53 protein-coding genes (2 of these 53 running past the window's edge) are annotated in these 57,671 nt (G+C 39.0%); 14 read left to right on the top strand and 39 right to left on the bottom strand.

What is annotated here, in order from left to right; all coding sequences use genetic code 11:
• The 20 genes from BKM32_RS08875 to BKM32_RS08780 form a co-directional block, all read right to left on the bottom strand.
• A protein-coding gene (locus tag BKM32_RS08875; protein WP_076663490.1) for a glycosyltransferase crosses the window boundary here: on the bottom strand, positions 1–653 show its 5' portion. 313 nt of this gene lie to the left of the window's left edge; the window shows 653 of its 966 coding nt (coding positions 1–653); the start codon lies at positions 651–653; its stop codon lies off the left edge, out of view.
• The gene (locus BKM32_RS08870; protein ID WP_123812089.1) at positions 654–1,655 is read right to left on the bottom strand and encodes a glycosyltransferase; all 1,002 of its coding nucleotides are present in this window, start codon (positions 1,653–1,655) and stop codon (positions 654–656) included.
• A 7-nt stretch (positions 1,656–1,662) separates the two neighbouring features.
• On the bottom strand, positions 1,663–2,868 hold the full coding sequence (locus BKM32_RS08865; RefSeq protein ID WP_076663488.1) for a glycosyltransferase family 4 protein: 1,206 nt from the start codon (positions 2,866–2,868) through the stop codon (positions 1,663–1,665).
• A gap of 9 nt (positions 2,869–2,877) precedes the next feature.
• The gene (locus tag BKM32_RS08860; RefSeq protein ID WP_076663487.1) at positions 2,878–3,630 is read right to left on the bottom strand and encodes a hypothetical protein; all 753 of its coding nucleotides are present in this window, start codon (positions 3,628–3,630) and stop codon (positions 2,878–2,880) included.
• Positions 3,627–4,511: a hypothetical protein gene (locus tag BKM32_RS08855; RefSeq protein WP_076663486.1), complete on the bottom strand. Its 885-nt coding sequence runs from the start codon at positions 4,509–4,511 to the stop codon at positions 3,627–3,629. The genes BKM32_RS08860 and BKM32_RS08855 overlap by 4 nt, the downstream gene beginning before the upstream one ends.
• A gap of 152 nt (positions 4,512–4,663) precedes the next feature.
• Positions 4,664–5,776, bottom strand: a complete 1,113-nt coding sequence (locus BKM32_RS08850; protein ID WP_076663485.1) for a phosphoribosyltransferase family protein — start codon at positions 5,774–5,776, stop codon at positions 4,664–4,666.
• 41 nt (positions 5,777–5,817) lie between these two features.
• On the bottom strand, positions 5,818–6,564 hold the full coding sequence (locus tag BKM32_RS08845; protein ID WP_216349597.1) for a class I SAM-dependent methyltransferase: 747 nt from the start codon (positions 6,562–6,564) through the stop codon (positions 5,818–5,820).
• A gap of 57 nt (positions 6,565–6,621) precedes the next feature.
• Positions 6,622–7,590 (bottom strand): glycosyltransferase family 2 protein, encoded by a 969-nt coding sequence (locus BKM32_RS08840; RefSeq protein WP_076663484.1) that lies wholly within the window; start codon positions 7,588–7,590, stop codon positions 6,622–6,624.
• A 3-nt stretch (positions 7,591–7,593) separates the two neighbouring features.
• On the bottom strand, positions 7,594–8,481 hold the full coding sequence (locus tag BKM32_RS08835) for a glycosyltransferase (RefSeq protein ID WP_076663483.1): 888 nt from the start codon (positions 8,479–8,481) through the stop codon (positions 7,594–7,596).
• A 15-nt stretch (positions 8,482–8,496) separates the two neighbouring features.
• A complete protein-coding gene (locus BKM32_RS08830) occupies positions 8,497–9,309 on the bottom strand; it encodes a glycosyltransferase family 2 protein (protein WP_171971855.1) in 813 nt (270 codons plus the stop codon).
• 66 nt (positions 9,310–9,375) lie between these two features.
• A complete protein-coding gene (locus tag BKM32_RS08825; RefSeq protein ID WP_076663481.1) occupies positions 9,376–10,086 on the bottom strand; it encodes a sulfotransferase family 2 domain-containing protein in 711 nt (236 codons plus the stop codon).
• Positions 10,073–11,281: an ABC transporter ATP-binding protein gene (locus BKM32_RS08820; RefSeq protein ID WP_076663480.1), complete on the bottom strand. Its 1,209-nt coding sequence runs from the start codon at positions 11,279–11,281 to the stop codon at positions 10,073–10,075. Before BKM32_RS08820 ends, BKM32_RS08825 begins: the two co-directional genes overlap by 14 nt.
• The gene (locus BKM32_RS08815) at positions 11,281–12,120 is read right to left on the bottom strand and encodes an ABC transporter permease (RefSeq protein ID WP_171971854.1); all 840 of its coding nucleotides are present in this window, start codon (positions 12,118–12,120) and stop codon (positions 11,281–11,283) included. The genes BKM32_RS08820 and BKM32_RS08815 overlap by 1 nt, the downstream gene beginning before the upstream one ends.
• A gap of 29 nt (positions 12,121–12,149) precedes the next feature.
• Positions 12,150–13,157 (bottom strand): glycosyltransferase, encoded by a 1,008-nt coding sequence (locus tag BKM32_RS08810; protein ID WP_076663479.1) that lies wholly within the window; start codon positions 13,155–13,157, stop codon positions 12,150–12,152.
• 7 nt (positions 13,158–13,164) lie between these two features.
• Entirely contained in the window at positions 13,165–14,130 is a 966-nt protein-coding gene (locus BKM32_RS08805; protein ID WP_076663478.1) for an SDR family oxidoreductase, read from the bottom strand.
• Positions 14,131–14,275: 145 nt separating this feature from the next.
• Complete coding sequence (locus BKM32_RS08800) at positions 14,276–15,034, bottom strand: glycosyltransferase family 2 protein (protein ID WP_076663477.1); 759 nt, start codon at positions 15,032–15,034, stop codon at positions 14,276–14,278.
• A gap of 92 nt (positions 15,035–15,126) precedes the next feature.
• Positions 15,127–16,419 carry a nucleotide sugar dehydrogenase gene (locus BKM32_RS08795; RefSeq protein ID WP_076663476.1) on the bottom strand — a complete coding sequence of 431 codons (1,293 nt, stop codon included), beginning with the start codon at positions 16,417–16,419 and terminating at the stop codon, positions 15,127–15,129.
• Positions 16,416–17,009: a sugar transferase gene (locus BKM32_RS08790; RefSeq protein WP_076663475.1), complete on the bottom strand. Its 594-nt coding sequence runs from the start codon at positions 17,007–17,009 to the stop codon at positions 16,416–16,418. The genes BKM32_RS08795 and BKM32_RS08790 overlap by 4 nt, the downstream gene beginning before the upstream one ends.
• Positions 17,010–19,490 (bottom strand): polysaccharide biosynthesis tyrosine autokinase, encoded by a 2,481-nt coding sequence (locus BKM32_RS08785; protein WP_076663474.1) that lies wholly within the window; start codon positions 19,488–19,490, stop codon positions 17,010–17,012. It abuts the gene before it with no gap.
• 3 nt (positions 19,491–19,493) lie between these two features.
• Positions 19,494–20,288 (bottom strand): polysaccharide biosynthesis/export family protein, encoded by a 795-nt coding sequence (locus tag BKM32_RS08780; RefSeq protein ID WP_076663473.1) that lies wholly within the window; start codon positions 20,286–20,288, stop codon positions 19,494–19,496.
• Positions 20,289–20,390: 102 nt separating this feature from the next.
• Here BKM32_RS08780 and BKM32_RS08775 point away from each other — a divergent pair, with 102 nt between their 5' ends.
• The 8 genes from BKM32_RS08775 (at position 20,391) to BKM32_RS08740 (ending at position 30,282) form a co-directional block, all read left to right on the top strand.
• Positions 20,391–22,262 (top strand): ABC-F family ATP-binding cassette domain-containing protein, encoded by a 1,872-nt coding sequence (locus BKM32_RS08775; protein ID WP_076663472.1) that lies wholly within the window; start codon positions 20,391–20,393, stop codon positions 22,260–22,262.
• A 209-nt stretch (positions 22,263–22,471) separates the two neighbouring features.
• Positions 22,472–22,798, top strand: coding sequence for a GIY-YIG nuclease family protein (locus BKM32_RS08770; RefSeq protein WP_076663471.1), 327 nt, complete (start codon positions 22,472–22,474; stop codon positions 22,796–22,798).
• A 168-nt stretch (positions 22,799–22,966) separates the two neighbouring features.
• The gene (locus BKM32_RS08765) at positions 22,967–23,737 is read left to right on the top strand and encodes an O-methyltransferase (protein ID WP_076663470.1); all 771 of its coding nucleotides are present in this window, start codon (positions 22,967–22,969) and stop codon (positions 23,735–23,737) included.
• 84 nt (positions 23,738–23,821) lie between these two features.
• Complete coding sequence (locus BKM32_RS08760; RefSeq protein WP_053977485.1) at positions 23,822–24,508, top strand: ABC transporter ATP-binding protein; 687 nt, start codon at positions 23,822–23,824, stop codon at positions 24,506–24,508.
• 88 nt (positions 24,509–24,596) lie between these two features.
• Entirely contained in the window at positions 24,597–25,172 is a 576-nt protein-coding gene (locus BKM32_RS08755; protein ID WP_076663469.1) for a cob(I)yrinic acid a,c-diamide adenosyltransferase, read from the top strand.
• A gap of 171 nt (positions 25,173–25,343) precedes the next feature.
• Positions 25,344–25,565 (top strand): DUF2795 domain-containing protein, encoded by a 222-nt coding sequence (locus tag BKM32_RS08750; RefSeq protein WP_010177336.1) that lies wholly within the window; start codon positions 25,344–25,346, stop codon positions 25,563–25,565.
• 176 nt (positions 25,566–25,741) lie between these two features.
• On the top strand, positions 25,742–29,095 hold the full coding sequence (gene secA / locus BKM32_RS08745) for a preprotein translocase subunit SecA (protein WP_053977483.1): 3,354 nt from the start codon (positions 25,742–25,744) through the stop codon (positions 29,093–29,095).
• Positions 29,096–29,259: 164 nt separating this feature from the next.
• Positions 29,260–30,282, top strand: a complete 1,023-nt coding sequence (locus BKM32_RS08740; RefSeq protein WP_083702141.1) for an SMP-30/gluconolactonase/LRE family protein — start codon at positions 29,260–29,262, stop codon at positions 30,280–30,282.
• Here BKM32_RS08740 and BKM32_RS08735 read toward each other — a convergent pair.
• The 4 genes from BKM32_RS08735 to BKM32_RS08720 form a co-directional block, all read right to left on the bottom strand.
• Positions 30,260–30,949, bottom strand: a complete 690-nt coding sequence (locus BKM32_RS08735) for a peptidoglycan DD-metalloendopeptidase family protein (protein ID WP_076663468.1) — start codon at positions 30,947–30,949, stop codon at positions 30,260–30,262. The two genes, BKM32_RS08740 and BKM32_RS08735, sit on opposite strands and share 23 nt — an antisense overlap.
• 63 nt (positions 30,950–31,012) lie before the next feature.
• Positions 31,013–32,638 carry a hypothetical protein gene (locus BKM32_RS08730; RefSeq protein WP_123812087.1) on the bottom strand — a complete coding sequence of 542 codons (1,626 nt, stop codon included), beginning with the start codon at positions 32,636–32,638 and terminating at the stop codon, positions 31,013–31,015.
• Positions 32,639–32,641: 3 nt separating this feature from the next.
• Positions 32,642–33,214, bottom strand: a complete 573-nt coding sequence (locus tag BKM32_RS08725; RefSeq protein ID WP_053977479.1) for a hypothetical protein — start codon at positions 33,212–33,214, stop codon at positions 32,642–32,644.
• A complete protein-coding gene (locus tag BKM32_RS08720) occupies positions 33,198–33,749 on the bottom strand; it encodes an RNA polymerase sigma factor (protein WP_076663466.1) in 552 nt (183 codons plus the stop codon). Before BKM32_RS08720 ends, BKM32_RS08725 begins: the two co-directional genes overlap by 17 nt.
• Positions 33,750–34,040: 291 nt before the next feature.
• Here BKM32_RS08720 and BKM32_RS08715 point away from each other — a divergent pair, with 291 nt between their 5' ends.
• The gene (locus BKM32_RS08715) at positions 34,041–34,616 is read left to right on the top strand and encodes a DUF2911 domain-containing protein (protein WP_076663465.1); all 576 of its coding nucleotides are present in this window, start codon (positions 34,041–34,043) and stop codon (positions 34,614–34,616) included.
• 101 nt (positions 34,617–34,717) lie between these two features.
• On the opposite strand, the gene BKM32_RS08710 is transcribed toward BKM32_RS08715, so the two are convergent.
• Positions 34,718–35,659, bottom strand: a complete 942-nt coding sequence (locus tag BKM32_RS08710) for an NAD(P)-dependent oxidoreductase (protein ID WP_076663464.1) — start codon at positions 35,657–35,659, stop codon at positions 34,718–34,720.
• Between the two features lie 100 nt (positions 35,660–35,759).
• Between BKM32_RS08710 and BKM32_RS08705 the strand changes: the two genes are divergently transcribed.
• The 3 genes from BKM32_RS08705 to BKM32_RS08695 are packed head-to-tail and all read left to right on the top strand — an operon-like array spanning position 35,760 to position 38,723.
• Positions 35,760–36,476 (top strand): glycosyltransferase family 2 protein, encoded by a 717-nt coding sequence (locus tag BKM32_RS08705; protein WP_076663463.1) that lies wholly within the window; start codon positions 35,760–35,762, stop codon positions 36,474–36,476.
• Positions 36,473–37,111, top strand: a complete 639-nt coding sequence (locus tag BKM32_RS08700; RefSeq protein ID WP_053977474.1) for a lipid-A-disaccharide synthase N-terminal domain-containing protein — start codon at positions 36,473–36,475, stop codon at positions 37,109–37,111. The genes BKM32_RS08705 and BKM32_RS08700 overlap by 4 nt, the downstream gene beginning before the upstream one ends.
• Positions 37,089–38,723 carry a glycosyltransferase family 39 protein gene (locus tag BKM32_RS08695; protein WP_076663462.1) on the top strand — a complete coding sequence of 545 codons (1,635 nt, stop codon included), beginning with the start codon at positions 37,089–37,091 and terminating at the stop codon, positions 38,721–38,723. The genes BKM32_RS08700 and BKM32_RS08695 overlap by 23 nt, the downstream gene beginning before the upstream one ends.
• On the opposite strand, the gene BKM32_RS08690 is transcribed toward BKM32_RS08695, so the two are convergent.
• The 9 genes from BKM32_RS08690 to BKM32_RS08650 all read right to left on the bottom strand — a co-directional run bounded on the left by BKM32_RS08690 (position 38,710) and on the right by BKM32_RS08650 (position 49,568).
• Positions 38,710–39,276, bottom strand: a complete 567-nt coding sequence (locus BKM32_RS08690; protein ID WP_076663461.1) for a phosphatase PAP2 family protein — start codon at positions 39,274–39,276, stop codon at positions 38,710–38,712. The two genes, BKM32_RS08695 and BKM32_RS08690, sit on opposite strands and share 14 nt — an antisense overlap.
• 2 nt (positions 39,277–39,278) lie before the next feature.
• Entirely contained in the window at positions 39,279–39,506 is a 228-nt protein-coding gene (locus BKM32_RS08685) for a hypothetical protein (protein WP_076663460.1), read from the bottom strand.
• A 6-nt stretch (positions 39,507–39,512) separates the two neighbouring features.
• Positions 39,513–40,898: an MATE family efflux transporter gene (locus BKM32_RS08680; RefSeq protein ID WP_076663459.1), complete on the bottom strand. Its 1,386-nt coding sequence runs from the start codon at positions 40,896–40,898 to the stop codon at positions 39,513–39,515.
• Between the two features lie 338 nt (positions 40,899–41,236).
• The gene (locus BKM32_RS08675) at positions 41,237–42,184 is read right to left on the bottom strand and encodes a nitronate monooxygenase family protein (protein ID WP_076663458.1); all 948 of its coding nucleotides are present in this window, start codon (positions 42,182–42,184) and stop codon (positions 41,237–41,239) included.
• The gene (locus BKM32_RS08670; RefSeq protein ID WP_076663457.1) at positions 42,185–43,801 is read right to left on the bottom strand and encodes a S8 family serine peptidase; all 1,617 of its coding nucleotides are present in this window, start codon (positions 43,799–43,801) and stop codon (positions 42,185–42,187) included. It lies immediately after the preceding gene.
• A gap of 31 nt (positions 43,802–43,832) precedes the next feature.
• A complete protein-coding gene (mnmA, locus tag BKM32_RS08665; protein ID WP_076663456.1) occupies positions 43,833–45,020 on the bottom strand; it encodes a tRNA 2-thiouridine(34) synthase MnmA in 1,188 nt (395 codons plus the stop codon).
• A 106-nt stretch (positions 45,021–45,126) separates the two neighbouring features.
• The gene (locus BKM32_RS08660) at positions 45,127–45,831 is read right to left on the bottom strand and encodes a toxin-antitoxin system YwqK family antitoxin (protein WP_076663455.1); all 705 of its coding nucleotides are present in this window, start codon (positions 45,829–45,831) and stop codon (positions 45,127–45,129) included.
• Positions 45,832–45,947: 116 nt separating this feature from the next.
• Complete coding sequence (gene yidC / locus BKM32_RS08655; RefSeq protein WP_076663454.1) at positions 45,948–47,849, bottom strand: membrane protein insertase YidC; 1,902 nt, start codon at positions 47,847–47,849, stop codon at positions 45,948–45,950.
• 78 nt (positions 47,850–47,927) lie between these two features.
• Positions 47,928–49,568, bottom strand: a complete 1,641-nt coding sequence (locus BKM32_RS08650) for a CTP synthase (protein WP_076663453.1) — start codon at positions 49,566–49,568, stop codon at positions 47,928–47,930.
• A 226-nt stretch (positions 49,569–49,794) separates the two neighbouring features.
• On the opposite strand from BKM32_RS08650, the gene BKM32_RS08645 reads away from it, so the two are divergent.
• Positions 49,795–50,691, top strand: a complete 897-nt coding sequence (locus BKM32_RS08645; protein WP_076663452.1) for a DnaJ C-terminal domain-containing protein — start codon at positions 49,795–49,797, stop codon at positions 50,689–50,691.
• Between the two features lie 2 nt (positions 50,692–50,693).
• Positions 50,694–50,990 carry a chaperone modulator CbpM gene (locus BKM32_RS08640; RefSeq protein ID WP_053977463.1) on the top strand — a complete coding sequence of 99 codons (297 nt, stop codon included), beginning with the start codon at positions 50,694–50,696 and terminating at the stop codon, positions 50,988–50,990.
• Between the two features lie 5 nt (positions 50,991–50,995).
• On the opposite strand, the gene BKM32_RS08635 is transcribed toward BKM32_RS08640, so the two are convergent.
• From BKM32_RS08635 to bshC, 5 genes are all read right to left on the bottom strand, one after another.
• On the bottom strand, positions 50,996–51,238 hold the full coding sequence (locus BKM32_RS08635; protein WP_253187438.1) for a DUF3820 family protein: 243 nt from the start codon (positions 51,236–51,238) through the stop codon (positions 50,996–50,998).
• Positions 51,239–51,383: 145 nt separating this feature from the next.
• Positions 51,384–53,297, bottom strand: coding sequence for a LysM peptidoglycan-binding domain-containing protein (locus BKM32_RS08630; protein WP_076663451.1), 1,914 nt, complete (start codon positions 53,295–53,297; stop codon positions 51,384–51,386).
• A 49-nt stretch (positions 53,298–53,346) separates the two neighbouring features.
• On the bottom strand, positions 53,347–54,882 hold the full coding sequence (gene guaA / locus BKM32_RS08625) for a glutamine-hydrolyzing GMP synthase (protein WP_053977461.1): 1,536 nt from the start codon (positions 54,880–54,882) through the stop codon (positions 53,347–53,349).
• Positions 54,883–54,933: 51 nt separating this feature from the next.
• The gene (locus BKM32_RS08620; RefSeq protein WP_053977460.1) at positions 54,934–56,304 is read right to left on the bottom strand and encodes an aminotransferase class V-fold PLP-dependent enzyme; all 1,371 of its coding nucleotides are present in this window, start codon (positions 56,302–56,304) and stop codon (positions 54,934–54,936) included.
• A 3-nt stretch (positions 56,305–56,307) separates the two neighbouring features.
• Positions 56,308–57,671, bottom strand: the 3' portion of a protein-coding gene (bshC, locus tag BKM32_RS08615; RefSeq protein ID WP_076663450.1) for a bacillithiol biosynthesis cysteine-adding enzyme BshC. The gene runs 241 nt beyond the window's last position; 1,364 of the gene's 1,605 nt are visible here — the last part of the coding sequence; its start codon lies beyond the right edge, outside the window; its stop codon occupies positions 56,308–56,310.

The following is a 57,671-nucleotide window of genomic DNA, read 5'->3' as shown; positions in this document are numbered from 1 at the left end:
TTATGAAAATTCATTTTTGAAGTTCCTGCATATCTTTCACCTCTGTCTGTGCCTACTGCTTTATGCGGAATACGGGATTTTAGCATCCCTCCTGAATAATGGTTCCAAATTTCAGGAATAGACACGACCTTAGGCACTAACTTTGAAGGGATACAACTAAAGTTTCCGAAATCCAAATGATGAGATGTTAATATTTTAAAACCATATTTATAAAGTTTATAAAATCCTTTAAACCACATTGCCTCTGTTCTTTTTTGGCGTTTTGCAAATATAATTGTATTATGGTGTAGATTCGCTTCCACAAGCAGGTTCTCGATATCGATTGGCCTGTCTTCGCCATCACTATCCATTACAATAATAAAGTTTTCCCCTTCACTATGATCGTTACAATATGACAGTCCAATAGAAATTGATCTTTGATGCCCCATATTTGTATTTAACTCAATTATTGAGATTGGGAATAACGATTTTAGCTCCTTATTATCGCATTCTTCTGTAGAGCCATCATTCACCAATATTAAACGAATTATATTCAAGCTATTTAAAGAATAAAGGTGTGATAGTTCTGCTAACAAAAACTTAACACTTTCCCAATCATTGAAGACTGGGGCGACTATAGTTACTTTCGGAAGACTTTTGATTGGTTGCTGCATCTATTTGAGGTATGTTTCTAAATAGTATTTCAATATCCACATTTTATATGGAAGCTCCAAAGCCAAAAAAGGTACTACTTTTTTACCAATTGATCTATTAGAAAAGTATGACTTTAAAAACCGAAGCCTTTGTGCCTCCAACTCTGTTTTAAAGCTGTTTTCCTCAAACACTTTCATTTTAGCATTCTTCTCCAGCAAGGCATCCAACCATTTCATTAGTCCATTCAATTCACTAGAATTCACCGTATACTCATGGGTGGCCATTATCTTAAGGCAAGCGTCGTGGTTCTTTATGGCCGTCCACTCCAATTTAGAAAACATGTATGCGGCTATTGGCTCGCATAAACGCAATTGTTCCTTTCTTCGACGAGAGGTTTCACTATACTTCCTATACCTATAATACAATAAGGGTGTTTTTAATACCACACATTTATAGTTCCAAATAACTTTGGTCCATAAATCATAATCTTCGCAGGGCACCATTTCGCTATTGTATTGGTACTTTTTAAACAGCTCTTTTTTCAGCATCACCGTTGGGTGGGTTAGGGTATTTCCAAACAAGAGCTTCATCTTGATTTCCTGATGGGATAGGCCGATTGTTTTTATTTTTTCCTTTTGATCCAGTTCTACATTTGTGGCGCAAAGCCCCAATTCAGGATCTTCATGAAATGCTTCCAATTGTCTTTCCAATCGATGGGGAAAAGACACATCGTCATCATCCATTCGTGCGATGTAGGTTCCTTGGGCCTGAGCAATCCCCTTATTTAAACTATCGGCAATTCCTGTATTGGCCTCCTTTTTTATATACCTGATTCTATGATCCCTAAAACCCCGAATAATTTCCTGAGTCCTATCGGTAGAACCATCGTCCACAATAAGAAACTCAAAGTTTTTATAGGTCTGGTCCAAGATACTTTGGATGGCCTCGGCTATAAATTTCTCTCCATTATAGGTGGCCATCACAACAGAGATTAAGGGTTGGGTATTTAGATGCTCTTTCAACTGCAAATTAAATCAAGGATTGGTAATATTTTATGTTTTTCTCTATAAGAAGCTTCCAATCGAAGTTTTGTTCAATCGTCTTTCTTGCTTCCAGAGCCAGCTTTTCTGCATTTATTTTATTTAGAAACAGTTGAGTGATCATGACTTCATAGTCTTCTTCTGTCTGAGCCATTAAACCATTAACCCCATGTTTTATGATTTCCTGAAATGGAGGTATGTTTGAGGTAATGACCACTTTCCTCAAGGCCATTACCTCAAGTAGTCCAACGGAAAAATTCTCCCCAAAAGAAGGAAAGAGCACTACATGGGCCCTTTGCAAGTAAGATTCAATTTCGGTATTTGGAACTGCTCCATGATAGGTGGTTTGCAGACCTGCTTTGTCCGACAAGAGGTTCATCGCCTTTTGGTTCCAATAATCGTTATTGTTATTGCCCATTATATGAAAGGTAGCCTGAGGGAAATGCTCCAGTAACTTATTAAAGACCCTGCAGGCTATGTCAATCCCTTTTCTTTCCCTAATGGAACCAAAATAAAAGATGCTAAAAGATTTAGTTGGTCCTTGTAAATAGTTTTTACGGGTTGGCAAGACCGGCACCGTTACCCCATTGTATAATACTGTAGGCCGCTGAGGCAAATTGAAGCTTTTTTGGGTTATGTCTGCCGAGTGTTGGGATACGGCTATGACATTGGTATGTATGCGTTTAAAAAACCGACGTTCAAAAATTGTGTCTGACAGCCTATTATCGTAGCCCATGAATTGGTGCAAGGTTAGGCCAGAGCCATGGCAACGAACCACTTTGGGCAATTGCCCCTTGAAGTAACAGGCATCGCCTCCGTAGTCATGAAACTCTACCAAATCGAAGCCCTGCTGCCTGACAAACTTGGAGGCTTTTCTGGAAATGAACCTGCGATTAACGAATTCCAAGCCCCGCTTTAAGGTGATGTAACCCGGTATGTTATAGCGTCTGAAAGGGCCCTTTATGCGTTCATTTATGGTACTTAAATCTTTAATGCTTACCACCTGCACTCCATGATCCTTAAACTCCATAGCTGTCGAGCCAAATGAAAAGACTGTTATATTATGCCCCTGTTGCTGTAACGCTTGGGTGAACTGTTTGACAAATACCCCAATCCCTCCTGTTTTGCCCATTTTGGGATGAGCATATTCTCGAGTAATGAAGCAAATATTGATTTTATTTTCAAAATTATCCATAAAACGTCATTACATCCCCAGTACACTTTTTACCTTATTCTTAAACCAATATTTAAAAGTTGGTCGGAAATAATATTTCTCTATGAGCCTTTTTTCTCTTTTCAGATCTCTATTTTCAATCGTATACAGGGTACTTGTTTTTTTAAGAGGAATATCATACTCTTCTAGCTTTCTTTTTTTATTCAAAAAAAATTCAATTTTTGGAATTGTAGTTTTAATTAACTCATTGGTATTGGCCAAATCCTCCTCATAATATAATAATAAAGTGTTAGGACGATTTTTTAAACCATAAAACCAATTTTGTTTTTGCTTAAAAAATGTCTTCGCTAATTTCTCAATCTCTTCATAATCGATTTTCAATGAAATATCAACCTTTTCCATTTTTGAAAAGTTCTCTTGACTTATATGAGCAGGAACAATATTTTGTTTCATGATCCAATAGCTTTTAGCCTGACTCCAAGAGTCCTTTCGTATTAAATGTACCACAGGGATCGATTTCGGCAAATTGAGATATTTTCCAAGATGGCTATACATTACTTTTCTATGTGAATTGGGAGACATTTCATCTATCAATTTTTCAGGATTGTCAATAACCAATTCCAATGCCTTTTCATAACTTTCTGGAAGTTTTAAATTTTGTCTCGTCAAAGGGTGTACAATCCATTCATCAGGACCATCACTCGCTTCATCAAAAATATCAATTAGAGTATGACGCAAAAGATCACTACCTGAACGTTGTGTTGACAAAACAAAATATTTCATTTTAATAATTTAATAAATTCGGTTGTAGTTTTTAAAGCACCTTTTCTTGTCAAATGATCACCATCTCTTATAAAACAATCATCATCCATTTCAAGGGCACTTAAATCAATTAAGCAAACATTACTTTCATCCAATAATTCTTGAAATTTAATTCGATATTCAGCAGGAATTCTCTTTCTATACAATCTATGCAAAGGCATGTTAACTAAAGTTAGTTCAATATCCCTCTCATTGCAAAGTGCAATTATCTTCAGTAAATTATCAATATTTAATTTAGAAAATTGCCTAACAACATTTTTATCATAAAATTGAGCTTTTATCCTTTTAGCAATCTCTCCTTCTGAAGCCATATCTATTTTATTATTAACATACCCGCCTCTAAATGCATACTCACCGCTCTTGAAATAACTTTCGCATTCCTTATTTATTCCCATCCGCAAATAACTCGGCATTTCACTTAAATTCCATAACAAGCATTCTAATTGGCCTCTAAGAGGCAACATAAAAAAATATGTAGATGATACTTCTTTTGAATATTCCCCACTAACGTAAGAATCATAATAGTTTGATAAACTGTGATAACTGTACCCTAAATAGACTTCTTCAATATTATCATTCCGATCCAACAACTGTTTAATCTTGAAAAAAGAAAAATAATACGACTCTGCATATAATCCCATATTGATGTAGCCATCAATATAACTATCATCTATTGCACACCTTACATGTGAATCTCCTACAAACAAACCTTTATTCAATTCATTTAAATTATAATCCTTACTTATGGATTTAACAATTAATGAAAAACTTAAAAGTAAAAGACAAGCCAAAGAAAAAAGAGTAATAAAAAAATTAGTTAATCTTTTAAAAAAAAATGACATAAAAAATAATTCTTAGATACCGTTTAAATAAAACCCTAAACTTTTTCATGAATTTAGTTTCGGAAAATTGAATTCATTTGTTTTAATTAAAGTTCTTATTGTCTTCAACAATTTTTCTATATTAATAAAGATTGTATTATAACTCTTGGCTATCACCTGTTTTTAGTTTTTAATTTTGAACTAATTAAGTTGCCTATAAATTTAATTTTACCAACTTTATTCAACTTCGAAAATTGCACCCATTTATTTTCCTCAAAGATTTTCATGGCCCTTAAGGCTTTTTGATTTTCTTTTTGCACCTCTGCCATTTCCAATCGCAGCTGTTGCATTTGGAGACTTAATTCGGTTTCCTCTGAAAACACATCACGTATATGACGATTGGCATATGTGATGGTATTCTCATGATACACAATATCTGTCATGCTCTTGATGAATACATCATTTTCAGTACAGAATACTGGTTTGTTCGTAATTTTAAAAATATCCTTAGCTTGGTGCCAACTACTCTCCACAAACAGGGATTCCACTCTTTGTTCATATATAGAAGCCTTGAAACTTGCATGGATCCCTAGCCTCCTACGCTCCTTTGCTGAAGGCAAATCTAACATGATCAACTCTCCATATTCAACTTGGTGATGATTTAACCATGTTTCAGTTTCTTTTCTGTATTTTTCCAATCTGGAAGTTACCAAGCATGGGATTTTGTACTTTGGAATGAATAAGGGTTTTGCGTTTAACAAAAAATGGCGATAATTTGAAGCATCATCATTTTCTTCCTCGGTAGGATCTATACATAATACCCCATCAATATCATAACAGGATTGCGAAGCAACGTTAAAGCAGTTTTTGTAGTTCCATTGAAAAGCTCTGGGTTGTGGCAAATACTTGAAATAAAAATCAATATGTTCAATAGCTTCAGTCGCCGAATAAATGGCACAAAAAGTTATTTCATGATTATTGAAACAACCTTCCATTTTTTCTTTGGCTTTTTGTATTGCAGTTCCCGAATACACACTGTCATCCACTATCAAAACATGTGAGATATCTTTATCTGTAATCCCTAAATTTCGTTCCCCTACCATCCCAGAACTGCCCTTTAAAAACTCCTCCAGGGCCACAACCGGTAAATTTAACTGTGTGCCAATCATATAGGCCGGAATCATCCCTGACCTTGGGATTCCTACCACCAATTGGATATTCGATGGAATTTTATGAAGCCCTTGAAGAATATCTATTGTTAAATCGGCATAACTTTTATAATTCATCCTTTAAATCTAGAGTAAATAAACTGTTCATACAACTACATTTATCTATTTGCTATAACCACATCCTGAAAGCTTAGTCCATTGGAATATCCTGACCACTTCCCTTTCTTAATTTCCAACTCTTTAAACCCTATCCTTTGGTACAGTTTTTCCACATTCTCTTTAGCAAAGGCTATTTGATACAACAAATCTTCTTTACTTTCTACCCAATATCCCTCACGGTAATGTTTAAAATTATAAGTTCCTTTGTCTTTTGCTGTTAGGCTAAGTGAAATAGGATCCATAATATACCATGTTATACAACAGGTTCCGCCTGGCTTCAAAACCCTATAAATTTCAAACAAATATCTTTCGATTTCCTCCCAAAACATATGTGTAAACACAGAGGTTACCCAGATAAAATCAAAAGCTTCCTGTTTAAATGGGAACTCATAATCACTTGCCTTTTGTTTCCCGGTTGGATTATATCTTTTGTTATAAACATCTACCTTGTGGAATTTGAAATTTGGAAACCTAGGGGTAAAATTAGAATTACACCAGTTAAAAGCATCGTTCATGATTTCCAAACCATCATAACTCCCCCGTTGGTTCAGATAGTCTGTTAATGGTACGGCCATTCGGCCAAAACCACTTCCTACTTCCAATACTTTATGATCTGGTTGCAGATTTCCGAAGACTTTAAAATATCCAAAAAATTCAGCAGCTATCTTTCTATTATCCCCGATATTAATATTGTCGTACCGTCTGGGAGGTGTAAGATAGTGCCTAAAGCCAAAACGTACTTCCATATTATCCTTGAATATTTTCCATCGAGTCCGGAGAGCCTGCCTTAATAGAACCATTCTTTATTGATTTATATAATATGCCCTGTTGGTCAGCTTATCCTTATGAAGCAGCCCCAAAACCTTGGTAAGCTGAAAATGGACCAAACGCATCCCTAAACTACAAAACTTTCCAAACGTTATTACTTTAAACCTGTAAAACATCAAAATCAGCTTAAATGACAAGCCTAATTTCCCTTTTGGATTGGGAGCATAATAATATTTTAACCAAAGTCTTAAGTACCCAATAAGGTATGTAGCCTCCTCCCCCCGATTGACTTCACTAAGATGCCTCACCGTATCTGGTATAAATAATTTTAAGGCCTTAAAAACCATTAAATAGAAACTTTGAGGATCTTTAATTGAAGGATTCACAACTGCATCTGCAGATAACTCATTGCATACCAAATAGTTCACACTTAACCTTAACAATGCTCTTATCATCAGTTCAGGGTCATTAAATCTAGGGTATCCTTCCGTAAATCCTCTAATATCTAGCAACAAATTTCTTTTCCATAATGGATTTGAAATTGTCCAAGGTAAATTCGCCGATAAAAAATCATCAAAATAATTAGACTTTAAAATCAACTCCTGTTTAATGACACCCAATTCACTTAATATAGCGATTGGAAACACCCAAAAGTCATTATCAGGAAAGTCTAATGCAGCCTGTACCCTTTGTTGCAAACAATGGGCTAATAAATGATCATCGGAATCCAAAAAAACAACAAACTTCCCCTTGGCTTTTTCTAAACCAATATTCCTACAGGTAGGTGCTCCTTTAGGAGATCGCTCTCTAGCATACCACTTAAAACGGGAATCTTTTTTACAATAGGCCTCCACTACCTCCCTAGTTTTGTCTGTAGACCCATCATCTACTACGATACACTCCCAATGGCTATACGTTTGCCCAATAACAGAGTCTAAAGCATTTTTTACAAGCTCTTGACGGTTAAAAACAGGGATAATAATTGAAACCATTGGATTATTCATAATTTACAGCCAACTTTTTATATTATCAATGGTATTGTAAAATGAAGAAACCCATCTATTATTCCTCCTTAGCAACACTTTTCTCATATAAGGATCTAATAATCTTATATAGTTTGACACATATATGCGTTCCAATTTTTTAAAATCTGCCCCAAATATCTCATTATCTTTATTTTTTACCGTAGCTTGTAATCCATGTAACCTAAATTTCACTAACGTTTTTTGCATAATTGCTATCCGACGTGTTTTTAATACTCTGTAACAAAACTCATAATCCAAAACCTGGTTCAACTCTTCACTAAAATACCCTATTCTATTCACCAGCTCCTTTTTAAATAGAATGGTAGAGGGCTCTCCCACCTTGTTTAAAGGGGTTTCAAAAAATTGATCTGAACAAAACAATGTTTTGTCCAAATAGGCAATATTCTCATTATATTCTAAATTCAAAGTTTTTTGAAGATCAGCCATATGATCAATCCATTTTTTAGACTGAATATTTTCAAAAGATGAATCAATGATAAATTCCCTTTTACAAGCAACAATATCTACCCGTTTCTCTTTCTCTATAACGAGTACCATTTGTGAAACACACTCAGGCATCAGCACATCATCTTGAAATAAAAATTTTATATAAACACCTTTGGCATGCTTTATACAATTATTCCAATTAGATCCAATTCCGTTTGGTTGATGGCCCATTATATAAATTGGAATATTCGTTTTATTTTTATACGACTCAATGATTTCCAGAGTATTATCTCGAGAATCATCATCAGACACCACAATTTCCAAATTGGAATAGGTTTGTGCAATAGCCGAATCCATTGCTTGCTTAATAAACCGGGCACCATTATATGTAGGAATACATATAGAAACTAAGGGTAAAGACATATTACCTTTTTTATATTACCTTTTTAACGCTCTAAAAAGTTTTAATTTAACATCTATTAAAAGCTCTGCAAAAACTTGATTTAAACGAGGAGTATTTTTTAATTTAAGATAATCATTATAAAGTTGGTTATATACCGATTTGTAAAATAAATTATGTTTACTAATTATATAAGCTGTATTTTTATTAACAATTTCCTCAGTAAATTTGGCACTCATTGAAAAGTTTGTAACCCTATAATCAAACGCAAATTCTTTCATATAATAGAATTTGTAGTTTGATTGGATAACCCTCAACCAAAACTCCCAATCTTCATGACCTTGATAAGGCAAATTTGTTTCATAAAGACCTATTGCATCAAAAACCGCCTTTCTAATTAAAGCACAGGCATCTATATAATTCACATAAAACATTTTATATTCATTAAATTCACCTACCTTAATGTATTCATTCCTTTCTCCAAAAAAAACAACATCACCATAAATCACACCTATATCAGATTCCTTTTCCATTATTTCAACTGCGTTTTGAATAAATGAATCTCTTATCCTATTATCAGAATCCAAAGGCAATATGAAATCACCTTCAGACTTCATTATACCAAAATTACGAGCACTTCCTAGACCACCATTTGTCCTTTTATAGTACTTAAACCTTGAATCCTTTCTCTCCCAATTCAAGGCAATCTCCTCCAAATTATCTGGAGAACCATCATTAATAATAAGAGCTTCCCAATTATCAAACTTTTGATTGTAAACCGAAAGTAATGTTTCCTCTAAAGTCTTTTCGGTTTTAAAACATGGAATAATAATACTTACTTCAGGTTTCATATGCATGGAATCACTAAAATTATATTCAAATCATTCATCAAAATTAGACTATACATACGAACCTTTCTAAATACCTTGTTTTTTAAAATTAAAGAGCTCATAATCTTTCTTATAAAATTGATACAGACCTTCCAAAGATTCTTCTGACAAATCCATGATTAAGGAATCTGATTTAGAATCATTTAAAACAGGTATATTCAACTCTCTGTTAAATTTATTTTTAAAATCAATTTTAAGTAGTTCCAAATTATTTAAATAATAAATTTTATCAACCAAACAAATTGCACCATACTCATCGTGAGTCCAAGTATATTGGGGCATCCAATGATTCCAACCATTATCATGCCTTAACTTACCTTCTAATAAAAATTTTACACATTCATTTAAATTTGCTTCTCTTAATAGCTTGTAGTCTAAATGAGCTCCATGTACTGATGTTTCTGGATTAATATTATTATGATAATAACTTACATCCATACGCGCATAATTATACAATGAAACAAATCTTTCTATCGGATCTCTAACTATAGCGAAACTAAATTTATTCCTAAAAACACGACCATCTTGCTTATTTTTAAAAACTTCCTTAGCTTCAATGTGAGTGGTTGATATAAGGCCAAGTGATTTTATTATAGAAGTACCGCCCGTTTTTGGAATATGAATAAATACTACATTAGCATTTGAATTTACTCTTTTATCGATAAAACACTTCTCTTTTTTTGAGATATCTAACTTCAACAAAATCCGAAACATTAAGGAATTATCATTTAGTTTCATAAACAGAGTTTAATAAGAAAGGGGTCCAAACCTCTTCTTCATGTACAACTTGGAAAGAATGAATACCATTGATTCTAAGAAAAGGCTCTTGGGTTTTAAATTTAAATGCGCCTATATCCATCGAATAAACCCCTTTAGAAAATTGGGCAGATTTGTGAGAAACAAAAAATTCTATATTGTTGTTTTCTATTTTCAATTTAGAATCAAGAGTATTCCTTTCAAAAATTGCAACTGCCCTTTGCTCTTTATCTGATATTTCAATTTTAAACTGAGGCATTTCAATAGGCTTATTTAAACGAAATTTAAAATATAGTTTTAAATCATCATTCCAATTCAATTGAGCTATACCGTTTTTTAATTCCCTAGGAAGGATAAAACTTGATTCAATAAGTTCTATACTCCCATCTGAAAAAACTAAATTTCTCCCAATGTTCACAAATTTATTGTAATATAAATCTATTGCTTTAGCTACATCATTACCTTGAAAGATTGATTTTCCATGATCCATCAAAATAATTCGATTACATATACGTGAGACCATAGGCATATTATGCGACACGAACACAATTGCTGTGTTAGGTAATAGTTGGTCAATGACTTTAAAACATTTTAGCACAAACCCCAAGTCTCCCACCGCCAATACCTCATCAATGATCAACACATCTGGTTCCATTTGGGCTGCCACGGCAAAGCCTAGGCGGACCTTCATCCCAGAGCTATAATGTTGAACAGGCATATCAATAAAATCTTCCAACTCGGCAAAGGCAATGATCTCGTCCAGTTTTGTGTCGATTTCCTTTCTGCTAAAACCTAAAATGGCGCCATTGTTATAAATGTTTTCACGACCACTTAAAATGGGATTGAATCCTGCTCCCAATTCTATCAATGCCCCTACCCTACCTTTTATGATAACTTTTCCATCATCGGGGTTGATCAGGCCATTCAAAATCTTTAATAAGGTACTTTTGCCTGCACCGTTATGCCCAATCAATCCCAAGCACTCCCCCCGACGCAACTCAAAACTTACCTCCTTTACTGCCCAAAATTCTTTGTTCCGCAACACAGTATGCCCTGTTGCCACTGCTACACTAAACAAATCCTGAACCCCATACCAAAGACTTGTTTTTAGATCTTTACAGAATTTTTTACTTAGTCCTTCTACCTTTACCAGTATGTCCTTATCGTCCTGTTCCATTATGCACTTAATCTTTCTACAATTACCGGAATTGAAATTCTATAAAATACCAAGCCTATAAACAGTAATGGCATACATGCCACAATCACTGCTCCAAAATACCCCATATATTGAGGCATCCCTCCCAACAATAGGTCTCTAGGCACTGTTACCAACGGCGTTAAAGGATTAACCTCCATAAGTGTTCGCATTATCCCTTCTTTAGGGATGGCATAGACCACAGGGGTGGCATACATTAAAAATTGCATTCCAAATGCCACTATCTTTCCAATATCTTTATATAATAATCCTAAAGGTGTTATTAATAAGCCTAGAGCCGTGCCAAAGACTACAGCTCCCAAAACAGCTAAAGGAAAAAGGAGCATGTGCCACGTAAATGTAAGCCCATACACTAGTAAAAAGAGTAATAACACCCCTATTTTAATAGTACTATTGAACAAGAGTTTGTATATCCCTGAAACCACTAAAGCTTCCTTGGGAAAATTGATTTTCGTCAAAATGCCCCTTGCGGCATTTGTGTTGGCCATAGGTGCATTAATAGTTTCTACGAGTATGGACCAAATTAGGGTTCCGGAAAAAACGAATATGGGATAGGGCACTCCAGTTTCGGACAGTGTCACCGTTCCAGACTGACGCAAGAGGATCCATACCAAGGCCGTCATTATAGGAGTTATAAATGCCCAAAACACCCCCAAGAAGGATTGTCTGTACAGTGCCTTAATGTCCCTTACGGCCAATTGTTTTGATAAAAACCTAGATGACACAACATCCTTTAAACTTTCTTTAAGGAGTTTTCCTGGTTTTATTTTTCGTTTTCTTTGGTATATGCGAGTTTCCAATATCACAGCTTAAAGTGCGAATATACAGATTAGACTTTACATTTATCAAAATCGCCAATTGCATTTGCCAACAAGTTTCTTATTGCCTGCTTGGGTTGTAAGTATTTTTGATAATACTCGGCGGCATTGTTTTCAAGCTTCTCTCTAAGAGAATCGTTTTTCAATAATGTGTTAACTTTTTTAGTAATATCACTCTCTGAACCATCTGTATATATTACATGCTCCCCATCTAGTAACGGCTTCGGCAATTGCCGCTTTAAAGGGGTTGACAATATCACTGTTCCCATACATAGATATTCCCCCAATTTCCAACCATGGCAATCCTTTACGGCCGGTGTATTAAATACCAGTATGGATTGTAAAATCTGTGACATGTAATAGTTCATTTTCACCCTTGCTGGTGTTGTCAAGGCCTCAAAACCCGATAGGTCTCTTTTTGTTCTAGGCGCAAAACCTCCTTCGAATTTAATTTTAGGATTGGCCCTACAGGCCCTAATGAAGTTCGCTCTAAACTGATTGGTTTGCTTTTCATTTTTCCAAAGTGAGGCCATAAAGAAAATATAGGCGCCATTGTTTTTTCTTTTGTTATACTCCTGCAATTGAGGTCTACGGAACTGAGACTTGTAATCGGATAGAAATCTTCTTTTATCGGGTATCCTGGGATAGGCCTTTAGGAAATTGGAGACCGCCAAAACAGCAGTTGTCATTGCTGAATAGATATTGATTCCGAAACTTGGGCCTATTACTGAAATTTTTTCCGATTTATACTGACCGTCATAATTAACCTTTCCATACACGTCTGCCCAATCCAAGGCTTTTTCATCTATTAAGGCTGCATCTGTAAAATCTACCACCAACTTTTTCATGGTTTTATTGGCATCCACCAACACAAAGGCAAAAAAATGATTGTTATGCACAAAGTTTTTAAAGTATTGGGCGCTATAGCCAATATTCCTCTTTCCAAAAACCTCCTCTAGGCCCTTAATGTAAAATGACGCATACAGCATGTCGGCTGCAGGATCTATGTATACTTTCATACGTATTTTATGTTAGCGTATTGAAATAGTTCCAAGTCAACCGCAACCCCTCCGCAACACTTATTTCCGGACGGTACCCCAACAAACGTTTCGCTTTCGAAATATCCGCCAAACTGTCCCGAACATCCCCTTGCCGTGGCGGCCCATAGTTGGGCTCCATCTCCGAACCAGCGGCCTCTTTCAACGATGCCCACAACTGGTTAACACTAATACGTTCCCCACAGGCCACATTAAAGACGTCGTTGGCCGCTTCAGGTCCTGCAAAAAAGGCCTTCACATTCGCCTGCACCGCATTGGCTACATAGGTAAAATCACGGGTCTGCCCTCCGTCCCCATTAATATTAGCAGGCACACCATCTTTTAAGGCTTGCATAAACAAGGGAATCACGGCCGCATAGGCCCCATTGGGGCTCTGCTTCGGCCCAAACACGTTAAAATACCGCAGTCCAATTACATCGGTGCCATAGGTTTTACCAAACACATCGGCATACAGCTCGTTCACATATTTGGTCACCGCATAAGGCGATAGCGGTTTCCCGATAACGCCCTCCACCTTAGGCAGGACTTTACTATCCCCATAGGTAGAACTGGAGGCCGCATACACCATCCGTTTTACGGTAGGACTCTCCTTAAGGGCCACCAGCATATTCAAAAAGCCTGACACATTCACTTCGTTACTAGTAATAGGATCATGGATAGACCGCGGCACCGAGCCCAAAGCCGCCTGATGGCTCACATAGTCCATCCCTTCCATAGCAGCCTTACAGGTGGACAAATTCCTTATATCCCCCTCCATCAATTCAAAAGCAGGATGCTCTAAAAACTCCTGAAGGTTCTCTCGGTACCCATTGGAAAAATCATCCAGCACCCGCACCTGCTTCGCACCCTGCATCAACAAATGCCCTACCAAATTAGCACCAATGAAGCCAGCGCCCCCTGTAATTAGGTAACCATAGTTTTTAATATGTAACATGCTGATAATTGTTTTACTTTAATTCTTGACCTATGAAACAACTTATGTATCATTGTAAAAGAGTACTTCCCAAATAAATATCAGTTTTTTACAGCAACGCCTTTAATTAAGATTTTTTGTACACCCAAAAGAAACCCTATTATTTTTAGCCCACCGAATTTTCTGGTTTTGTGCCGTAAAACTTCCTTTTTAACTGCTCTTTGAATTTTATGTACTCGACATACCAATACATCCAAGGAAAATTCTGTTTTAATACCTTTGAACGCTCCTTCTCCACCAATTGTGGCATGCTATTACTGACACCTTCCATATTAAACTTGGAAATCACCTGTGGAATATGTTGATATGAGTATTTCCACTTAGTAATTCCCAACATAAAAAATTTCCAATCGGAAACTACTTTTAAAGCTTCATCATACAAAACCTCTTCAAAACATTGCTGTTTGATTAAGGTTGCAGGATGTGGTAAGGAATCAAATAAAAAATAACGGACATTTAAGGCATCAGCGTAGGTTTTAATCCATTCCTTTTCACCTTCTATGAAGGCTAAATTACCATAAATAAAATCCATGCTATCCTCAGAGCCTGCTGCTTCCGCCAAATAGCCCAAAGCTTTATTGGAGTAGAATGTGTCTCCGCTGTTCAAGAATAATAAGTATTCCCCCTCGGCCGCTCTAATCCCTTTATTCATGGCATTGTAAATACCTCGATCCGGTTCACTGATCCAATAAGAAAAATGTTTGGACTCTTCCTCTATCAAGGCCTTGCTTCCATCGGTAGAGCCCCCATCGATGACAATGTATTCATAGTCCGTAAAAGCCTGTTCCTTCACGCTTTTAATGGTATTGCTTAAACCAATAACATCGTTTAAATTTATGGTGATTATGGAAATTAACTTGCCCAATGCCTCTTTTTATAAATTTTCAACCTCTTGTCAAGACTTCTTTATTCCCCAAACGGGTATAAACAAATATAAGTATTTCCCACAACGAGGCATCACAACCGTGCATCCACTAACTCTTTAGGCAATAAAGACTTTACATCGAACAGCACACAGGCCTCGGATTTCAATCCCTGAATGTTCAAGTCTAAAAACGCCTTATGCGACACAGCCAGCACTATACCTTCATATTGGCGTTGTAACTGTTCTGGCTTATAAAGCAACTTTAGGCCATATTCGTCATAGACCTCTTCGGCAGAGGCCCAAGGATCGTAGACATCCACCTGAACCCCATAGGTTTCAAACTCCCTAATAATATCAATCGCCCGTGAGTTTCGAATATCTGGGCAGTTTTCCTTAAAGGTAATACCCAAGACCAGGACTTTAGCTGCTTTAATACGGGCTCCCTTTTTGATCATCATCTTTACAGTTTCCTGGGCCACGTACTGCCCCATACTATCGTTCATTTTCCGTCCCGCCAAAATAATCTCAGGGTTGTAGCCGGTCTCGAGTGCCTTTTGAGCTAGATAATAGGGATCTACACCAATACAGTGTCCTCCTACCAAACCGGGCGTGAAATTGATAAAGTTCCACTTGGTTCCCGCCGCCGCCAAAACCGCTTGGGTATCGATGTCCAGCAAACGGAAAATCTTAGAAAGTTCATTTACAAAGGCTATATTGATGTCGCGTTGTGAATTCTCAATCACCTTGGCCGCCTCGGCCACCTTAATAGAAGGGGCTTTATGAGTGCCAGCCGTAATGATGGAACGGTACAAGCGATCGACCACCTCCGCTATTTCGGGAGTAGAGCCTGAAGTTACCTTTAAAATCTTGGTCACTGTATGGGTCTTGTCCCCCGGATTGATACGTTCCGGAGAATACCCTGCATAAAAATCGACATTATAGACCAATCCAGAATGTGTTTCCAAAATCGGCACACAAATATCCTCGGTCACCCCAGGATAAACGGTCGACTCATAAATAACGATATCGTCTTTTTTCAATACTTTCCCCACGGTCTCACTGGCTTTCACCAAAGGGGTAAACACCGGTTTGTTCAAGGCATCTGTAGGCGTTGGTACCGTCACAATATAGATGTTAGCATCCGCCATATCGGCTGGGTCACTACTTACAAACAGGCCATGACCACTTTCAGAAGACTTCCTAATAACTTCCTGTAAATCTTTAGCTTCCACCTCCAAAGTAGTATCGATACCTTCCTGCAACTGTTGGACACGTTTAACATTGATATCAAAACCTACTACAGAATACTGTTTGGCAAATTCTACAGCTAAAGGAAGGCCCACATAGCCCAAGCCAATAATGGCAATTTTAGGAGATACACTCATAGATTGATTTGAAATGAATGGATAATATATTTCAAATCTACAAAAAAGCACCAATTACGGACATACTTTTTGTTTATCTCCACCTTATCTGGCCATATCACCTCGTTGTTATATCTTACAGGGTCGGTCTGCTGGCTCAACAATTGATCTTCATTGGCATACTTCAAGGTGGCCGGTCCCGTGATTCCAGGTTTCACCTCCAGAATCACCCGATCATTCCCCTGCAAGGCATCGGCAAACCCCTCAACATCAGGCCTCGGCCCCACAAAACTCATATCCCCTATGAGCACATTAAACAATTGCGGCCACTCATCCAGTTTACTCCGACGCAACCAATTTCCAAAACCGCTAGCATATTGTTCCAGGTTACCCAATTTATGACCTGTTCCCCGAAGGCTCCTTATTTTATAAATAGGAAACTGGCGTCCATATTGTCCCACCCGTTGTTGGGAAAATAGCCCCCATTGACGGGTATCCCAGGTAGCCCACAACACCAAAAGCGCGATGGGTAAGATTACAATAGGCAACAAGCATAGACTCAACGCAAGATCGAAGCTACGTTTTACAATCTTTTGAGGAAGAGACAGCACTTAGATACGCTTTATAAGGTTTTGGATTTTTTTGAGCGCACCACTCTTATTAGGATCCTCATGATAGGCATCACCGTAAACCCCATATCCATAGCCATAGCCATAACCGTAACCATAGCCATAATTATGATTGGTTTTATGCTTATAGAAATTTAGGACAAAGCTAATGTTCTTTAATTCTCCTGCGCGGTGTTTGGCATTCACCAGGGCCAACATCCCCTTTTTAGTATAATCTAAACGCACCATAAAAATTGTTGCATTGGCATATTGGGTCAATTCCAAAGCATCTGTTACCAAACCTAAGGGAGGTGTATCCAGAATGATGATGTCATAAGTTTCCCTAAGCGTCTGCATCAACTCAGGCATAGCATCACCCATTAACAACTCTGAAGGATTAGGAGGTACGGGACCCGAAGGGATTACATCCAAGTTTTCGATATGCGAGTGGAAAACCACTTCTTCCATACTACTGTCCCCTATCAAATAATTCACTATTCCTTTATCATTGGTAATATTAAAATCTCCAAAAATCTTCGGCTTGCGAAGATCCAAGCCCAACAGAATGGTTTTTTTACCCGACAAGGCATAAACCGTTGCTATATTAATAGAGGTAAAGGTTTTTCCTTCTCCACTTACAGAGGAGGTGATCATAATGCTTTTCCCCAAACCAGTCTCTCCTTTTTGTTTTAACAAAAACTGCAAACTGGAACGAATGGACCTAAAAGACTCAGACACGGCTGCCTTAGGCTTTTCGAATACTACCAGATTGTTTTTATAATTGTATTTCCCTATCAGGCCCAAAATAGGTATATTGGATAATTGCTCTACCTCATCGGATCCATGGATGGTGTGATCCAGCAGATAAATGACAAAAATCAAAAACATAGGTGCAAAAAAACCGATCATTAAGGCCATCATGTAATTAAGACTCTTATTAGGCCCTATAGGTGGATTTCCAATATCCTTAGCTTCATCAATGCTGGTAATATCCGAAACATTGGCAGCCTTTACAATGGCTGCCTCTGAACGTTTGGCCAAATACACATCATAGGCTTCTTGACTTAAATTCAGTTTCCGCTGGATCTTTAAATAGTCCTGTTCTTCCTCGGGCAAGTTGCTTAACTCTGCTTCCAAACGCGTCATCTTGAGGTTAATGTTTTTTAAATTGGTATTGATGGTCTGCCTTGTGGCCGCAATGGTTTCCAACAATACATTTTTTTCTGCATCAATCTTACGATCCAAATCCTTAAACAGTACATTGCCCTCTTTTACTGTATATTCCATATTTTGACGTTCTATGGCCAATGTTGTTATGGTCTTGACACTATTTAAAATATTAGCCTCTTCAATCCCCACAGAGGTTGGCGCCGCAATTTGGGTGTAATCAGTTTTGGTCCTTAAGTAGGCCTCCAAGGCTTCCAAATAGTTCAATTTGGCACGTTCCGTCTCCTTGTCTAAATCCAAACCTTTCAACTTTTCAGATGTTAAGGCCATTTCTTCACTAATATCGAAGACCTTGTTTTGCTTACGGAAGCGGTTCATCTCTTCCGTTACATCCTTTAAATTGGCATTTACGGCTGCCAAACTACTATCGATGAACTTAATGGTATTGGTGGCATATTGGTTTTTACGGGCCAATTCTGTTTCACTTAAAATGGCCGAAGTGGCATTCAAGTAATCCACGATCTTAGCCTTATTGGTCCCAGAAAGCGCCAACATTAACACCGAAGAAGACGATCCTGAAAAAGGAGCTATAGCCATCCCCGATTGGTAGGAGTGAACGACATTGTCAAAATTTAAAAAGCGAATAAAGAATTCTTTATTAGGTAGGATTCGCTTCCCTTGCCTCAACACCAAGGCCCCACTAAAAAATGGCAGGTCTATGGACTCCCCTAACGAGTACACCTCTTTAAAGGGCCCTACAGGAACTTCAATCAAATATTTCGCTTTATCCGAATAGCGCTGTACCTCTCTTTGAGATGCCGCAAAGTCCATAAAAATTTCGAATTGGGTCTCAGTGATGAAACGGATACCTATGGGTTGGTTCAATAATTGTCCATGCTCTTTATTGAGCTGCACCTTAAAAGGTGCTGAGGAATAAATATCCTGCAACCTATATTTTCCCTGCACCATGTATTGCATGTAGTACTGTAGAGAATCTACTACTTTTTCGTTGTGGCTACGGGTCTTGATTGAGGTCATCACCTTTCCTACCTTACCTGAGACCCCTCCCCAATTAAATGAAATACTGGTATTTGCCGTAAAAAAGGGATTCTGTTCACTCTCCACCGAAATCAGGGAATTCAATCGGTATATGTTTTCCTTACGGATATTGATTAAATAAGCCACCACCAATGCAACCCCAATGGAGAGCAAGACCAATTTCCACAGGTTTAAGGCTTTAAACAAAAAGCCCTTAAAATCGAAAGTAGTTCCCCTCGACTCCACGTGTTCTATCTCATTAAATACTTCGTCAGACATCGATTAAAAACGGTTAATTAACAACAACGTTGTACTTATCAAAGCCATTACAGATACCACTGTTGTAAACACATCCTTACCTGTGGTACCCGTCCCCCAAGCCTTTTGTTTTAACGGCTTCACATAAATCATATCATTAGGCTGTATATAGTAATAGGGAGACTGCATCACATTTTTATCCGTCAAATCAATTTCGTGGATCTTCTGGCCCTGTGGATATTGCCTAATAATCTGCACATGGTGTCGGTCTCCAATTACTGGAATCTCCCCCGAGTTGGCAATGGCCTCAAAAATATTTACGCGCTCCTGAAACAGTACTTGTGGCCCAGGGTTTCCTATCTCCCCTAAGGCCGTGTACCTCAACCCCGACAGCTTCACCGTGATAAAAATATTAGCGGTTTCCTTAAACTGTTCTTCCAATAACTGTTGCCCCAAAAGACTTTGGATTTCCTCGGTAGTACGTCCCAATACATTCACCTCTCCTAAAACAGGAATACGGATATTCCCGTGCACATCTACAGTAAACCCATCATAATAAGCACGTTCACTGGAAGAGGCATTCAAATCGGCGGCATCGGCAATGGGGTTAAAAATACTTACATTGTCCTGGTCCAACACCTTGATACGGATACTCAAAATATCATTGATCTGTACGCGGTAAGGTTTTTGGGTCTCCACCATCAGCTGTAAGGAATCGGTAGCGGTGGATTTGTCCTGAAGGTACAACATATCCTTATGGGGCACACAGGAAGTCATGACACCCAAAATAAGGATGGCAACAAGGAGTGTATATTTCATGTAAAGCAACGTTCTTAACAGACAAATATAGACCATCAACAGGAATATCAAAACTATTGGTTCTTTTTTTGGTTTATTTCCGTTATTTGCAAAAAAAATACTGTGAACTACCTGAACGTTGAAGCCATTTCGAAATCATATGGAGAACTGGAGCTCTTTTCCAACCTCTCCTTTAGCATCCATAAAGACCAAAAAATTGCCTTTGTGGCAAAAAATGGAAGTGGAAAAACCTCTATATTAAACATCCTTTCGGGTGAGGACACTCCAGATGCGGGACAGGTAGTGATGCGCAAAGGCCTACGAACGGCCTTTTTATCCCAAACGCCCGAGTTTGATGAAAGCGCCACGATCAACAGTACCATTTTCAATGCCGATTTACCCATCCTAAAAATAGTCGACCAATACGAAAAGGCGCTTTTACACCCCGAGGACACCGAAGCCTACCAAGTCGCCTTCGAAGCCATGGAACGTCACAATGCCTGGGAATTTGAATTGCAGATCAAGCAAATCCTGTCACAGTTAAAACTGGAAGACCTCGAGCAAAAAATCAGCACCCTCTCCGGAGGGCAAAAAAAGCGTTTGGCTCTAGCTCAGGTTCTGATCAGTCATCCCGATCTACTTATTTTGGATGAGCCTACCAACCACTTGGACCTAGAAATGATTGAATGGCTGGAACAGTATTTTGCAAAAGCACAATTCACCATCTTTATGGTAACCCACGACCGTTACTTCTTGGAACGCGTCTGCAACGAAATTATAGAACTAGACCACGGGCAGCTCTTTACCTATAAAGGGAACTATTCCTATTATTTGGAACAGAAGGAAACCCGCATTGCTACGGAAGCCATCGAAACAGGCAAAGCCAAACAACTATATAAAAAAGAATTGGAATGGATGCGCCGCCAACCCAAGGCCCGTACTACCAAATCCAAATCCCGTATCGACGATTTTCACGATATCAAGGCCCGTGCCCACCAACGCCGCAAGGATCATGTCATGCAATTGGAACTGAACATGGAACGCTTGGGCAGCAAAATTGTAGAGCTCCACAAAATTTCCAAAGCTTACAAGGACAAGGTTATACTCGATCAATTTGAATACGTCTTCAAAAAAGGGGAACGCATCGGGATCATAGGCAAAAATGGAACTGGTAAATCCACCTTCCTCAACATGCTCACCCAAACCATCAAACCAGACGCTGGAAAAGTCGTGGTGGGTGACACCGTAAAATTTGGGTATTACACCCAAGGCGGGATTAACATCAAGCCCGAGCAAAAAGTTATTGAAGTCATTAGGGAATTTGGCGACTATATTCCGTTGAAGAAAGGCCGTCAAATAAGTGCCCAACAGCTATTGGAACGCTTCCTCTTCGACCGTAAAAAACAGTACGACTACGTGGAAAAACTAAGTGGAGGGGAACAAAAACGCCTGTACCTCTGTACAGTTTTGATCCAGAACCCTAACTTTTTAATTCTGGATGAGCCCACCAACGATTTGGACATCGTAACCTTAAATGTCTTGGAGGAATTCCTGTTGGATTTCCCGGGATGTCTTTTGGTAGTGTCCCACGACCGTTACTTTATGGACAAGATTGTAGATCACTTATTTGTATTCAAAGGCGAAGGTGAAGTTCAGGACTTCCCTGGCAACTATACAGATTACCGCATCTACGAACAATCCACACCTCCTGCCGAAAGCCCTAAGGAGAACACTTCCAAAACTACAGAGGCGTCCAAACAAAACGAAGCCCAAAAACTAAGCTATAACGAACAAAAGGAACTCAAGAATCTGGAGAGCAAGATCCGTTCCTTGGAATTGGACAAAAAAGCATTGGAAGCAAAGTTCCTGGATGAAAGTCTTTCTACAGAAGCCATCAACAATCTATCCCAAGAACTCCAAACACTTATGGATACCATTGCTGAAAAGGAAGCCCGCTGGTTTGAACTTTCCGAAAAATTGGAAGGGGACGCCTAACAGTGTCTCCTAAAAACCGTTCTTTGTCAGGCTGAGCCTGTCAAAGCCTAAAAAACAGCCATAGATAGAAATCTTATCTAATGAATTCTGTAACATGAATTCAATAGGGGATTTAACATATCAATAGTAATCGCCCAAAACATCCCTCCTTGTCAGGCTGAGCCTGTCGAAGCCTATTTCATATCCTAATTTTAATTATCTTTATGTACATGAGGTTTTACTATGTTTACATTTTACAATATGCAGACGGCTCCTACTACACGGGTTTAACAAATAATTTACAAGAACGCTTGACACAACACAACTTAGGCATAGACAAATCCTGTTATACAGCAACAAGACGCCCTTTAAATTTGGCATGGCACCTCCAATGCACCTCTCCCACAGAAGCTATCAATAGAGAAAAACAAATCAAGGGTTGGTCTAGAAAAAAGAAGAAAGCCCTAATCGAGAACAATTGGAAAGACTTAGAACGCTTTTCAAAAAACTACACCCAATACGGAATACCACGTCCTCCTTCGACAAGCTCAGGATGACAAAAACACAAACCTAAATTGACACCAATTACCCTCATTCACGCCTGCACCATAGAATAGCATCCGCTTAAACAACACTTAGGACTATCAGATTAAACCGGTAGAAGCCGATATTTTCCAATTGAAATCCTTTTTACAAATGGGATAGAATCCTATTTTTGCCACAACATGTACCAACTCCTACAATATTTCAAATTCCTTTGGCGCTCCACCAACCAGCATGGCGTCCACTCCCCTTTTGTATACCAGTTGATCACCCTGTGTTTTTACGACCGTAAAAAACATGAGAACTATCCACTTTTAAAGCAATACCGAAAAGCCCTCTATCGTAACCATTCCCATATCTCCATTACCGATTTGGGGGCGGGCAGCAGAATATTTAAAGGCAATACAAGAAAGGTTTCCAAAATCGCCACAACCTCAGGCATCCCTTCAAAACGCGCCAAACTTTTAAATCTATTGGTGACCTATTTAGAAGCCAAACACATCTTGGAATTAGGCACTTCCCTCGGCATGGGAACTTCCGCTTTGTCAATAGGACATCAAGAAGCGCAAATCACCACCATTGAAGGCTGCCCCAATACTGCCGCTGTAGCACAAAAACAGTTCCAACAGTTTCAATTGAATAACATCAATTCCATCATTGCCGATTTCACTCCTGCCATACAGCAATTGGACAACCAAACCTACGACCTTATTTACATGGATGGCAACCATCAAAAAACAGCCACCCTATACTACTTTTCAGAGCTTTTGGATACGGTCCATAACGACACCGTAATCATCTTGGACGACATTCACTGGTCTAAAGACATGACCGAGGCCTGGGAAGAAATTAAAGCCCATCCAAAGGTCACCGTCACCATCGATACCTTTTATTGGGGCCTGGTATTTTTTAGAACCGAACAAAGGAAAGAACATTTCTCCATTAGGGTGTAACAACTTCGCTTTGGCAACGTCCTATTGAAAGAATTCTGCTATCTTGCAGAAGCAATCCAAACCCACTAAGCTTTTATCTTTTTTATGGACAATGTCATTCAAATTCGCAGCATTACTAGGGATTTTCAATTAGGACAAGAAACCGTTCACGTATTAAAGGGCATCGACCTGGATATAGAACGTGGCGATTACATCGCCATTATGGGACCGTCAGGTTCAGGCAAATCAACCCTAATGAATTTACTGGGATGTTTGGACACCCCTACTAGCGGATCTTATATTTTGAACAGTAAGGATGTAAGCCAAATGACTGATGACGAACTGGCCGATATTCGTAACAAGGAAATCGGGTTTGTATTTCAAACCTTTAACCTGTTACCCCGGACCACCGCTTTGGACAATGTGGCTCTACCTATGGTGTATGCCGGCGCTTCCAAAAAAGAACGCGATGTACGCGCCGAAGAAGTCCTAACCGATGTGGGATTGGCCGACCGCATGGATCACCGCCCCAACCAACTATCAGGAGGGCAACGCCAACGCGTGGCCGTTGGAAGAGCTTTGGTTAATAAGCCTTCCATTATTCTAGCCGATGAGCCTACAGGAAACCTGGATTCCAAAACTTCCGTGGAAATTATGGCCCTTTTTGATGACATCCACCAACGAGGCAATACGGTGATTTTAGTAACCCACGAAGAGGACATTGCCGCCCACGCCCACCGTATCATCCGTTTACGTGACGGGATGATTGAAAGTGACACCAGACTTAAGTAAACCGCAACACATCCAAAGCTAATTAGCTAGCAATAGAAACTTTACAAAATACTGTACCTTTGGGGCACGAATCTAGAATTTTGAACCCATGAAAATATACACCAAAACTGGAGACAAAGGTAGTACAGCCTTATTTGGCGGCACCCGCGTTCCCAAACACCATATACGCATAGAAAGCTACGGCACCGTAGATGAACTCAATTCCCATATCGGCCTTCTAAGGGACCAAGACATGGCTGCGGAATTCAAAGCCTTATTGGTAGATATCCAAAACCATTTGTTTACCGTAGGTGCCATTTTGGCCACCGACCCAGAAAAATGGACCTTAAAAAACGGCAAAGAACGTCTCAACATCCCAAAGATATCGGAAGCTGACATTCAAGTTTTGGAAACAGCCATTGACCAAATGAACGATAGTTTACCGCCTATGACACACTTTGTCCTGCCTGGAGGCCACCAAACCGTGTCATTCTGTCACATTGCTCGCTGTGTATGCCGTAGAGCTGAGCGTTTAGCCTCTGCTTTAAACGAGATCAGCCCCTTTCAACCAGAAACTTTAATGTATTTAAACCGTCTCTCAGACTATCTGTTTGTATTGGCACGAAAGTTGTCCTACGACTTGCAAGCCGAAGAAATTAAATGGATTCCTAAAAAAGAATCTTAATAAATTTTGGAAGTGCAATTTTTTTGTAGTATCCTAGAAAGAAAGTTAGGAATTTCACAAAAAAAGGACGCTCTTTTTATTAATGATTAGTTAACATTGAAATAATTCATTTTTTTCTTGACTTTTTCAACTAAAAATTTATTTTTGCAGAAAATTCTAAATCTATAAGAAATGTATTGGACCTTAGAACTCGCATCTTATTTAAGTGATGCTCCGTGGCCAGCCACTAAAGACGAATTAATAGATTATGCTATCCGTACAGGAGCGCCATTGGAAGTAGTTGAAAACCTACAAGCCATTGAGGATGAAGGTGATTCGTACGATTCTATTGAGGAGATCTGGTCAGACTATCCAACAGACGAAGATTACCTCTGGAACGAGGACGAATACTAAATAAATCAGAAAGAATAGTTAAAAAGTCTCAACATAGAGACTTTTTTTATACGCTATACTTTAATAAACATTGCACAAACCTTATCTTTGGAAGCCTTTAAACGCTTGCAAAGGCAACAACATATTTAATAACATATACGTTGGCATCCCACCAACGACAAGCTAAACAACACACCATGAGTTTTTTAAATTCAGTATTAAAAGTATTTGTTGGCGACAAATCCAAACAGGATGTCAAAGCAATTACACCCATAGTCAATAAAATAAAGTCCTTTGAAAGCGCCCTAGAACAACTGTCACATGATGAACTGCGTGCCAAGACAGCTGCTTTCAAAGCGCAAATTGCAGAAGCGAGACAGCCATTGAACGATAAAATGGAGGCCCTATTAAAAGAAGCTGAAGCCACTGAAGACATTGACAAAAGAGAAGATATATATGTAGAAATCGACGGTATCAAAGACGAAATCTACAAGGTTACCGAAACCGTTTTAACCGACATCCTTCCTGAAGCCTTTGCCGTAGTAAAGGAAACTGCAAAACGTTTTAAGGACAATACAACCATTTCTGTAACGGCCAACGCTTTCGATCGTGAACTATCAGGTTCCAAAGAATATGTGGTGCTTGAAGACGATAAAGCAGTTTGGGCCAATTCATGGGATGCCGCAGGAAAAGCCATTACTTGGGACATGGTACACTATGATGTACAGCTGATAGGTGGTATCACCATGCACCAAGGAAAAATTGCTGAAATGCAAACAGGGGAAGGGAAAACCTTGGTGGCCACCTTACCGGTATACCTTAACGCCCTTGCAGGGAAAGGGGTGCACTTGGTAACCGTAAACGACTATTTGGCAAAACGTGATAGTGCGTGGATGGCGCCGTTGTTTGAGTTCCACGGAATGAGCGTGGATTGTATCGACTACCACCAACCAAATTCTGCTGCTCGTAAAAAAGCCTACAATGCCGATATTACTTATGGTACCAACAACGAATTTGGTTTTGACTACCTACGTGATAACATGGCCCATTCGCCAGACGATTTGGTACAACGCCCACACCACTACGCTATCGTGGATGAGGTGGACTCGGTATTGATTGACGATGCCCGTACCCCATTGATCATTTCTGGACCAATCCCTCAGGGAGACCGTCATGAATTCACCGAATTAAAACCTAAAGTTGACTCTATTGTTGCTACCCAACGTCAATTTTTGACTGGAGTGTTGGCAGAAGCTAAAAAATTGATTACTTCCGGTGACACGAAAGAAGGAGGATTCCAATTATTACGTGTATACCGCGGGATGCCGAAGAACAAGGCACTTATAAAGTTTTTGAGTGAAGAAGGAATCAAAATGTTGCTTCAGAAAACTGAAAACTTCTACATGCAGGACAACAACCGAGAAATGCCGAAAATTGATGCGGAACTGTACTATGTAATTGATGAAAAAAACAACCAGGTAGAACTTACCGATAAAGGAGTAGAATATCTTTCGGGAAATGACGATCCTAATTTCTTCGTTATGCCGGAAATTGGCGTGGAAATTGCCAAAATCGAAGCTCAAAACCTTTCTAAAGAAGATGAAGCTGATGCCAAAGAGGAACTTTTCAGGGATTTTGGTGTAAAATCTGAGCGTATCCATACGCTTAGCCAATTGTTGAAAGCTTACGCCCTATTCGAGAAAGACATTCAATATGTAGTCATGGACAACAAGGTCATGATTGTGGATGAGCAAACGGGACGTATCATGGAAGGTCGTCGTTACAGCGACGGATTGCACCAAGCTATTGAGGCCAAGGAAAATGTAAAAATTGAGGACGCTACCCAAACCTTTGCTACCATTACGCTTCAAAACTATTTCAGAATGTACCGCAAACTTTCAGGAATGACAGGTACAGCAGTAACCGAAGCTGGGGAGTTCTGGGAAATCTACGAATTGGATGTTGTGGAGATTCCAACCAACAGACCAATTGCCCGTGATGACCGCGAAGATTTAGTCTATAAAACCAAGCGTGAAAAATACAACGCTGTAATCGACGAAGTAACCAAACTATCACAAGCAGGACGTCCTGTTTTGATTGGTACAACGTCAGTAGAAATCAGTGAACTTTTAGGGAAAATGTTGAGCATTCGCAAGATTCCTCACAATGTATTGAACGCAAAACTTCATAAAAAAGAGGCCGACATTGTTGCTGAAGCAGGACAACCAGGTCAAGTAACCATCGCCACCAACATGGCTGGTCGTGGTACCGATATTAAATTAACCGAAGCCGTGAAAGCTGCGGGTGGTTTGGCCATTATTGGTACCGAACGTCACGATTCTCGTCGTGTGGACCGTCAGTTGCGTGGTCGTTCTGGACGTCAAGGAGATCCAGGTAGTTCACAGTTCTACGTATCGCTTGAAGACAATCTAATGCGTTTGTTCGGTAGTGAGCGTATTGCAAAAATGATGGACCGAATGGGATTGGAAGAAGGAGAAGTAATTCAACACTCCATGATTTCCAAATCTATTGAGCGTGCACAGAAAAAAGTAGAAGAAAACAACTTTGGAATCCGTAAACGTTTATTGGAATACGATGATGTCATGAACGCCCAAAGGGAAGTCATCTATAAGCGTCGTCACCACGCCCTATTTGGAGAGCGTTTACGTGTGGATTTGGCCAACATGATTTATGATACAGCTGAAACTATTGCTGAATCCAACAAAGGAGCCAACGATTTTAAAAACTTCGAATTTGAACTGATTCGTTATTTCTCAATGAGTTCTCCGATTACTGAGGCTGAATTCGGAAAACAATCGGTACAGGAAATCGCTGGTAAAGTTTACAAAGCAGCATTTGAGCACTATCGTGAAAAAATGAACCGCAACGCAGAATTGGCCTTCCCTGTAATTCAAAATGTATTTGAAAACCAAGGCGATAAATTTAAGCGTATCGTAGTACCATTTACTGATGGGGTAAAAACGCTTCAAGTAGTAACAGACCTTCAAAAGGCCTACGAAACCAATGGTAAGCAACTTATCAATGACTTTGAAAAGAATATTACCTTGGCCATTGTGGACGACTCTTGGAAAACCCACTTGCGTAAAATGGACGAGTTGAAACAGTCTGTACAATTAGCGGTTCACGAACAAAAAGATCCGCTATTGATCTATAAATTTGAAGCCTTTGAATTGTTCAAGCGCATGTTGGATTCAGTGAACAAGGATGTAATTTCGTTCCTTTTCAAAGGGGAATTGCCTACAGAAACCCAAAGCACCATTCAGGAAGCTCGTGCCAAACGTGCAGAAAAACTGGAAACGACTAAAGAAGAAATTCCTAATATGGATGAGCGAGCTGCTCAAAGTCGTGCTGCCGGGAATACCCAAAGCCAGCCCGAAGCTGTAGAAACCGTTGTGAGGGACAAACCAAAAATTGGCCGTAACGACAAGGTTACCATCAAAAACGTCATGAGCGGTGAAAACAAAACCATGAAATTCAAACAAGCTGAGCCTTTATTGGCCAAGGGTGATTGGGTAATTATTGAAGAATAAACCACAATTACTAACCTATATTCTTAAAGCTCCTGATAAAACATCAGGAGCTTTTTTTATAGTGTTTATAGGGCTTTCGGACTATAAAAATCGCTTTTTCAATTATTTATATTGATTTTAAATCCGATTTTATTACTTTTATTCTCCATCAAAGAACTTAACCTATGCTATCGGTTTCTAAAGTCAAGACCAAATTTTACTCTTGCGCCCTGTTGACGCTGCTTCTTTCTGCATGGAGCTGTAACATTAAACAGCATAAAAAGCCAACGGATATGGCTCTAAAAACACAAGCCACCCTTGAATATAAAATTAAAGCCCAATTGGGAGAAGGCGCCTTTTGGAACCACGAAACCCAAGAATTATACTGGGTAGATATTGACGGCAAGGCTCTGCACATTTACAATCCAAAATCAAAAGCCGATAAGTCTATTGAAACGCCATCTAAAATAGGTACAGTGGTGCCCGTAGATGCCAATAGAGCTGTTGTAGCCCTTGAGGACGGTATTTATATTTTACAAATAGACACTAAAACTTTCACCCTATTGTCGGATGTTGAGGCCAATATCCCAAGCAATCGTTTTAACGATGGAAAATGTGATCCTTCAGGTCGCCTTTGGGTAGGTTCCATGGGCTTGGAACAACGTCCCCACGATGCTAAACTCTATATGATAGACCAAAAAGGGAATGCTCAACTGAAGAAAGATAGCGTAACCATTTCAAATGGTATTGTTTGGACTAAAGACAAACACACCATGTACTATATAGACACGCCTACAGCAGAAATCAAGGCTTATGACTACGATGATACAACTGCTGAAATTTCAAACGAACGCGTGGTTGTGAAAGTTCCAGATTCCTTAGGTTTTCCTGATGGCATGACCATTGATGAAGAAGACAAGCTATGGGTTGGTATGTGGAATGGTAATGCAGTGATTCGCTTCGATCCATTAAGTGGCGAGGTGCTTTCTAAAATACAGGTACCTGCTCATAATGTGACCTCTTGCGCCTTTGGAGGCGAGAATTTGGAAACCCTTTTTATCACAACTTCCAGTCAAGACATGACTACAGATGAATATGGCACTTATCCTTTGGCAGGTTCTATCTTTATGGCGGTGCCCGGTGTAAAAGGAGTAAAAAGTCCGTTTTTTAAAGCCGAACAAAATATTATAACTGCAGTAGAAAATTAGGATCCGGACAATTATTTCGATAGAAGTCTACTTCCAATTTATGGCATACCCCAGGATAGTCCCCTACCTTTCCCTGCAAATCCCTAATAATCTGAAAATGCAAATGTGGAGGATAATCACCATTAACGGCAGCAGCCCCCAATGATGCAAACACTTCTCCTTTTTCTATAGGCTTCCCAACTGATACGGTTTCCAAAGATTCTAGACTTAAATGACCGTACAATGTATAGAAAACTTCCCCTTCTGCATTGTGTTCCAAAATAATGGTAGGCCCATAATCTCCAAAATTAGTATTGTTTTGAAAGCTATGTACACGTCCAGCTAAAGGCGCGTAAACCCCTGTCCCTTGTTTTGCCCAAAAATCCATCCCCAGATGAATTGAACGTTCCAAATCACCATCCTTAGGTTTAAAATGTGTGCTCCTCTGGTAAATATTGCGTTCTTCCAAATAGCCTCCAAAAGCTACTTTAGCATTATGAGTTTCTAAATGGGAATTGACAAATGCTTCCAATTTTGAGCTATTGGAAACATCAACGGATTGAAGTAATGCATTGTTTTTGGAAAGGTCCAATAACACATAGCTTTCCCTAGAAATATTCGTATCCAAAACCATCGGTTTTGAATTGCCTAAACCTATAAGTAACTGGGAAAACTCCGTAGCTGTCATTGTCTCAATGTTTCTTCAAAAATAGCATTCTCTATTAAGATAATCTCCAAATGACTTCAGATATTATCGCATAGTAACATGACTAAATTTAGCATTGATCACAATACTTTTATTGCTGCTTAACAAATTATTGGAAAAGGAAGACATATTTTGTGAAGGGTCCTTTTGGGGATGACTAAATCTGGAGCGATTACCATTGTACTGCAGGTTATGTTCTGTTTTGGGCAGATTAATAATAGCATCGCTATTTTCTAGAACGACATTAAGGTTTTGAAAGGAATCGTCAATTTTATCGATGGTCAAGTCGCCAAAACTTCCGTTGATAACCGCATTTCCCTTTAAGGCTTCAATGCTAATATTAGAGGAATTGGAACTAAGCACCAATCTATCAGCCGACTTGATGTGAGCCTCCTCCACATAATTCAATTTGAGTTCTCCCATATCCCAAACATCCACCCAAATTGGCGAATAGGCCACATTGATGGAAGTATGCTTTCCATCAATGTGATTGGCCAATAAAGTGGCATAAGACAATTCGCCCTTAAGGTCTTTAATGGTTGAAGAGAGTTTCAATTCTCCATGTCGGACATTCATTTTCAGCTTGGCATCTTTGGGCATTTTTATCTTAATCACCCTTTTCACCTTGCTTTTTCTGGCTTCCATGGAGCGCTCCAGTTCTTCACGACGTTGTTCATGAAACTGTTGGCGCTCTTCAAAACGTTTCATTCGTTCTTCTTCTCTGCGTTGTTGGGCCTCGATACGCTGTTCCAACTGTTTTTCCATTTCAGCTTGACGACGTTCCTGTTGTGCTTGACGTCTTTCTAATTCTCGAGTGTGCATTTCTATCTCCTTTTCGTGACGCTTCTCCCATTCACGCATCTTTTCTTCATAGGCTTTGCCCCATTCTTCATCAAACTGTTTGCTCCAGTTTTCCATTTTCATTTGGTATTCTTCACCAAACTGTTTTCCAAAGGCTTCTCCCCAAACTTTCATTTGCTCTTCATAAGCCTTGAAATCTACCTTACTCATTTCCTTGGCCCAAGCTTTCATTTTATCCTTGTAGGCTTTACCGTATTTTTTTTCATACTCCCTACTCCATTCTTCCAAATATTTCTCTCCCTCCTTTTTATAGGCTTCTGTATCAAAATGTACATTATGGATCCCTTCGGGAAGTTCTGGCAACTCTGGAAGCGCGGGCATTTCTGGCATAGCCATATCCGGAAGTTCCGGCATCGGGGGCATCTCAGGTAATTCTGGAAGCTCGGGAAGTGCTGGCAATTGTGCCAACTCAAACTCTAGATCCCGGATGGCATCGAATTCAAAATTATAGTCGAAATCGAAATCGCCTACATAAACCCCATTCCAACTGGTTCCCGGTTCTTTGGAATGGATTGAAATCAAATTTCCAGAACCATCAACGGTCAACTTCCAGGCCTTCATGGCGGCTTCCAATTCTGCAGCGGAGAGTTTATCGCTTTCAACATAAGCTTCAATTTCCACCACATCGCGGTTCCAAGTATCTACTTCAATCTGAACATGACTGGTATTTAAATCGATGGTGACATCATCGGCCACTTTTATGGACTGCGATACTTTATTTAGTTTCTGCTGTGCCGATACGCTTAACGTTACGACGAGCAACAATAGCCCTAACAGGCGTTTATAGGTATGTGTCATTGTTGTTTTCATTTGTTATACATTGTCCTGACCAAACTCGGAATCGTTCAGGTCTTTTAATTGTTCTTTTAAACGGTACAATAGGTTAAGGCGTAATTTCAGATTATCTATCAAGGCGCTTACGGTCAACTCATTTGGACCTGACTGAGTCAATTCCACAGACAGGCGCTGGTATTCCTTATTCAATTCCTCAAGGCGTACCACATAGCTATCAAACAGCTCCTTATTATCGTCATTCAACTCCACTTTGGACAGTTCCAAATTGATGTTGGCCAGATAATAATCTTCCACCTTTTTTAAATCTGGGGAAATATCTCCCAAAGATTTCAGGTTTGAAGCCATCTCTTTTGTTTTATCGGGAGTTACGGTTTCTTTCCCCTCGTAAAAGGTGTAAGCTCCAATTGCCAACCCAAGCATAACCACAATACTCGCCGCCATACTAATTATCCTAAACATTGGACGGGAGTGCTTTTGTTGTGGTAGTTCGGCTTCCAATTTCTCCAAAAAACGGGCTTCGTGCCCTTTAGGCATTACTTGATTGGATACCTTGGATTCCTCCTTAAACAGATTTCTAATATCTTGTGCCATTGTTCCTTTGTATTAATAGTTCTTTTAATTTAATCTTCCCTCTTGAGAGTTGGGTTCTGGAGGCCACTTCGGTAATGTTGAGGATTTCTGAAATCTCCTGATGGTCATAACCTTCCATCAAATACAACATCACCACATATTTATACCTTTCCGGTAATTCTTGAATAGCCGCTTTGACATCTTCCAAGCCAAGGGAATCTTCTACCAACCAATTGTCATCTTCTGGACCATCGACCACCTTGAGGTGCACCTCTTCCAATTGCAACAAATGTTCCTTTTTGGATTTTAAAAGATCGATGCTTTTGTTGATGACAATACGTTTTAACCAAGCTCCAAAAGTAACTTCTGCCTTATATTGGTGCAGTTTGGTAAAGGCTTTGATAAAAGACTCCTGTACGATATCTTCAGCTTCCATGGAGTCCTTCACAAAACGCATGGCCACCACAAACATGCCGTCGCAATATTGCTTGTACAACTGCAATTGTGCCGCACGGTTGTTGTGCTTGCATTTCTCAATAAGGTCAATTTGAAACATTCGCTTCGAAACTTTTTGGTTACTCGGTTAAGTTCTTCTTAAAGACGTCTAAAAAAATAAAGTGTGGCAAATGGTGTTATTTTTTTCTGCCTACTAGGTCATTTTTATGTATTTGAAATACAAAGTAGCATTTAAACACGCTTTACAACTTTCTATCTGTTATAAAATTACGGGAATTCCTTTAAAATTGAATTCCATTTGTAATGGCATACTAAAGCCTGTATAATTAACGTTCTGCTGTTTTGAAAGCTTTTCAATATCCTTATATTTACACTTCAAATTAGATGGCGAATGAATAGATTTTTTAAATGGGTATTATGGGTACTGTTGGTGGTTGCAATTGGTCTTTTTTTATACTCTTTTTTTGTTGAAAATATCTTCTCAAAACGTTTGAGTCCAAAGGATAAAATAGAGTTTACCCTGAACGATCTGGACCTAAAAGTACAATACAACCGTCCTTACAAAAAAGGAAGGGAAATTTTTGGGGGCTTGGTGCCTTATGACCAAGTATGGCGTACTGGAGCAAACGAAGCCACAACTTTTGAAACCAACAAACCGCTTTACATTCAAGGAATAGCCATTCCAAAAGGTATTTATACGCTTTGGACAATTCCAAGCGATAGTTCTTGGAACGTGATTTTAAATACCAAACTTTATCCTTGGGGTGTGGATGAACAAATGAAACCTATGCGCGAGCCGCAATACGATATTTTGGAAATAGAAGTTCCTGTAGAATCTTTAAACAATACGGTGGAGCAGTTTACCATTGGGTTTGATAATACTACTGGCAATTTAGACTTGACCATGGCTTGGGACCAAACTAAAGTTGCGGTACCTATTTCTGTTAAAAAGGATACCTTACCTTAAGATTTATAGATCTAAATTGAAACACCATTTCAAGTTTCGACATAAAAAATAAAGGGTACACAATGTGTACCCTTTATTTTTATAATATCCGTTAAATCTCTTTATAAAAACGTTTCCTTATACCATGCCACTTGGGCTTTTACCGCTTCCAACAAGGAGGTTTGTGGATTGTAATCCAATAAACGGCGTGCCTTATCAATATTGGCCTTGGTACGCAATTGATCTCCAGGACGCTTAGGAATCACATTAATGGCTATAGGTTTACCCAATACTTCTGCAACGGCATCAATACCATCCTGTGTGGTGTGTTCTAATTCCGTCCCCAGATTGATAACCTCTCCATTCACCTTGTCTTCCTTTCCAACAACACTTACAATCCCGTCAACAATATCACCTACATAAGTAAAACTCCTCAAGTGTGTATCGCTGCCTTCATACAAAGGAAATGCTTCTCCCTTAATTCCCAATTCAATTAATTTGGTGTACATTTTTTCAGGGCGCTCCCTTGGCCCTATCACCGAATACAAACGCAACGAACACGCCTTAAACAATTGTTCCCTACTTTTTTGAAGTACCATTTGTTCAGCCGCCAACTTAGTCACTCCATAGTGTGAAGCTGGTTTTGGCGCGACATCTTCTGTAAAAGTAGCTTCCAAACCATAAATGGAGGACGTAGCAATATTTACAAACAATTTAAGGTTGGGACATTCCAAAGCATAATCCACAAGTTGCTTTGTAGCCAAAATATTGTTGCTTAAATAATCTTCAAAAGTGGACGTGGTAGAAATACCTGGCTGTGCCGCAAAATGAAAAATATAGTCTACATCTGTAGGCAACACCTCTGAAAGTGCCTCATCCCTAAGGTCCTTCTTGATAATTGAGATCCCCTTTTTAGCAAGTGCTTCGGCATTTATTTCCTTGGAAGCTACACTATAATAAGGACAAAAATTATCCACTCCAATCACTTCATGTCCCAAGGACTGCAAAAGTTCTGCTGTGTGGGATCCTATAAATCCGGCGGCTCCCGTAACAAGTATTTTCATTTGTGACACTGTTTTAGACAAAGTAACAACTATTATATCAATAAGAATAATTTCGATTTACTTAAAAAAGAATATTTTTGTACCACCTAATACATTTTAGATGCATTACAAATTTACCATAATTGTTCCTGTTTACAATGAAGAAGATAATTTAGAACGCGTGGAACAGGAATTATTGGCCTATACCAAAATTGCAAGCGTCCCAAGCTCCGTGTTATTTGTAAACGATGGCTCCAAAGACAATAGCCAGCAACTTATTGAAACCATTTGCAATAGAAACGACGCTTTTAATTACATTCTCTTTAAGGAAAATAGAGGTTTAAGCGCCGCCATTAAAGCCGGTTTTGACTATGCCGACACCGAATTAGTGGGCTATATCGATTCTGATTTACAAACCGATCCTCAGGATTTCAACCTACTATTGGAACACATTGGAGAATACGATCTTGTTACCGGCGTAAGAGCTGACAGAAAAGATTCCTTTGTAAAAAATATGTCTTCCAAAATTGCCAACGGTATCAGAAGAGCTTTTACCCACGATGGGATGGATGATACAGGTTGCCCATTAAAAGTCATTAAAGCCGACTATGCCAAAAGAATCCCAATGTTTAAAGGCCTTCACCGTTTTTTACCTGCAATGATCTTATTGCAAAACGGAAAGATATTGCAAGTCCCTGTGAAGCATTTCCCTAGAATTGCTGGAACCGCAAAATTTGGACTTTGGAATAGACTTATCGGTCCTTTAATGGACTGCTTCGCCTACTTATGGATGAAGAAAAAATACATCAACTATACGGTTTCCAAATCAAGTAAATGAGCGATTGGCTAATATACAGTATTGGGTTTATCGCCCAAACCTTGTTTTCCTCCAGGTTAATCATTCAATGGGTCACTTCGGAAAAACAACAAAAAGTCATCACTCCTACCCTGTTTTGGTCACTTAGCTTGATCGCTTCCTTTTTATTGTTTGTGTATGGCTATTTACGTAACGATTTTGCCATCATGCTTGGGCAGGGTCTTACCTATTACATTTACATCCGCAATCTACAGCTACAAGGAGAATGGCAAAAACTATTCAAACCCCTGCAATATTTTTTATTGGGGTTTCCTGTGCTTATTGTAGTCTATTATTACAACAACAATATTATTGATAGGGAACTGCTGTTTAAAAACGAAGCCATTCCATTCTGGCTCTTGCTTTTGGGAATTGTGTCCCAAGTAATTTTCACCCTTCGGTTTGTGTACCAATGGATTTATTCCGAACGAAGAAAACAATCGGAATTGCCTTTTGGATTTTGGCTTTTGAGCCTTATAGGTTCCTTGCTCATTTTAACCTATGCCATTATAAGAAAAGACCCTGTTCTTTTTACCGGCCATAGTTTGGGATCGTTTATTTATGCCCGAAATTTACTTTTAATAAGAAAATCAAATGCTCAAAAAACTTCAGCATAACCCTATCATTGCACTACTTTTATTTGTAGTGTTGATGTTAGGATTTACGATTCACTACCTTCCAGTTAGCATTATGGAAGCCCGTAATTTTATTACAGCCCGAGAAATGTTAACCGACGGCAATTGGCTTTTGACCACCATGAACGGGGAAGCGCGTTACGAAAAACCACCATTACCTACTTGGTTTACGGCCATTTTCGCTCAAATATTTGGAATTACAAAATTGACAGCCCTCAGGTTTCCTGCCATTATTTTTATTGCCCTTACAGGAATTTTTACATTTTTGCTTTCAAAACAGCTTACGGAAAACACCAAGCACAGCTTTATAAATGCCTTGATTGTAGTAACGTCTTTCTATGTCATCGGCATTACTATGGAAGCGCCCTGGGATATCTTCACCCATGGTTTTATGCTTATGGGGATTTATTTTCTGTTTCAGTTTTTTCAAACTCCAAACGCCAACTACAAATATGCCCTCATTGCAGGGGTTATGTTGGGAGGCTCCATTCTTTGCAAAGGTCCCGTTTCCTTTTATGCACTATTGCTTCCGTTTCTTATATCTTACGGTATTGTTTACAAATACAAAGCCATTACAAAAAAAATCCCAGCACTTTTGCTGTTCCTTGTTACAGGACTCATTATTGGGGGATGGTGGTATCTGTATGTTAGACTAAATGATCCCGGTACGTTTGCTAAAATTGCAGAAAGAGAAACTGGCAATTGGGGAAGTTACAACGTAAGACCGTTTTACTACTATTGGAGCTTTTTCACCCAAAGCGGCATTTGGACCATTCCTGCTTTTATAGGTCTCCTATACCCTTATCTCAAATCACGGGTATCGAACTTAAAAGCCTACCGTTTTAGTTTTTATTGGACAATTTTGGCTGTGGTTTTGTTGTCTATTGTACCAGAAAAGAAATCTAGATACTTAATGCCTGTACTTATTCCATTGGCAATTAACACTGGATTTTATATTGAATACCTGTTTCGAAGCTTTAAGAATCTTAAAGATAAAAGAGAAACCATTCCAGTGTATTTCAATTTTGGATTGATTGCTTTAATTGGAGTGGCATTTCCTGTTGTGACCTACTTCTTTTTAGGTTCCAACATGTCCAACTATTGGTTTCCTTATATACTTACTTCGGTTACCGTTTTAAGCCTATGCATTGGAATCATAATACAATTGAAGAAGAAAGATTTCCCTAAAGTATTTTATTTTACAGTACTGTTTTTCGCTTCTTTATTCCTAACAGGGTTGCCTTTGGCCAATGCCTTAAAAGGCTCCAATTACAAGCCAGTTTCCAATTTAAAAGTCGAAGCAGATGAAGAGCAACTTCAGGTTTATGGATTGGGCTACGTTTCTCCTGAAGTGATATGGCAATTTGGAGACAAAATTCCTTCATTAAAAACTGAAGAAGGTACATTTCAGCTTCCAGAAACAGATGCATTCGGACTCCTAACCCAAAAATTATCAGAGGAAGATAAAGTCTTCTTATCCAATCAATACGAGATGGAGTTTCAAACCACTTTCGATTTGAACTTAGCAGAAAAAGACTCCAAAAAACATAATGGTAGGCTAGTGAACGAGTATTATATTCTTAGGAAGAAATAAATCGGGAATCAGCCTTTTGTTTGAGTTTGTAAAACAAAAAACCGGATATCGCTCCAAAGGTCATTCCGCAAATAATATCCAAAGGATAATGCACGCCCACATAAATCCTGCTATAAGCCACAAAAGCACTCCAAAACAATAGAGCAAAAATCAAGGATTTATAATAGGGTCTCAATAACAAACCTGTAAAAACCGCTATAGCCATAGAATTGGCGGCATGTGCAGAAAAGAAACCATAGCGACCGCAACGTTCTGCAATATATCGCATTTGCTCCATTAAGTCAGCTTCTTTACAAGGTCTAGGACGTTGCACACCATGTTTGAACAAACTACTAATCTGGTCTGTAAAAGCAATCATAAAAGCAATCACAACTACAGAAATCAGCAATGACTTGGCTCCCATTTTTCTGTAAAGCAAATACAGTAATACCCCATACAAAGGTATAAAGGTAAATTTATTGGTGACCGCCAACCAAAAGCCATCCCATGTAGGATTGCCCAAATTATTTAACCATAAAAATAAATCGGTGTCATACTGAATGAGTTGCTCCATGCCTACTCTTCGTAACGTGCCACCTCACGGTCATAAAAGTCGGTAGCTGCATTAATCAAATTTTCAATTTCAGCCTCCACTTCCTTTTGATCGTGTTCGTCGAACTCTTCCAACCATTCAATATCATCGTTTTCCAAATTGATGATGAACCTAGGAAAATCGGTATGAACAATATAAATGGCTTCAGGGAAATCGGTGTTGTCTCCCAATAAAAATTTAGGTAATTCCATCGTGTATTATGAATCTAATTTGTTTGTTTCTATTAATTTATTGGTCAAATAATTGAACCTGATGTACAATAAAATGGCCGCTGCGGTCAAACCGGCCAAAAGGCCTATCCAAATTCCAAAACTGCCATAGGCTTCTTCCTTCCCTAAAAACACACAAACAGGAAACCCAATGACCCAATAGGATATAAAAGTAATGATTGTTGGTATTTTTACATCCTGTAAACCTCTTAAGGCACCCAACATCACCACTTGGATACTATCGCTAATCTGAAAAAATCCCGCCACGATTAACAGTGTTGAAGCTATGCCAACCACTTCGGCATTATCCATGGCATTTTTAGCATCATTAAAATCTACATATAGTTTTGGTAAACTTCCGTGGAACGCGTAAAAAAACAGTCCAAAAATCACCGCAAAGATAAAGCCCATTAAAAAGATGGAGAAGGCAATTCGTCTTAATTCGGTATAATTTTGTAGTCCTTTTTGATTACCTACTCTAATCATGGCAGCCACACTCAATCCTGTAGCCACCATAAAGGTCATTGAAGATAGGTTTAATGCAATTTGATTGGCCGCTTGGGGATTTTTACCCAACAACCCACTTAACCAAATAGCACCCGTAAAAATGGCTACTTCAAAAAACATTTGCATGGCACTGGGGGTTCCCAGTTTTAAGAGCTGGCGCAACATCAATCTATCGAGTACAAATATTTTAATATGGGTTACAAAGGCCTTGGATTTTTCTTTTTTCATTAACAACATCCATAAGAAAGCCACCATTATAAATCTGGATGCCAAGGTTCCGTAAGCAGCACCAACAATTCCTAGTTCTGGAAATCCAAACTTTCCAAAAATGAAAATATAATTCAATACTACATTTACTATGTTGCCCAATAAGGTAGCGTACATAGGGTATTTGGTCATGGACAAACCATCACTGAATTGCTTAAAAGCCTGAAACACGATTAATGGAATCAAGGAGAATGCCACCAAATCCAAATAAGGCATGGCATATTCCACAACCTCTGTAGGTTGCTTCATCAAATACATCAAAGGCTTGGAAAAATAAACCACCAAGAACAACAAAATACCCAAGAGCGTACACAAAAACAAGCCGTGTTTAAAAGCTGATTTTCCTTGTTGAAAATCCTCGGCACCATCGGCTTCTGCCACCAAAGGCGTAATGGCTGTAGAAAAGCCTATTCCTAAGGACATGGCGATGAACATAAAACTGTTTCCCAAGGACACTGCCGCCAATTCGGCGGTCCCCAATTGTCCCACCATAACGTTGTCTACAAAGCTCACAAAAGTATGGCCCAACATCCCTAACATCACGGGGGCTGCCAACTTCCAATTGTATTTAAACTCTTTGGTATAAAGGGAAAGATTCACGTTATTCTTTTTAATGCGACAAAGATATGCTTTTATAACGTATAGTAAAGAAGAAGCCGAAACACTGTATTTAATTACAAATCAATTAATTACATTTAAAATTGTTAATAACTCCTTTAGGAATTCCTTTTAACAAAAGCATTTAATTCCTAAATTTAAGTAATTATTTGAGTTAGTTCTAGTTGAAACTTTTTACGCCATAATTTTTGAGGGATTTTAAAGATTAAGTCGTGAATGGTTTCAAACAAAAAGGAGACAAGATCTCCTTTTTGTTATTTTATGGCTTACCGTTTTAGTTGGCATTTGGCAAACCGCCTTCCTTTCTCTGATAAAAATTCCTACATTTTTAATGCTTGTATTTGAGTATGGGCTTCCCTAAATTCCAACACCATATCAGTTACAATGTGTTGAACGGGCTTGATATCGTGTATCAAACCTGCGATCTGGCCAATTTCCAGTTCGCCTTCTTCCAAATCCCCTTCAAACATGCCCTTTTTAGCTCTAGCTCTTCCCAAAAGTACTTTCAAATCCTCCACCGAAGGACTTTTGGTATATAGCTCCTGGATATCATTAAAGAACTTATTTTTCACCAAACGCACTGGCGCCAGTTCCTTTAAAGTTAATTGCGTGTCCCCTTCTTTGGCATTTACCACCACTTCTTTAAAGGCCATATGAGCAGAAGATTCTTCGCTCGCTACAAAGCGGCTTCCTACTTGAACACCATCAGCTCCTAAAACCATGGCTGCCAACATCCCTCTCCCTGTTGCAATTCCACCAGCAGCAATCAACGGAATTTGTAACTGCTCCTTCACCATTGGGATTAAAGTCAACGTAGTTGTTTCATCCCGACCATTATGTCCTCCTGCCTCAAAACCTTCAGCAACAATAGCGTCCACCCCCGCCTCTTGGGCTTTCAATGCAAATTTCACACTACTTACTACATGCACAACTGTAATGCCTCGCTCTTGTAGCCAGGACGTCCAAGTTTTAGGATTTCCCGCAGAAGTAAAAACAATCTTTACACCTTCCTCCACAATGATATCCATAATTTCATCAATGTTCGGGTACAGCATTGGAACGTTCACTCCAAAAGGTTTTGTTGTTGCTTTTTTACATTTTTGAATGTGCTCTCGCAGTACTTCCGGGTACATGGAGCCTGCTCCAATTAATCCCAATATACCAGCATTACTAGCTGCAGACGCCAATCTCCAACCACTGTTCCATATCATTCCTGCTTGAACTATGGGGTATTCTATATTAAAAAGTGTTGTAATTTTATTTGTCATTTATAGTTTGATAAGTTTTATAGATTTGATTTGTGTTTTCGTTTTCAAAGAAAGTACATACATGCCTTGAGCCAAGCCAGAAACACTAATATCTTCCACCTGTTGTGTCAATGTACCTGATTGTAATTCCTTCCCTTGAAGATTACACAAGGAATATGTTGTTTCCTCATAAAGCGTTCCCATTTGAATGGTCAATTCATCTTTAACAGGATTGGGATACATATGAATTTCATCTAAACTCATCTCATGCACGGACAAGAGCATATCATAGGCCAATCCAAAATCTGGAATACCAAAGCCCAACAAATTGTCAGGCGAATCATATTGAGAGGAAGATGATTGGATTCGCTGCTTAATTTCTGCATTGGTCTCCAATGGAAAAGCCTGCCATAAGGAAGCCGCAGCACCAGCAATAATTGGACCACTAAAGGAGGTCCCGCTATTGGACACCAAAGCATTGCTCGGACTAATAACAGACGCTCCAGCTCCTTGAGCCACAACATCTGGTTTTTGGGTAGGCTGCGTTTCATTTCCCTGAGAACTGAAAGCTGCATAATTCCCTTCCGAATCCACAGCGCCTACAGAAAGTACATTGGCTGCATCAGCCGGAGCTCCAACAATTTGCCATGTAGTTGCCCCAGAATTTCCTGCGGAAGACACTACCAAAATGCCTTTTTCAAAAGCAATATTGGCTCCTTTTGAAATAAAGGCCGTGTTTCCATTCATATCTGCTGTAGTGTAGCTATAGTTAGGATTGTCATATTCGTTATAGCCCAAAGATGAATTGATAATGTGTACCCCCAAACTATCGGCACGCTCGGCAGCTTCCACCCAATAACTTTCCTCTACAGGATTTTCACTTCCCGCATCTTCAGTTCTAAAAAGATAATAGGAGGCATCTGGAGCGGTTCCCACAAATTGATCTTCCACATAACCTGCCATAGTGCTTAATACCCGTGTACCATGATCATTATCTGAGTAGGCATAGACATCTTCGGTTCTATTCACAAAATCATAGCCATCCAATAAATCATCATTGTCTCGTAATCTTTGGAATCCAGCCATGGTATTGACATTTGGAAATCCCGCATCCAATACCGCAACTACAATACCTTCTCCCGTAAAATCGAGTTGATGTAAGCTCTCCAAATTGAGCATTTCCACTTGGTTTTGGGCATTTCCATAAACAAAATCTGCTGTGGTTTCTTCTAAACTGAATTTATTTTGAATGGCAGCCATTTTTCCTGAAGAAAGGTCCAAGTTATTATCAGCAAAGTCGATACTGTCTACAAAAGGCAAGTCCAATAATACTGAAATATCTGTTTGGGTTCCCCTAACATGCACCGCATTGAACCATTTGGACTTTGCCAAAACGGTAATCCCTTCTTGGGTTTTAAGCGTTGAAATATAAGCTTCGTTAACAGGAACATCGCGATTATCAATAGGAATGTCGTGCGCATTTTTACGGTCGATGGCCGCCTGTGACAAAATGGAAATGGGATTGCTGATAGATGCCTCAACATTCAATTTATCGGTAAGATATACCCATGCATCTTCTTGGGCATGGCCCAAATAACTTATGGCAAGTATGCCAAACAGCAATATTTTTTTTAACATCTAGTTGTATTTGGGAATCGGTTGGTGCAATTTAAGAAATTACTCCCGATCCTACCAATTCCTCTCCTAGATACCAAGCTACAAATTGCCCTTCGGTAATAGCCGATTGTAAATTTTGAAATTCCACGTAAAGTCCGTTCTCAACTTTGTACAAAATTGCAGGCTCCAAAGGTTGTCTGTACCTAATACGCGCCATGACTTCCATAGTTTCTCCTTCGTTCAGCTCCAAATCTTCCCGTATCCAATGCACCTCATCATTAGCCACAAAAAGGGCGCGCTTTAACAAACCAGGATGGTCTTTGCCTTGCCCCGTATAAATGACATTTTCCTCAACATCGGTATCGATAACGAACAAGGGCTCCAAAGTCCCTCCCACACCAAGACCTTTACGTTGGCCTTTTGTGAAGTAATGGGCACCTTGATGTTTTCCTACCACTTTCCCGTCAGTAATGTGGTAGTCTATTTTTTTTGTTAAATATTGAAGTTCCTCTTCTTTGGAATCAAAATTAGACGTACCATTTAAGTATACTTCCGTATCCGAAGGAACTTCCACAATTACACCTTCCTTCGGCATCAATTTTTGTTGCAAAAATTCTGGAAGTCTAACTTTACCAATAAAACACAATCCTTGAGAATCTTTTTTATCAGCGGTAACCAAATTTAATTTTGTGGCAATTTCCCTCACTTCAGGTTTAGTCAATTCCCCAATTGGAAAAAGTGCTTTGGATAATTGCTCCTGCGATAGTTGGCATAGAAAATAAGACTGATCTTTATTGCCATCTACTCCTGCCAATAACTGATAAATTTCTTCTCCGTCTTTTTGAATCGTTCCTTTTCTACAATAATGTCCTGTAGCAACATAATCAGCTCCTAAGTCTAAGGCAATTTTCATAAAAACGTCAAACTTGATTTCACGATTACAAAGCACGTCTGGATTAGGAGTTCGGCCGCGTTGGTATTCGTCAAACATATAATCTACAATACGCTCTTTGTACTGCTCACTCAAATCGACCGTTTGGAAAGGAATCCCCAATTTATCGGCTACCAACATGGCATCATTGCTATCGTCCAACCATGGACATTCATCGGAAATGGTCACCGAATCGTCATGCCAATTTTTCATAAAAAGCCCAATAACCTCATAGCCTTGTTCCTTTAACAAATAGGCTGCCACACTGGAATCTACACCTCCGGAAAGACCTACGATAACTCGTTTCATTTATGTAAGTGATTGAATTTGATTATACGTTGCAAAATTACAAAATAAAAAATGGTAACCTCTTAAAGTTACCATTATAAAACATTATAGCCTTGATAGCTTTAACCTATTGTTTGTAAGGGTTTTTGCTCTTTTTGGTAAAGTCCTTTTCTTCTTCAAGCTTGCCGTCTTTGTAGTATTTCCAAATACCATCCTTACTGTCGTGCTTGTAGCTTCCTTCGGCAAGTAATTGCCCTTCGTCATTGTAATATTTGGCTTCTCCGTGAAGTTCATCATTTACATAATGAAATTCCTTCAACACCACCCCTGTTTCCGAATACCATCTGGACACACCTTGTATTTTTCCGTTCACGTAGTTCACTCTTTCAGCAATCTGTCCATTGTCATAATATACCAGTTTTTCTCCTTCCAAATTTCCTTGGTTATTATAGGTTTCGGTAGACATGATGGCATTGGTTTTGTTGTGATAATACACCCATTTGCCCATATACAATTTCCCGTTCATCTTTCCTTCGCTGATAAGTTTTCCTGTAGATGAAAAGAACTTCACCTCGGCAATATCATTATTTGGATTGAACGTTTTAGTGGCGCTCAACACACTCTTTTTATTATTTAAAGTATAATATTTAAACACACCAATTTCCTTACCATGATTGAATTCGCCTTCATAGCGCAATTCTTTGGTTTCATGGAAATTTTTGCGCCAAATACCGTGTCGCAATCCTTTGCTGTCAAATTGATTGATCTGTTGGGCCAGAACCACAGAAGTTGCCAAAAAACATAGGACCATTTGAATGTACTTCAATTTCATAGTGAAAAAATTTGAGCTTTCTGTTAAAGGGATTATTGCTTTTGCAATATTAAACGAAAATATAATACAAATGTTATAGAACAAAAAAGCTGCCTTTAAGTAGGCAGCTTTTAGTTTTATTTTCTACGCTGTTGCGCATTTTTTTGCTGTTCAGCCTGCTCCATCATTTCCTTCATTTTCTTTTGGAAACGACTTTCTTTTTTAGGCTGTTTCTTTTTATGCTGAATTTTAGCCAACACCTTGTCTTCATCAATGATAAAGTTTTTGATTACCAACATAATTCCAATACTAATCAAATTGGAAATAAAGTAATACAAACTCAATCCTGATGCGTACTGGTTAAAGAATACCAACATCATTAGAGGTGAGATATACAACATCACCTTCATCATTTTCTGCATGTCTGGCATCCCTTCTTCCACTGGCTGAGCTGTCATTTGCTGTCCTGTGGTCATTCTCATGTAGAAGAAAATGGCAATAGCAGCAAGAATTGGGAACAAACTCACGTGGTCTCCATAGAATGGAATCTTGAACGGTAATTCGGCAATGACATCATAAGATGACAAGTCATCTACCCAAAGGAATTTCTTTTGACGTAAATCGAAAGCAGATGGGAAGAACATGAACAAGGCATAGAACACAGGAATCTGCATCAAACCAGGCAAACATCCACTCAATGGACTTGCGCCTGCACGGCTTTGCAAGCTCATGGTTTCCTGTTGGATTTTCATTTTGTTGTCTTTGTACTTCTCTCTAATAGCGTCCATTTCTGGCTTTAGGATTTTCATCTTCGCCTGAGACAAGAACTGCTTGTACTGTACAAATGACAATAAAATCTTTACCAAAATAGTCATGACGATAATGGCAATACCATATGGCAAGAAAGAACTCAAGAATCCAAATAATGGAATGAATACGGATTTATTGATCCATCCAAAAATTCCCCATCCTAATGGAATACTCTTCTCTAAACCTCTATCGTATTTCTTTAATACCTTGCTATCTGTAGGTCCAAAGTACAAGTTCATATTTTCGGTCAACTCGCCACCTTTAAATTCCAAAGGCAATTTGGCTAAGTATTTTTTGGTGTAAAGTGTATCTACATCATCATTTTCCACCAAATTTTCAGACTCTAACTGAACCGTTTTAAATGGCACATCTGCAACCAAAATAGAACTAAAGAAGTGCTGACGGAACGAGATCCACTCCACATTTTCTTCGGTTTCGTCGTCTTCACCTGTTTGCGCCAATTTATCGATTTTATCCCCATCAAACTTATAGGTTAAACGGGTATAGCGGTTTTCATATTGAATACTCTTGTCATGACGCATTCCCTTCAATCCCCAAGTCAAATCTATTGGTTGGGAACTGTTGAACACATCTCCCAAACCTTGAGACTTCACAGAGAAACCAACCATATAATCGTTTGGCTTCAATTCATATCTGTATTCCAAATATTTGGATTCAGATACTTTCAGTCTCATGGAAACTACCGTATTTTCACCATTTTTGGTAATTGTTGGTTGAAAATAAAGATCTTGTGTGCTAAGGATTCTATTATCTGAAGTTCCAAAATTGATATTGAATTGCGTATTGCCATCCTTTACCATATAAATTGGCACAGAATCGTAATCTACAAACTGCGTCAACTTAACTTCAGAAAGATATCCTCCTTTGTTGCTGAATTTTAAAGCCAATACCCCGTTCTCAACCAAAGTAAACTCATCCTTTGCTGAAGGTAAAGACGAAGCATATGCAAATGCCCCTAACTTAACTTTTAATTGCTGAAGGGCTACAGAATCTAAAGCCCCTGTATTTGAAAAATCTTCGGCGGAAGTTACAAAGGCATCTTCCTTAGCCTTTGCTTTTTGTTCTGCCTCAACTTGTTCTTGCTTTGCTTTTTCTTGTTCAGAAACCTCTTCTGGAGAAGGCTGGTTTGTCCAAAGCATGTACAATAAGATTCCAAAAATAAGCACAAAGCCTATTATGGAATTCACGTCAATTTTCTTTTCTTCCATGTATGATATCTAAATGTCCTATTGGTTGGATAATTACATTATTAACTTTTACAAGCTACACAAAACGTTGTCCACTTTTTAGTTTTGTGACACACTGGCACCTTTTTTATTTGTTTTGAAGCTCAAGGCAGCCTTAACAAAGGCAACAAATAATGGGTGTGGATTGGCCACTGTACTCTTGTATTCTGGGTGGTACTGTACGCCCACAAACCAATTGTTCTCTGGAATTTCAACAATTTCTACCAACCCTGTATCTGGGTTAAATCCAGTTGCTTTCATACCGGCGTCCTCAATTTGTGATTTGAAATCGTTGTTAAACTCGTAGCGGTGTCTGTGACGTTCCTTGATTTGGCTGGAGCCATATACCTCTTTGGCAATACTTCCTTCCATCAATTCACAATCCCAAGCTCCCAAACGCATGGTTCCTCCTTTATCGGTAATTGTTTTTTGCGATTCCATAAGGTCAATTACAGGATGAGGCGTTGCTGGGTCCATTTCGGTAGAATTGGCATTTTCCAATCCTAAAACGTTTCTGGAATATTCAATAACGGCCATTTGCATTCCTAAACAGATTCCTAAAAACGGAATGTTGTTTTCACGTACATATCTTACCGCTTCAATTTTTCCTTCAATACCACGCTCACCAAAACCAGGCGCTACCAATACCCCATCTAAATGTGCCAATTGTTTCTCAGCACTTTCAGGAGTCAAATATTCAGAGTGGATAGATTCTACCCTAACTTTCACTTCATTTTCGGCACCTGCATGAATGAAGGCTTCCAAAATAGATTTATAGGAATCCTGTAATTCTACATATTTTCCAATCAATCCAATGGTCACTTCTTCCTTTGGATTTTTATGACGGTTCAAGAATTGGTTCCAACGCTCTAAGTTTGGCGTATCGCTTTGCAATCCTAATTTTTTCAAGACTACTTTATCCAAGCCCTGTTCCAACATTAAGTTTGGAACATCGTAAATGGTAGACGCATCAATAGATTGAATCACCGCCTCTTCTCTAACGTTGCAGAACAATGCCAATTTTCTTCTTAAATCTTCAGGTAATTCGTGCTCGGTACGACATACCAAAATATCGGCCTGCACCCCACTTTCCATCAACGTTTTTACACTGTGCTGGGTTGGTTTTGTTTTCAATTCCCCTGCTGCCGATAAATATGGCACCAAGGTAAGGTGAATCACGATTCCGTTTTGTTCACCCAAATCCCAACGCAATTGACGTACGGCTTCCACATAAGGTAAAGACTCAATATCCCCTACTGTTCCACCTATTTCAGTGATCACGATATCATAATCTCCCGAGTTTCCTAAAATCTGGATTCGGTGTTTGATTTCGTCTGTGATATGAGGAATTACCTGTACGGTTTTCCCAAGAAATTCACCACGACGCTCCTTTTGGATCACGCTTTGGTAAATTCTACCTGTAGTTACGTTGTTAGACTGGCTTGTAGGTACATTCAAAAAACGCTCATAATGTCCTAAATCCAAATCGGTTTCAGCTCCATCATCAGTCACGTAGCACTCTCCATGCTCATATGGGTTCAAGGTACCAGGATCCACATTAATGTAAGGATCTAATTTTTGAATAGTTGTTCTGTAACCTTGTGCCTGAAGCAATTTGGCTAGTGATGCCGCAATAATTCCTTTTCCTAGTGAAGATGTAACCCCTCCGGTTACAAAGATGTATTTTGTATCAGTTGTCATGTTGCGCTTTTAAACGCAGGCAAATTTACAAAATTTAAATAGTTATGGCACATAGTTTTTCAGTTATTTGGGACGCTTTTAGCAAATTGGCATTTGCTTTACACATTGGTTTTCATTTAAACAGAGTCCTGCTTGATATTTTAAAAAAAATACCCGAAATTAGTTAATCTCCATTAGGATTCATCATTGTATTGCCAAGCATTGGCTTTTTTAAAACTCACACTGTATGAGATTTATAGATTATTACAAGATACTTGGTGTCGACAAAAACGCTTCAGAGAGCGACATCAAAAAAGCCTACCGTAAACTGGCTCGAAAATACCATCCGGATCTTAACCCCAATGACAAGGAAGCCGAAAAGAAATTCAAGGAAATCAATGAAGCTAATGAGGTGTTGAGCCATCCTGAAAATCGTAAGAAATACGACAAATACGGAAAAGATTGGCAGCACTCGGAAGCCTTTGAAGAAGCTCAGCGCCAACAGCAATCCCAAAGAGGACATTATCAAAGTTCCTCCGGCCGATTCTCAGAGGAAGATTTCTCTGATTTTTTCAGTTCCATGTTTGGTGGTGGCGATGGTTTTAGAAGTAGTCATGGCCATGGGCAACCAAAGTTTAGAGGCCAAGATTATAATGCCGAACTGCAATTGGAACTGGAAGACGTGTACAAAACCCACAAACGTACCTTAACCATCGACGGAAAAAACATCAGACTTACCATTCCTGCAGGTGTAAGGAATGGTCAGATTATAAAAATAAAAGGTTATGGAGGCGAAGGCATCAACGGTGGCCCCAAAGGTGATCTTCATATCAAGTTTTCCATCAACAACCACAGTAAATTTAAGCGAGATCATAACAATCTGTACACCGATTTGGACCTAGATCTATATACAGCAGTTTTGGGAGGCGAAGTCATTATTGACACGTTTGATGGCAAACTAAAGCTAAAGGTGAAACCAGAAACCCAAAACGATACCAAGGTAAAATTAAAAGGGAAAGGGTTTCCTGTGTATAAAAAAGAGGGGGAATTTGGCGATCTTTATGTGACCTATCACATTAAAACACCCACCAACCTTTCTGAAAAAGAAAAAGCACTATTTGAAGAATTAGCAAAATTACGATAGCGATGGATACAACTCATTTCATACCCATTTCCAAGCTTTGCAGCTCCTATAATGTAACCATTTCCTTTTTGGAAGAGCTCGAGGACATTGGTCTTATTTCCATTATCAACATTGAAAAACAATATTATATGGACACCGATGCCGTTGGCTCCTTGGACAAAATACTAAGAATGCAGCGAGAGCTCAACCTCAACATAGAAGGAATCGATATTGTGTTCAACCTACTTCAAAAAGTAGATGCCCTTCAAGCCGAACTCAGTAATCTACAAAACCGCTTAAGGCTTTACGAACACGACTAAGAATTTTATTTTGGATACCTTTTTTTGATATTCCTAATCAAATCTTCCAAGCCGTTGACCTTTAGCTCATAAACCATTTTTAGCATGTCCCCTAATTGCCCCTTCGGAAAACCTTTGTTGTGATACCACACCACATAGTATTCCGGTAAGTCGATTAGATCACGCCCTTCATATTTTCCAAATGGCATTTTGCTATGTGCCAATTTTATCAAAAAATCTTTGTCTTGTCCTAACATTTTGTCTTTCATTTATAATCTTCAAGGCACCTTAGCTGTTCCTAACTTAACACAGGAATACTAACCTCTTGATACAACAAATCCCTAAAAGTTCCATACCCGTTATGTGTACGCAACGTTTTAGGGATTATGTCAATATTGTGTTTTGTTTTGAAAACTATTCCGCTTCAACAATTGTTAGGTCGTCGTACTTTACAATATAAACCGCTTCATTATAGTAGCCTCCAAAATACTTTTTGACGTATCTAAATTTGTTTTCCAAGTATTCGGTTTCCAACTCAGGAGTTGCTGCCTCATACAAGTTTTCTTTGGAAGCCAAGCGCAACAAAATATCCAACGTCAAATCGAAACCTCGAATAGCATACCTATTTGGTTCTACACCATACAAACTTTTATACTTTGTAATAAACCCATTGGTTGTAGGTGTAATTATTGTTTTGTTTGCCGATGGATAAGTAAATTTCAAATTAGACAAGTGATAATTTGAAATGTTCTTTCCTTCCAAGAATACCGAACTATTTTGGGTAGTCATCAACACAATATGCTGTTCCTCATTGTTCAAACCATTCAACATACTAGTTACATTAGAAGCAAAAGCTTCGTTTTGGGTCTCCAAAAACACGATATTTTCCCCATCTATAAACATATCTTCCAAATCAGAAATCATGATGTAATTACTATCCTTCCCATCCTTATCCTTTCTGGAGAAGATTTGTTTCGCAGCCACAAACTCCGATTTCAATTGATCGCTAACCACCTTGTTTTTAGCATCGGCAATGATTACAATATGCTTTGGCAAAGAATCCCTTTTCACAAAACGAATCATTTCCTTTTGCATCAATTCACTTGAAGGTACGGTTTGAAAAACATTGTCGTACAAGTTTTCTGGCGTCGTAAAAGGAGAAATCACGGGAATGTGATCGCCTTTAACACTAGCCGCTACCCGTTCCAAATTCTTTGGAAACAAAGGGCCGATGATGGCATCGTAAGTTGAAAAATCATTGTTCTTTAAAATATTGGACACCTCAGACAATTGGTCCTTAGTATCAAACACCTTTAAGTTTGTAGAAATCCCCAACTGTTTTGCTGAATCCAAAGCCATTTCCACTCCCACATGAAAATCCAAAGAAATGGATAATCGTGTGTCGTTTTTAATAGCGCTTTTAGCCTCTTGTACAGAATCTACATCAATTCTATTTAATCTATAAGGCAACATCAAAGCCAAACGCTTGGTCTTTAGATTCTCAAAGTTAGTTTTGGTTAAATCGGTATTTTCAAACTCATCACTACCCATAACCGTATTTGCCGAACCAGGAATTTTGATTACCATTCCCAATTTCAAGCCACCTTCCTTCAACTCAGGATTAAGGGCTTCCAATTCTTCTTGGGTGACACCAAACTTTCGGTTCAAAGCCATATAGCCCTCACTCTTCTGTACCGTATAGTAGTTGTAATTTTCCTCGATTGCTTTCTCTTCGTTATCGGCTATGTTTGGAACATTCAAGACATCTCCCGGTTGCAATACTTCCCCCATATTTGGATTAAGAGCTTCCAACTCAGGAACTGTAATCCCAAACTTATAGGCCACACGCCATTTTCCTTCTTTAGGTTGTACCGTATACTTTTTTAGGGTATTGCTTACCTCAGCTTTAGCAACAACTGTTTTGAATTTTGGGATTTTAATTTTATCTCCCTTTTGAAGATTATTGGCATACAAATAGGTATTGTATTTTTTGATATCGTCAACAGTTACATTGTACTGCTTCGCAATACTGTACAAAGTTTCCTTTTTCTTAGCCCGATGGTATTGGTACCCAGTTACCTCTTTGGTTTCTGTTACAGCTTCATCTGGACGAATTTTGGAAGTAGGGATAATTAACACTGTGCCAACCGTTAGCTTCTTTTTGGCATCTGGGTTAAGGGCATAAATGTCAAAAGGAGTTACCAAATATAATTTGGCAATCTCCTCTATCGTTTCTCCTTGTTTTACTTTATGTTGTTTAAAATTTTGAGCCTGTACAAAGCAAATACTTGCTAGAGTAAACAGGGTAATTAAAACAAGTTTTTTCATATGGTTAAATTATTGTTTACGTTTATGGGGCAATAAATCGTTCACTATACTATTCCCATTCAATGGTTGCTGGCGGCTTAGAACTTATGTCGTACACTACTCTATTAACGCCTTTTACCTTATTTATTATTTCGTTTGAGGTTTTCTGCAAGAACTCGTATGGTAAATTTACCCAGTCAGCGGTCATACCATCGGTACTTTCAACCGCTCTAAGGGCCACACATTGCTCATAGGTACGCTCATCTCCCATTACCCCAACACTGTTGATAGGCAACAAAATGGCACCCGCTTGCCATACATCGTCATAAAGTCCCCAAGACTTCAATCCGTTAATAAATACAGCATCTACCTCTTGTAATATACGAACTTTTTCAGCCGTAATATCACCTAAAATTCTAATTCCTAAACCAGGGCCTGGGAAAGGGTGACGTCCCAAAAGAGCTGGCTCCATTCCCATAGAAGCTCCAACACGTCTTACCTCATCCTTAAACAAGGCTTTCAATGGCTCTACCACCTTCAGCTTCATGAAATCTGGCAATCCTCCCACGTTGTGGTGACTCTTGATAGTTGCACTAGGTCCTCCTGTTGCCGAAACACTTTCGATAACGTCTGGATAGATGGTTCCTTGTGCCAACCATTTTACATCCTGAATTTGGTGGGCTTCATCATCAAACACTTCAATGAACACACGACCAATGGTTTTACGTTTTTCCTCAGGGTCGCTCTTTCCTGCCAAAGCATCCAAAAAGCGTGCCGAAGCATCGACTCCCTTAACGTTTAGGCCCATGTGCTTGTACTGATCTAGTACATCCTCAAATTCGTTTTTACGAAGTAAGCCATTATTTACGAAAATACAATATAAATTTTCTCCAATTGCTTTGTTCAACAGCATAGCCGCCACAGAAGAATCCACTCCTCCAGACAATCCCAAAACAACTTTATCATTTCCTAACTGAGCTTTCAGTTCATCCACTGTTTCATCTACAAAGGATTGTGGCGTCCAGTCTTGGTTTACTCCTGCAATGTTCACCAAAAAGTTCTGCAATAAGCGCTTACCATCTGTAGAATGGTATACTTCTGGGTGGAACTGGATAGCATAAGTTGATTCCCCTTCAATTCTATAAGCTGCATTTTCAACATCATGCGTACTCGCCAACAACACTCCATTTTCCGGTAAATGCTTGATAGTGTCACTATGGCTCATCCACACTTGGCTTCCCTCTGAAATATTTTCGAAAAAGGACTCTCCTCCCTTAACAAATGATAGGTTTGCTCTTCCATATTCACGGGTGTTGGATGGCGCTACTTCACCTCCTGAGAAATGTGCTAAATATTGCGCTCCATAACAAACAGCCAATAAAGGCTTTTTACCACGGATTTTTGACAAATCTGGGTGAGGTGCATCTTCGGCACGAACCGAAAATGGACTACCAGAAAGAATTACCGCTTGGTATTCTTCTACCGTTGATGGAACTTTGTTGAATGGGTGGATTTCACAGTAAATATTGAGCTCTCTAACTCGTCTTGCAATTAGTTGCGTGTACTGCGAACCGAAGTCTAAAATGAGTATCTTATCGTGTTGCATGTGCAAAATTAAAATTAAATGGGAAATTATATATTGAAAATTGAAAAAATATCAATTCATTGAATCTAAAATCATTTCAATATCCTTCTCGGTAGTATCTGGATTGATAAAACAAAAACGGGACACTGTTTCAAAAGTATCACCTTGCTTCCATTTGGTTGGCGTTACCAAAGCAAACCCCGACTTATGGTTTCTATAGGTCCATTCGGTATAATCCTCCGGACTCCATCCTTTTCTTCGGAACAGAACACAGGACAAACTTGGATCTCTTACCAATTCCACTTTATCGTGCTCTGTGATCAATTTACCGGCAATCTGTGCCAGTTCAATGCCTCGCTCTACCGCTTCCTTGTATCTATCGGTACCATGGGTTGCCAAAGAGAACCATAAAGGTAAACCGCGTACACGGCGCGTTAATTGTATTTGATAATCGGTTGGGTTGAAGCCGTGTGCCCCTTCATCCTTAAAAATATCCAAATAAGAGCCTTGTTGCGAGTGTGCATTTTTGGCCAACTCTGGATTTTTATAGATTACTGCGCCACAGTCGTATGGAGAGAACATCCATTTGTGTGGATCAATGGTGATACTATCGGCACGTTCAATACCTTTAAATTGATGTCTTACGGAATCTGCCACCAAAGCACCTCCCCCATAAGCAGCATCTACATGGAACCAAAGATTTTCAGCTTCACACACCTCTGCAATGCTTTCCAAATCATCGATAATTCCGGCATTGGTAGTTCCTCCCGTAGCCACCACAGCAAACAAACATTTGCGCTCGTGCTCCGTTAAGGTTGCAATGGTCTTCTTCAAGTCTTCTCCTGTCAAACATTCTTCAGAATCCACCAACAAGATATCCACATCGGCTACTTTGGCCATCGCCTTTACAGACGAATGGGCTCCAATTGAGGTTATGATCAATCCTTTTTCTCTTTTAAAAGCATCGTCCTGTCTCCAATGTTCACGTGCTGTTACGATTGCCGATAAGTTGGCCGAAGTTCCTCCACTGGTAAACACACCAAAAGCGCCTTCTGGCAAGCCTGTTAAGGATACAATCCACTTCATGGCTTCATTTTCACAGAAAATACCTCCAGCACCTTCCATCCAATACGCTCCATGAATACTGGATGCCGAGGTCACCAAGTCGAACATAATAGCTGCTCTTGTTGGAGATGCTGGCACAAAAGCTAAATTACGGGGATGGTCTACAGGAACATTGGTATTAGCCAAGTGTTTTTTCCAAAGGTCGAAGGCGTATTCTCCTCCTACTCCTTTTGGGGTGATGGTCTCACCTACCAAGGCTTTTAACTCTTCTGCTTTTTTGGGTTTACCTATTTGGCGTTCAGTCGCGGAAACTCTATCGATAACGTATTTCATGACATCCAATGTCATTTCTACCAAGTCGATATCTATCTTATGCATTTGCTACTCTAAATTTAGAATTATAAACTCTTTTTTAAGGGGCTGCAAATTTACTATTAACTGATGAATTAATTGGTCTCCAAACTCTAAATAAAATTGAGAAAAATTGGTATTGCGTTCCTGCAAACTTTGATTCGGAAATAATTCGTTTTGAAGTTGTACCACTCGATCCAAATGATCGCTCAATTTCCGCTTTTGCGCCTTGAGCAAACGCTTTTCCAAATGTTCCAAACCTTTAATTTGTTTGCGCTGTTGAGCACCAACAGCACCTAAAAATGTGGGATCGGTTTTTTCCGCAAGTTTATACAGGTCCTTAAACTGTTGTTCGAGGTGTTTTTTTTGAGTGCTAAAGTCGATATCAACCTCAGAAATGGATTTGGTTACTTTGGAAACCAAATCTTCTTGATTCAAGAATAAATCGGCCATGGATAGTTGCAACTTCTCCAATTTTTCCTGCTGCTTTTCGGTTGCCAATAATACCGAATTCCTTAGCAACAATATTGGAAAGGTGACTTTATGGGCTTCAAAATTAGATTTCAACTGAAACCAATAAGCCAATTCACCGCCTCCACCAATGTAACAAAGGTTTGGCAAAATCACCTCTTGATACAAAGGACGCATAATCACATTAGGACTAAAACGTTCCGGGTATTCATGTAATTCCTTGACGATTTCTTCTATGTTCCAAGTAATCTCCGTTCCGTAAACACTATACTTTCCATCAAGTTCCACAATGCGTTCACGCAAACCTTCAGTTATGTAAAAAAGATTAATTTCTCTAGGGTTGACCTGTATTTTGTAGTTTTCGGGCAATGCATTGATTTGGGCATTGGTCTCCGAGACATTTTTAAAAGACGATTGCTGCAACAATTCATCCTCCATATAAGGCACAAACAGTTGCTTTAAGTTTTGGTCGTTGCCATCTACAATCACCAAACCATACTCCCCTAGCAATTCATTCACCAAAAACCTAGTGGCATCTGTCAGGTTTGCATGTTCTAAATATGCCTTAGTGAAATGTTCTTTTAAACGTTTGGCATTATTACCGGCATTCAATTGGGAGGCGAACACTTCTTCCACTGCATCCAAACCTTCCAAATCCAACTCGCCAACTGCACCTGATGAGTCTCTGCTCCACTTTATTTTCTTTCCGTTGAAATTGAAATAATTGATCTCTTCAAAATCATGGTCTTCCGTTGCCATCCAATACACTGGCACAAAATTGTATTCGGGATACGCTTCCTTTAACTCACTACAAAGATTGATGGCAGAGACGATTTTATAGAAAAAATACAAAGGACCAGTAAACAGATTAAGTTGATGCCCCGTAGTAATGGTAAATGTATTTTCTTCTTTTAAGACTTGAA

Source organism: Mangrovimonas sp. DI 80 (genome assembly GCF_001975575.1).
Lineage (GTDB): Bacteria > Bacteroidota > Bacteroidia > Flavobacteriales > Flavobacteriaceae > Mangrovimonas_A > Mangrovimonas_A xylaniphaga.
The sequence above is the reverse complement of the archived record's forward strand: the minus strand, read 5'-3'. Positions and strand labels throughout refer to the sequence as shown.

Excerpts from the sequence above, each read along its gene's own strand:
- BKM32_RS08710 (WP_076663464.1), bottom strand. The coding sequence starts at position 35,659 with ATGAAAATACTTGTTACGGGAGCCGCCGGATTTATAGGATCCCACACA.
- BKM32_RS08765 (WP_076663470.1), top strand. The coding sequence starts at position 22,967 with ATGTACCAACTCCTACAATATTTCAAATTCCTTTGGCGCTCCACCAAC.
- BKM32_RS08705 (WP_076663463.1), top strand. The coding sequence starts at position 35,760 with ATGCATTACAAATTTACCATAATTGTTCCTGTTTACAATGAAGAAGAT.
- BKM32_RS08770 (WP_076663471.1), top strand. The coding sequence starts at position 22,472 with ATGAGGTTTTACTATGTTTACATTTTACAATATGCAGACGGCTCCTAC.
- BKM32_RS08725 (WP_053977479.1), bottom strand. The coding sequence starts at position 33,214 with ATGGCACAAGATATTAGAAATCTGTTTAAGGAGGAATCCAAGGTATCC.
- BKM32_RS08690 (WP_076663461.1), bottom strand. The coding sequence starts at position 39,276 with ATGGAGCAACTCATTCAGTATGACACCGATTTATTTTTATGGTTAAAT.
- BKM32_RS08830 (WP_171971855.1), bottom strand. The coding sequence starts at position 9,309 with ATGAAACCTGAAGTAAGTATTATTATTCCATGTTTTAAAACCGAAAAG.
- BKM32_RS08820 (WP_076663480.1), bottom strand. The coding sequence starts at position 11,281 with ATGGAACAGGACGATAAGGACATACTGGTAAAGGTAGAAGGACTAAGT.
- BKM32_RS08850 (WP_076663485.1), bottom strand. The coding sequence starts at position 5,776 with ATGAATTATAAAAGTTATGCCGATTTAACAATAGATATTCTTCAAGGG.
- BKM32_RS08640 (WP_053977463.1), top strand. The coding sequence starts at position 50,694 with ATGGATACAACTCATTTCATACCCATTTCCAAGCTTTGCAGCTCCTAT.
- BKM32_RS08845 (WP_216349597.1), bottom strand. The coding sequence starts at position 6,564 with ATGGAAGTACGTTTTGGCTTTAGGCACTATCTTACACCTCCCAGACGG.
- BKM32_RS08785 (WP_076663474.1), bottom strand. The coding sequence starts at position 19,490 with ATGTCTGACGAAGTATTTAATGAGATAGAACACGTGGAGTCGAGGGGA.
- BKM32_RS08650 (WP_076663453.1), bottom strand. The coding sequence starts at position 49,568 with ATGACAACTGATACAAAATACATCTTTGTAACCGGAGGGGTTACATCT.
- BKM32_RS08755 (WP_076663469.1), top strand. The coding sequence starts at position 24,597 with ATGAAAATATACACCAAAACTGGAGACAAAGGTAGTACAGCCTTATTT.
- BKM32_RS08635 (WP_253187438.1), bottom strand. The coding sequence starts at position 51,238 with ATGAAAGACAAAATGTTAGGACAAGACAAAGATTTTTTGATAAAATTG.
- BKM32_RS08735 (WP_076663468.1), bottom strand. The coding sequence starts at position 30,949 with ATGACAGCTACGGAGTTTTCCCAGTTACTTATAGGTTTAGGCAATTCA.
- BKM32_RS08810 (WP_076663479.1), bottom strand. The coding sequence starts at position 13,157 with ATGAAAGTATACATAGATCCTGCAGCCGACATGCTGTATGCGTCATTT.
- BKM32_RS08720 (WP_076663466.1), bottom strand. The coding sequence starts at position 33,749 with ATGTTTCAAATTGACCTTATTGAGAAATGCAAGCACAACAACCGTGCG.
- BKM32_RS08700 (WP_053977474.1), top strand. The coding sequence starts at position 36,473 with ATGAGCGATTGGCTAATATACAGTATTGGGTTTATCGCCCAAACCTTG.
- BKM32_RS08730 (WP_123812087.1), bottom strand. The coding sequence starts at position 32,638 with ATGAAAACAACAATGACACATACCTATAAACGCCTGTTAGGGCTATTG.
- BKM32_RS08620 (WP_053977460.1), bottom strand. The coding sequence starts at position 56,304 with ATGCATAAGATAGATATCGACTTGGTAGAAATGACATTGGATGTCATG.
- BKM32_RS08840 (WP_076663484.1), bottom strand. The coding sequence starts at position 7,590 with ATGAATAATCCAATGGTTTCAATTATTATCCCTGTTTTTAACCGTCAA.
- BKM32_RS08750 (WP_010177336.1), top strand. The coding sequence starts at position 25,344 with ATGTATTGGACCTTAGAACTCGCATCTTATTTAAGTGATGCTCCGTGG.
- BKM32_RS08855 (WP_076663486.1), bottom strand. The coding sequence starts at position 4,511 with ATGTCATTTTTTTTTAAAAGATTAACTAATTTTTTTATTACTCTTTTT.
- mnmA (WP_076663456.1), bottom strand. The coding sequence starts at position 45,020 with ATGAAACGAGTTATCGTAGGTCTTTCCGGAGGTGTAGATTCCAGTGTG.
- secA (WP_053977483.1), top strand. The coding sequence starts at position 25,742 with ATGAGTTTTTTAAATTCAGTATTAAAAGTATTTGTTGGCGACAAATCC.
- BKM32_RS08740 (WP_083702141.1), top strand. The coding sequence starts at position 29,260 with ATGCTATCGGTTTCTAAAGTCAAGACCAAATTTTACTCTTGCGCCCTG.
- BKM32_RS08645 (WP_076663452.1), top strand. The coding sequence starts at position 49,795 with ATGAGATTTATAGATTATTACAAGATACTTGGTGTCGACAAAAACGCT.
- BKM32_RS08695 (WP_076663462.1), top strand. The coding sequence starts at position 37,089 with ATGCTCAAAAAACTTCAGCATAACCCTATCATTGCACTACTTTTATTT.
- BKM32_RS08660 (WP_076663455.1), bottom strand. The coding sequence starts at position 45,831 with ATGAAATTGAAGTACATTCAAATGGTCCTATGTTTTTTGGCAACTTCT.
- BKM32_RS08630 (WP_076663451.1), bottom strand. The coding sequence starts at position 53,297 with ATGAAAAAACTTGTTTTAATTACCCTGTTTACTCTAGCAAGTATTTGC.
- BKM32_RS08805 (WP_076663478.1), bottom strand. The coding sequence starts at position 14,130 with ATGTTACATATTAAAAACTATGGTTACCTAATTACAGGGGGCGCTGGC.
- BKM32_RS08780 (WP_076663473.1), bottom strand. The coding sequence starts at position 20,288 with ATGAAATATACACTCCTTGTTGCCATCCTTATTTTGGGTGTCATGACT.
- BKM32_RS08670 (WP_076663457.1), bottom strand. The coding sequence starts at position 43,801 with ATGTTAAAAAAAATATTGCTGTTTGGCATACTTGCCATAAGTTATTTG.
- BKM32_RS08715 (WP_076663465.1), top strand. The coding sequence starts at position 34,041 with ATGAATAGATTTTTTAAATGGGTATTATGGGTACTGTTGGTGGTTGCA.
- BKM32_RS08865 (WP_076663488.1), bottom strand. The coding sequence starts at position 2,868 with ATGGATAATTTTGAAAATAAAATCAATATTTGCTTCATTACTCGAGAA.
- BKM32_RS08825 (WP_076663481.1), bottom strand. The coding sequence starts at position 10,086 with ATGAAACTAAATGATAATTCCTTAATGTTTCGGATTTTGTTGAAGTTA.
- BKM32_RS08685 (WP_076663460.1), bottom strand. The coding sequence starts at position 39,506 with ATGGAATTACCTAAATTTTTATTGGGAGACAACACCGATTTCCCTGAA.
- BKM32_RS08835 (WP_076663483.1), bottom strand. The coding sequence starts at position 8,481 with ATGTCTTTACCCTTAGTTTCTATATGTATTCCTACATATAATGGTGCC.
- BKM32_RS08860 (WP_076663487.1), bottom strand. The coding sequence starts at position 3,630 with ATGAAATATTTTGTTTTGTCAACACAACGTTCAGGTAGTGATCTTTTG.
- BKM32_RS08675 (WP_076663458.1), bottom strand. The coding sequence starts at position 42,184 with ATGACAAATAAAATTACAACACTTTTTAATATAGAATACCCCATAGTT.
- guaA (WP_053977461.1), bottom strand. The coding sequence starts at position 54,882 with ATGCAACACGATAAGATACTCATTTTAGACTTCGGTTCGCAGTACACG.
- yidC (WP_076663454.1), bottom strand. The coding sequence starts at position 47,849 with ATGGAAGAAAAGAAAATTGACGTGAATTCCATAATAGGCTTTGTGCTT.
- BKM32_RS08795 (WP_076663476.1), bottom strand. The coding sequence starts at position 16,419 with ATGAGTGTATCTCCTAAAATTGCCATTATTGGCTTGGGCTATGTGGGC.
- BKM32_RS08760 (WP_053977485.1), top strand. The coding sequence starts at position 23,822 with ATGGACAATGTCATTCAAATTCGCAGCATTACTAGGGATTTTCAATTA.